Source organism: Paenibacillus sp. JJ-100 (assembly GCF_948329825.1).
Classification (GTDB): domain Bacteria; phylum Bacillota; class Bacilli; order Paenibacillales; family Paenibacillaceae; genus Paenibacillus.
The window spans coordinates 57,672-109,796 of sequence record NZ_CAOJCM010000009.1 but is presented as its reverse complement, the minus strand read 5'-3'; the positions used below and the strand labels follow the sequence as shown (position 1 = coordinate 109,796).

Below are 52,125 nucleotides of genomic sequence, written 5' to 3'. Positions count from 1 at the left end.
CCCCCCATCTCCACTCCCTTTCTCCCCTCTTTTTATTTTACTTTCTCAGACGTGTCACATTTCAGGTCTCTCCTTCGTCATACTATATGTTAGGAGGGGAATCACTTGGAAGAACCAATCCAACAGATTATCACGGATGTGTTGCAAGGCAATAAAGAGAAGTATGCCTTGATCGTCGTCCGTTGCGAAAAATTTATTTTCAACTACTGTTACCACATGCTAGGTGATTATGGCGAAGCAGAAGATTGCAGTCAGGAGGTGTTTCTGAAAGCATATCGCGGACTGCATACGTATCAACCTGACGCGCCTTTTGAAGCGTGGCTGTATCGTATCGCCTATAATCAATCCATTGATGTGATTCGCAAGCGTAGGGTCACGAAGCTGCTACCTTTTTTGTACAAAAATGAACGGGATAACAATCACGTGGATCAAGCGATTGACCACAAATATTACAACCCGGCCGTGTTACACGCTCTCGCTGCACTCTCCGCAGAAGAACGAAGCTTGTTGATTTTACGCTGTGTTGAGGACAAAAGTTACAACGATATCAGTCTCATTCTTAATCAGAATGCCGCCTATCTGCGCAAAAAGTTCCAACGAGCTGCCACTAAATTCAGAAAGAACTATGTTAGCCAAGAAGTAAAACCGAAAGAGTCAAAGCGATCCCAAACACGACCTGATACTACCTTTTCAAAAAGTTGAACCACTATTATACATACCACTACGCGCTTAGTGTTCGTGACGCTGTTACCCCCAAGAAGAACATTTTATTCTATTGGTGTCACAAATCAACTTCAAGTTCCGTTATACCCATACGTAGGGAGGAAGGAATCGCATTGTATCGTACGCTGAGTCAGGAGGGAAAAACCATTGGATGAACAGGAGACCAGGCAATCGCTAAAATCGAAATTTCAGAGAGTCGAACCCATAGACACGACCTTGCAACATCGGATTATGAGCCAGATTAATCTTGAAGAGAACCCCCATACGAAGGAGAGATGGTTTATGAAATACAAAGTTAGTCTACTACTCACATTAGGTTTATTGTTAACCGCATCAACTGGATTTGCTGCCGTGAAATATCAATCACTTACCAACGACAATGGAGATGTACTTTTTCAGGAGCGGCCCATGACTCATGTTACTAATTCAAATCGGACTGAAGATGACGATAAAAGAATTAGTCTCATGAATCACATCTGGGTGAATGAGATTAAGCCAGGAGAAGCGGCAATCATCTACATCGTGCCTAACAATCCGAATCAGGAGCTCTATCTCAAGGCTAATTCACATATTGTTAAAGACTTTTCCACCCTGCAAAAGATGGTTAAAATTCCTGGTAAAACTTTAGCTAAACAGATTCCCGGCAAAGGAAAAGAAAAATTTACGTTCCAAAAGGCAAGCGTGCACATGGAGCACGGAATGGATCTGTACAAACTCTCCGAGACGGAAAAAGCAGACATTGCTAACAAGCTCCTTCTGGAGGCTCAGGCTTCAGGTAAAGACTATGCCTTAATGCCGGTTCCTTTTACAGACGAGTTCTGGCTCACCACACTGACTTATACTAATGGCAAAAATAAAATATCTCTGGACATTCTGAATAGTCAAGACACGGGCACAGTCACTGCTTCATATGATGAAAACATAAAGGCCACCAGTCGGAAGATCAACATTAACGGGCAGGATGTCATCCAGCGGACTTTAGGTGGTGGGACATCTGAATTTATATGGGTCTATGAAGATCCAAAAACCAAATTTGCCTATCACTACGTTCTGAGAGCTGCTCAGGGTAACGTATCCAATGAAGAGTTAATGCGCATTGTTAAAACGATGATTCCTGCTGTGAAGAAGTAGTATTCCTGGATAAAAGGTATAAGCCAAAAAAGCTTATCTGTTTCGCCAAGACGAAGCTAGATAAGCTTTTATTGGTTGGTTTGGTGTTTAGGTTAGTTCCATTTTAAGAAGCGATATACATTCCTCTCGCAAGATGTGTGATCTGGTTTCAGCGTTTATATAGTCTCACTTACTCAATTTGGTTCCGCTCGTTCGAAATACGTATGAAACCGGTACAGACATATATCCCGTGTCCAGTTATGTAACACTGCTCGTTCCTCTGAATTCTACACTTCCACATTCAGTGAAAACACGCCATCTTCGAACCGTGTCATCCCCCGTCCTGAGCGCCATGAATGGAAAGTTCGATGAGCCGACAATAAGCATGCGTTCTCCTTGTTCATGATCGCTTAATCTAGATTTATATAAAATAGTTATTTAAAGAGATCAAATCTACTCTGGTGAATTATTCATCAATCTTGCAGATAACTCGTTTACAACTTCCACCGTTCGTTGAAGAATCTTTTCGATGTTGTTCCACACCAATGACTGATCATGTGAGCAATCTTCTATAGATGATAGATGTTGCATCGTGCCGATGAATAACGCCATATCCAATCCCGCTGTGGTGTCTGTATGGACCAGAGGCAGGATTTCATTCATGGTGAGTTCCTTGGGCGGGTGAACTGATTGATACTTATTGATATATAATGCCTTAATCATGGAGGTTAAAGCCCATTCACAGAGAATCAGACAAGCCATGAACTGATTATGATCACGCATGATCACAGCAAGTTTGATGTGATACTGAGCAAGCTGATGATATTCGAATACATCTTTGTTCCCATAAAATAATTTATCATTTACAAATTCATCATTCTGCCGATTCTTGAAGGAGTAAGCATGATTCAAGTTAATCAACTCCTCAATATATAGTTTAGAATCCATACTCCCCTCAACACTCTGTATGTTTTTTTAACTTTCGGGCAAGATATAAACAAAATATTACTACATAGTAGTTTTAATTACAAATTACTTATTATCTATTGGTTAATTTGCAATGAGTCTTTCTCTACACTTCTAATTAAGAGAGGTGTTCATATGTCAGAACTTTTAGAATTAGTAGGGGCAAGAATAAGAGACTTAAGAAAATCTAAAAATCTATCTCAAGAGGCCTTAGCTGAGAACGCGGGTTTTAATCCCAGTTACATTGGTTTCATTGAACGAGCAGAACGCAATATATCATTGAAAAATCTCGAAAAAATTGCTGCTGCTTTAGATGTTGGTGTATATGAATTGTTTACATACGTAAAGGAGCGCGAAGAGCTATCGGACGATGATATAAATATTACAAAGATCATTTCTCTTTTAAGAACCCATGAACCTAAACATATTCTAATGGCGCTTAATATCATTACTGAGATCTTCGAAACTTATGATAAAAACTAGAATAACGAGGAACATACCGTTCTAAACAACCGGGATGTCACCTCGTTTTTTCATTATTTATTCATCTCTTATTCACGTAATTACGTACTTTCTTTACTTTATTATGTAATTTAGCATTGAACATTTGTTCGTCTTACGATAAAATCAATATACATTCTACGATATTACGTACGTAAAATAGGGGGATGTTTATGAACTTTAATTATAGTTTTCCTGCAATTCGCGGAATTCAAGCAGGAAGAGAATTTTATACAGTAATGTGTCCACTAAAATTAATACCTAGAATATTCCTTTTTGACGAGGAAGAAATTCCTGCCGACCACCGTGCACAACGATTGATGAATAAATCAAGAATTCCCGATATCACGAATTATATTCTTGAGAATCCCAAGGATTATATTTTTTCTTCATTAACTGCATCGGTCAACGGTGAATTGATTTTTCATCCACAATCGGAAGAATTAAGGGACCTTGGTTATTTGAATATATCTTTAGATTCACAGTTTCTGATTAATGATGGCCAACACAGACGTGCAGCAATTGAAGAAGCCCTTAAAATTTCTCCTGAACTTGGTGACGAAACGATATCAGTAGTTTTCTTTCATGACCTTGGACTTTTGCGCTCTCAGCAAATGTTTTCGGATTTGAATCGTCATGCAGTGAACACCACATCTTCAATTGGAATTCTATATGATCATCGTGATCAATTATCTTTAATCACCAAAAGTTTAATAAATGAAATTCCTTTATTAGAACGATATACGGATCGTGAAAAAGTATCTCTGTCCAAAAACTCTCCTAAATTGTTTGCTTTGAATCATATCTTCAATACAATCTGTAGACTATTAGGCAAGCGCAAAGGTCAGATGATCTCAGAACCTGAGAAAAAATTTGTGTCTGAGTATTGGGCCCTTCTTTCTGTTTCTATAACGGAATGGCAAGATGTACTCAATAAGCGGACCTCGCCAAGAGATCTTCGAATTGGTTCCGTTGTAGCTCATGGTGTATTCCTCGAAGCAATTGGTATAGTAGGCCACTATCTTTATCGATATCATGCAGATGAATGGGAAATCTATGTAAAAAAACTGTCTGAGATTGACTGGAGTCGCGATAATAAAGAGGATTGGTTAGGTCGCGCTTATGGGCAAACGGGGCGCATTAACAAGACAAATGAAACCATTCAATTAACTGCTAATCTCATAAAATTTAAACTAGGGCTTCCCTTAACAGAAGTTGAGCAGAAGATTGAAAATAAAATAAAAGAAGGTACATCTACTGATGTTTAATATATTTGATACTGGAAACAAGTTCGCCGAAGCCAAAGAACTAGTCAAAGAAGTCTATTTAGCGGATGAAAGACCATGGGTCGTAGGTTTCAGTGGAGGAAAAGACTCTACGGCAGTTGTACAGTTAGTCTTTCAAGCGTTATCCGAGCTAGAGCCTTCTCTTTTGAAGAAAAAAGTATACGTCATTTCATCAGATACCCAAGTAGAAACTCCTTTAATTATAGATAAAATTACGCGAACTCTTGGGCGTATACAAGATCAAGCCCTCGTTATGGGTTTACCTATTGAAACACAAAAGGTTCGTCCAAAGGTTGAGCAAACGTTTTGGGCCTCCATCATTGGTAAAGGTTATCCTACTCCTCGCCAAAAATTCAGATGGTGTACGGATCGTCTGAAAATTGAGCCAGCAAACCGTTTCATTCTAGATAAAGTTGATCAGTTTGGCGAAGTTGTGATGTTATTAGGAGTTCGAGACTCCGAAAGCTCTACAAGAGCAGGGGTTATGCAATCCCATACCATAGAAGGTTCCAATTTAATGCGTCACTCTACACTTCGTAATGCGTTTGTCTTTGCTCCGATCCGCTCATTTTCTCTCGATGACGTTTGGGAATTTTTGTTGCAATATGAATCACCATGGGGCGACGATAATAATGAGTTGCTTCAACTTTATCAAGATTCAAGCAGTGAATGTCCACTCGTAGTAGACAAGGAAGTAAAAGAAAGTGCGGGATCTTGTGGGAATAGCCGTTTTGGTTGTTGGACATGTACGGTTGTTAGTGAAGATAAAGCGCTGAGCGGATTTATTAATAACGGTGTGGATTGGCTACGTCCATTATATGATTTCAGAAGTTTCCTTGTTCAAATTCGGGAAGATCGTACGAAAAGACAAAAACATCGTATGAATGGTGAAGTCTATTTGACAACTAATTTAGGCGGTATAGACCCTAATGATTTGAATCATCCGAGAATCTACAAATCTGAAATGAAGCAATATATTGAAGAAAATAAAATTGACTTGGCTTCTGTTGAGGAATTGGATATTTTGATCGTTGACGATGAGAATCCAGATGCTCCTCCTAAGCGTTTTGGCGTTGGTCCTTTCACAATAAAAGCTCGTGAAGAAATTCTAAGAAAACTGTTACAAACTCAAGAAGAAATTCGCCAAATACATGATCCTAATGTTGAACTGATCACATTTGAAGAACTTAAGGCAATTCGCAAATATTGGCATGACGACCTACAGTGGGAAGATCGACTGCCTCTTATCGTGGAAGAAGAAACAGGTGTAATTTATGATTGGCATCAAAATGATCGTCCTATTTTCAAAGAAGATCAGGTCACCGATCTAGAATCTCTTTGTCAAGAAGAAGGGGTTAACCTTAATCTTCTTAAAGAACTAATCTCTGTAGAGAAAGAATATTCAGGAGTCAAAGTAAGAAGAGGATTATTCCAGGCATTTGACAAAACACTTAGACAAGACTTCTTACATTTATAAAGGTGGATTAATAACCAATGCACATTCAAAAACTGACTCTCCGAAACATAGGTGCTTACCACGGGGACCTCAATAAATTTGATTTTCGCACCACAGCTAACCGTAATGTAATACTACTCGGTGGTAAAAATGGTGCGGGAAAAACAACAATACTAGAATCGTTACGCATCGTTTTATTTGGCTCCATGGCATATGGCTTTGCTACGGAAAACGAACCCTATTATCGTAAAATTAGAACGCTACTGAATCGCAAAGCAATTAATGAAAATGTAACTGACGGATTCCAAATTACTCTAGACTACAGTTCTACTGAAGATTTCGAATTACACGAATATTCATTAGTAAGAAGTTGGCGTATAAAGGGTGATCGTGTTCGCGAAAGCTTTTCAGTTAAACGTGACAATCAGTTCTTATCTACTCAACAAACTTCCGATTTTCAGAGTCGTTTACGTGAAGAAATGCCTCCAAAATTATTTGAACTATGTCTCTTTGATGGTGAGGATATCTCACGTATTGTATCTGAAGAAAAAATTCCTGAATATTTGAAAGAGTCAGGTAAAATTCTTTTTAATCTGGACCTATTCGTAAATTTGGAAAAAGATCTAAACACATATCGAATTCAATATGCTCAGCAAAATGCCAGTGCAGCGGAAGAAGTTGCTCTATATGAAAAACTTGAATTGGAAATTGATGAACTGAAAGTAAAAATTGACGAACATCAACAGCTTTCAGTTCTGCATGAAGAAGAAATTAACAATCTTAATGATGCTATAAAACAAGATAAGAAGGATTTCGAAATTCACGGTGGATTACTTCAAGAAAAAAGACAAGAAATTGTTTCAACAATAAATACGATTGAAAATAGACGCAAATCTAATTCAGAGCATGTAAGGAATTTCATTTTATCTCTTCTCCCTTTTTTCATATCAAGGAAACAACTCAGGCAAGTGGATCATCAGTTGAATGCCGAGAAACAATATGAGTCATACGATTATATCGCAAACTCGCTAGAAGAAAAAAAATTAGCTTCCCTCCTTACTAATGTACTTGGACCGAACAAAGAGATTAATGAACTTGAAGTGTCATCTATATTTAAAGGTGTATTAGATTTAATTAAACCCGATCAAATTGAACTAATTCATCGTGCATCGTTTGAACAGCGTAGCGAGATTCATAATTTAAATAAGCAAATCCAAGCACTTAACGTAACTGATTACGTTAACCGCTTTGATGAAAATGCTATATTGTTAAAGGAATCTCAAGAATTAAGGAATCAGTTAGAAATAAATGATCAGGCCAGCGAATTCAAAGAACTTCTGGAACACATCGAGCTAAAAACAAAACAAGTTGAACAAAACAACATGATAATGGAACAAATCAATTCTGAAATTGAAATCATGTCTGAAAGTTTGCAGGCTAAAACTCTTCTAAAAGAAAAAGTAGAAGAAAAGATCAGAGAATATCACAAATCTGAAAAATCATATGAAATGACTGAGAAATTACTTAAAGTCAGTCAACGTTTCAGAGAACGACAATGGCGTAAAAAGCTTGATGACGTTGCAAATGAAGCCGTACGTATGATCGACGTGCTCTTCCGTAAGAAAGATTTTCTCAAACGAATTCATATTGACCATACTACTTTCGAATTAAAGCTTTATAACCGAATAAATCAAGAAATCTCAAAAGAGCGCCTATCAGCTGGTGAGAAAGAAATGCTGATGTTAACGGTCATACTAGCTATGTTTAGAGTATCGGGATGGAAACTACCATTTGTGTTCGACACTCTCATGGGAAGACTAGACCAAGATCATAAAAAATCACTCATTCAACATTTTATTCCACGTTGTGGAGAACAAGTCCTTATGTTTACAACGGACTCTGAAATCACATCAGAACAGTTTCATGTAATAGAAGAAATTACGGCTCGCTGTTATACGTTAGAATACAATGCCCCTCTCGAGAGCGCAGTTATTGTAAAGAATCGCTACTTCGATATCGTTAGAGAGGCGGAACAGGAACAATGAACTTTACATTAAAAACATCTAAATATACAAAAGAGACTCTTACGCAACTTCATGCTTCAACCGGTATCACTCCCAACATTTTGATCCGGTATGCAGTTGCGCTATCTCTGAGAAATAATGATTCAAGTAATCCAATTGAACCTATTACAAAGGATTTTACAGACGGTCTTGTATTAAATCGGAGCACAGTTACAGGAGAATATGACTACGCCTTTCGTGCAATGGTTACCCAAGCCGCTGGTAAAGAATTAACAGATGAAGAATTCTTTCCTTCTTATTTTAACGCTCACCTGGAACGAGGCATACGCGCCTTGGCTTCAGAGTATAAAAGCGCGGGAAATTACGAAAAATTCATTCGTAATTTGTTAATCTAACGAAAGTAGTGATCCCTATGTTGTATCTGGATAATAGCGCCACAACAAAAATTCATCCTGAGGTTTTGGAAGCAATGCTTCCCTATCTTCAAGAGGAATACGGTAATCCATCCAGTAAGTTTTATTCTTTGGCAGAGAACGCTAAAAAAGCTGTAGCTACAGCCCGTGAACAAGTTGCTCAATTATTAGGATGCGATCCAGACGAGGTTGTATTTACAAGTGGAGCTACTGAAAGCAACAATATGATTATTAAAGGAGTAGCTGATTACTACGGTCATAAAGAAAACTCCTCCAAATATTTGCTAACTTCTGCTGCCGAACACCCGTCTGTTCTCGAAACAGTTCAGTTTTTGGGTGATCGTGGTTTCAACGTAAAGTTCCTTGATGTCGATTCTTTTGCAAGAGTAAATATTCAGGATGTCACCGAAACAGTTACTCAGATCCAGCCTCTTCTCACTTCGTTTATGTGGGGAAATAATGAGATTGGCTCACTGAATCCCATTGATGAACTTTCCGTATTTTACGCAAACAACGGGTTATTCTTCCATACTGACGCAACCCAGGTTATCGGAAAAGTACCTGTCGATTTGCGGAAACATAAAGGAATTCATTTCCTTTCCATGTCAGGACACAAAATGGGCGGCCCCAAAGGTATCGGAGCCGCCATTATACGCAAACAATCAAAAGAAATTTTCACTCGCCTAACGCCCCTCCTTCACGGAGGAGGACAGGAAAACAACTATCGAAGTGGAACTCTGGCTGTACACAATATTGTTGGATTGGGCAAAGCTGCTGAGCTAGCATCACAGAAGCTAGAGGAAAACGTTCAACGTCTAACTCAACTAGAGAATTATCTAGTCAATATACTTAAAAGTAATCTAGGAGACAAGATTACTTTTAATAGTGACGAACAAGATAAAATACCAGGATTAATTAGTCTTCAATTCATCGGTGTAAACAATGAATTGTTGCTGAAAAAATTATCCAGATTCATAGCGCTCTCTTCCGGTTCAGCTTGCAGTTCAAGTAAGCCAAGTCATGTGTTGAATGCCGCTGGTAAAACACTAGAAGAGGTAAGACAGACGATTAGAATCACGTTGAGTTCTAATGTAAGCGAGGCTGAATTAGATATATTTAGGGAAATAAATTAATATGATGTAAAAGCAAACAAAGTCAGGCATATGCCTGACTTTGTTTGCTTTATACTATAAATTTATTATCGCTTCTGAAACACTTCTTCCGTTGCTCATATTTTTCCTAGCAGTACCAAGCAAGATATTACTTTTCTCAGCAAGCATTTGCTTCAAATTCCAAGCACAGTTGAATAAGTACAAATACTTAACATGGCTATGAGCAAGCCTTAGGAACAGATTTTGATGTTTTACTCTAACTCCCAGAACGCCTTATCCCGAATCCAAATTGGCTGTCCTGATCCAGCCTTCACGATACTATAATGTTTCTGTAGGGTTTTAATTCTACTCATTATGTTATCTTCTTCTGACTTACTCTGCGTACTGAATACCATTCGAATTTCTTTAGCGGACATTTCAGATACGTTATGCACAATCCAAGTCAAAATGTAGTTCGCATAGTCATTATCCGAAGTTGAGAAATGGCTCAAGAACTGTGTAGATAAAATCGTTCCTACACCATACTCTCTTCCTTCTTTCAGGATCTTCTTAATTGAAGTGAAATCTTTGCTGAGGAAATTATCCGCTTCATCAACTAAAATCATACGTGTAATTTCACGATATGCTCCATCAATTGCACTGTGTCCAAACATTTGCATTTGATTGTAGAAAACATCAAGCGTAATGGACACCACAAGATTTTGAATACTCTCGCTATATCCAGACAAATTAATTACCGTAATCCCATCAATCATGTCGAACAACGAGATGGTTTTGGAAGAATCCGTTTCAAACACTTCGGTTTCATATAGCTCTTTCAGTGCCGCATACAAGGAATCAATTTTAGAGTTTTCTTTGCCAGCATAAAGTTCATATATATCACTCATCGTTGGGGCTGGTAAATTCCACGTCGTTGGGTCCCCTTTTATAATGCCTTTATTAGCGTAGGCCTCCATCATTAAATCCTTCAACGTAATTGCTTGAACTTGTCCAAGGTTGAAAGACCTTACAATTGTATCCGTTAGTGAATTGCTTGTATGAAGCGGCAATAATGGTTTAATGGGTTCTGCCATGTACAACGACAACGGATTAAACGGTAAATGGTATAGATTATATACTTTCGCATTTGTTTTTTCGGTGAAATCAGGCTTGATATAATCACCTTTATAGTCAAAAATTAAAATACCAATAGGAGTTTGATTCACGTTATCATGGCTATTACGACTTAACTGCGTAATCAATGATTTCGTGAATTGAGTCTTTCCTGTTCCCATCGTTCCAATAATTCCTGTATTGGTATGCATAATCTTATCCGTCGAAGTAGGGAACCATTTTACTTCTTCATTCGAAGTTGCATTATGTCCAAACAAAACTTCGAGTGGTTTCATCGGGCCCTGAAAATCTACAGAACTGTGATGAACTTGAGCACATCCCGATTCAACATGCTTATCATCAGCTATATTTGTGGTAGCTGCTACTTCATCCATTCCTACTTCATAACTCTCATTATGTTCAGCAACAAGCAATGTCGCACTTCCATGATTCTGCTCAATACGTTTAGAAGGATCATATAAATTACTTAGTAATTGCTCAGGTGACAAATCTCCTTGATTACTCTGTATATACTCCTTCATTTCTTCAACACTTTTGAGTATGAATTCATATCCACTCTGTTCAGGGTAATCAAAGATCATAACATTATCGTTCATTCTAATATCCGTAAACACGACATCTTTCTTAAATGAAATCACGGCACCTTGACCGATGTACTGATCCAACGTATCCACAATGGTATATTTATCATTAAGCAGACGCTCTCGAACATCATGGTCCGTTATTTGGCTCCACGCTTGTTCAGGCCATACCGAATAGAGCTTCATTTTCTCTGCACTTGCAATTGCCAATTGCATGAAGAAATTACGATAAAGTACCGCTTGAAAATTATTTTCGTCATCTATCAAGAATTCCATTAAGAGCTGTTTCGTTTCTTTTACTTGTTCTATAGCTTTATCTTGCACTTTGGCACCGTTATGACCTATTTTGACCTCAACTGGGTAAAAATGAATAAATAGCTCTTCATCATTCGGTTCAATTCCGATCATTAACAAGTCATCACTGTAAGAACCAAATTTACCTAGTTTTCTTGCGGAAAATAAACCTTCTGATTGTCTAAGGCCAGTTCCACCAGAAATTCTAAGAATCTCCTCCATAGAGATTGGTATCCATATAATTTCACTATGTGCATAAGCAGCAAGAGATAATTTTACGGCAGAAAGAATACTAATCTTCTCTTTTGGAAAATAGTTTTTCTGTGCCAACAGGCGAAGTAACCAATTACCGTTGATAGCATTAAAGAAATTTATAATTGGAGGGAGCACATGATCGTCAACATAAATTCTCTGATGGCCCAGAAATTCTTTAATTAAACGCTGATATTGTTGAGAACGTCTGGTTACAGTAATTGCATCAAAACCACTGGAAGATGTGTATTGATCACTGTAGTGAATAACAAGCAAATCTTTTTGAGCATCACTATTCTTGAAGAAACTTAGATCCACTTTAGGCTCAATAAAGGTAACCCAATGAGCAGAGTCGTACACCTGATCCAACTGTTGTTTGTGATCTGCTGAGATCGCTGTAACAATATTAATATCCTCTTGGTAATTATCCAGGGTTCGAGCTACTCTGAGTAAGGAATTCAATTTGGGTACCATTCTCAAGAGTGGTGCTTCTTGTTTTGGATAATATCTAGTTCCAAATCCAGTTTTATAATCCTCGTTGATGAAAACGGACGGAATACCTGACACTAGTCCAAATAAAGATACTCCCGTAATAATTTCAGATGCATTACTTGTAGCAATCTGCTCGATTTTATTCATCTGATAGAAGGTAATATGACTGTATTCATAACTAGTTGTCTCTACACTTTTAGAGTAGAATCTCACCTTTTCTCTGAATACATTTAACAATTCTTCTGGGTGGTATCCATCCAACTCCAGCTTCAGATTGAAATGTTTGGCAATTTCTTCAGCATCTGAATATTGTGACATCTCCTCGAATACATTATTGATCCCTTTTTCAGCATAAATATGAATTTCAATGGGTAGAAGATTAGCCTTTTCCATGTTATCTTTCAGTTGTCTTTTGTAGTATTCAAGAAGACCTTGAAGAATTTCCTGACAGTCTCCCATATTAATCGTATTAATTTTAAGCGGAGCTCGACGATCTAATTCAAAAAGATATCCAAAATGGCCAGTAAATTCTTCGATTTTTTCTTGCACCAATTTATTCACGAAAATCTTCGACGTTTCGAACCTAGGCAAACTTTGATCCATGTAAGAAGTCCACTCATACGAATCCATCATCTCAATCGCTTTATACAGTTTGGAATTAAAGTTCACATAAGGTAATAAATTAGTAGGTCTCATGGAATGCATCAGTTCATCACTTATCTGCTCATCCCCAACCAAATGATTTAACTGTAGTTGGTAAGCCAAATGGAGAGGATGCAACGGTGTGAACAACCATTCCGGGTTCACATGGTGTTTCTGAATCGTTCCTAGCAAAACAAGATCCCTTTGAGTCTGGTTAAGTGACTGACCATTTTGTAATTGCTCAAGCTCCTGAATATATGCTTCAATATAGTTAGTAGCTAACGCAGTATAATCCTCATCAAAATAAGCTAAACTAGGAAGCAAATTATTAGTTCTGAAATATCGAAGAAGATCAAAATACGCCTCTTTTAAAGGTTCAGAAACTGAAATAGTCTGTGGAACAATCTCGCCTAAGTTATCTTCATAAAAATGCAAGTGGTTGGTTTCTACAAGCTTACGCTCTCTTTCTAAATTACGTTTAAACTCCCCTTGAGCATAAGTTTCCCTTGTACCCTGAACAATTTTCATCTTGTCATTCTCAATTCGAAATGTGAAATGTTCCTGCTTTTCGCGTTTCAACTTCCATACACTGAAACCACCGATTGGAACAGGGCGCTCAATTAAATCTTGTACAGCAAATGGAATTGATGTATGAGGTAGTTGAATATTAAAATAAATCATTTCTTCATCGCTATTATTTTCATCATTTCTAGAAACAACTAGCTCTTGATGTTCATTGATGTCAAAGGTGTTTTGGGATTCTGTAAGGTTAACATTAATTATTTCTGCCGCACCTTTATTGAAGTACCAATATTCTTCATCTGAATTAATTAAAAGATAAGAACCTTTAGATTTAGACAAAGTGATTGCATAAGATGTTTGAATTGTTTGAAGAAGCTTAGGTTCTGTCTCAACAACCGTAATTCTAAACTCATATGCCGGAGATACCTCTGTCTTATATTTCACACCGAAAAATGTAGTCTGTCCGATTTCATGTTTTAAGTGAATACGAATCTTTTTACCTGCTTGCTCTACTTGTATAGAATGTTTAATTTTAGTTTCATTGATATACTGATTTTTGATAAAATCATTAAATGTAAACTCTAAAGTAATATCTTCTTTTTGGTCAGGATTGAATATGATAATGTTCCTTTTACGTTGTTTACTCTTGGTCTCACCATCAGCTCTCTCCCAGTACTCCAGCCCTTCCAAAGTCAATTTTTTACTAGCCTCTATATATTCCAAACCTTTTCCTTCTAATTTCTTCTGATTCGATCTTCGTACTGTACCAAAATCAACGTCCTGCCATGTTTCAGCCTCTGACAATACTTTGATTCCTTGATCATCAAAATGACGCTCCAGACTGATCTCAGCCGAACCATACTGATGAGCCATTTCAACATCACTATATAAAGAATGATTTTCTTTTAATCTCTCTTTGATTTCCTTAGGCGTTCTAGGAGTGTTGAAAAGTTCGGCATCATAAAAAAGCCCAAAATTTTTATATTCATTTACCTGTAGTTTCTCATTGTTTAGTACAGTAAGTATATTTTCATAATCAAATAAGGTTACCTTCTCGTGAAGCCCTTGCTGTGCTTTCATTGACTCTATCGAAAAATTAAGAATCTGCTTCTCTTCTGATGATAAGTTAGATTGTTCCATCATTTGGTGAAGATCTTTTTCAATAGAAGTGATATGAAAAGGCATACCTTCTTTTGCAAACGAGGTCATTCCTTGGACCAAACTATCTAAGTTCGAATTATGAATTAAAAGCATAGCCAGATCTTCGAATGGCTCTTCACGTATGCCCACTTTATTTCGTAATGTTGTCAGAAAATCGGGTGTAATTTCCTCCATATTTGACGCGATTAACACTTTAGTTTCACCGTAATCTAAAGTGTGAGATTGATAAAAGCCATCCTCAGTTAACATCGAGAACGGACTAACTCTATTTAAACTCTTTATTTCATTTACCAAATTCACAATTTGTTCTTCACGTTCAAACTGAATATGATATTTTTCTCCTGCCTGAATGTTGACTCCGCTCAAAAAACGATCTACGAGATGAGCAAGATAACTATAAAAATGCTTTGACATAAATAGCATCCCCACTATCACTTTTTTTCTCTAACAAATTCAATTTTTCAAAATACTCAATGATTGCAACCTGTGTATCTCGATCATAAATGATTCCTCTTGTTTCAAATTCCTCAAACAGTTTTTTCAACCTAATTTTAGGTTCATTTTTAATGATAACTTTTGTGAGGAACAACAAATAATCTGTATCTAGTATCAACATCTTTCCCGATCTCCCTCTAGATTTGAGGAATGTTTTCTGGCAAAAATGTATAAACCACATCTTATACTCGTTATATGGCTTTGATCTAAATGAGTTATTGAACTGATAGTCAATCATCTGAAATAATAAGGATAATTTATTTAATACAGGCAACTCATATTGCTCAGGATTTAGGTTCATTTGATTCCACTTCACATCGGATAACCCTTCTCGATATTGTTCAATTACCTTTTCTACAGCTTCCTCTATTCCATGGATTTCTTCATCAGTACCCGTGCGAAGAATTCCAGCAATCTCTTGATAAGAATACAACTGCCCTACTTCTTCTTTTGAGAGATTGAGCATTTTCAGAAAATTGACGTGAGTAAACATTCGATTAATTGATCTTTCAATGTTTTTCCAACCGTACTCATAACTTACCCTGGTTTTTGATAACCGTTCTTCTTCTTCAAAAGTAAAATAGATTGGCACTATACTCTTCTCAGTTGTAGCAAACATAATTTCGTTTCTACGAGACATTTGAGTTATATAGAAAAAGTAATAGTATGAAAGTAGTTTTTCAAATTGTTCAGTGAATAAGTCCTGTTTAGTAGAGAGCCACTCAAAATCAGCAGAAAACAATTCAGAAATTTCGGGTAATAGTACAGCATATTTTTTTGTTTGTCCTTCTGCATCTTGAAGTTCTGGTAAAGCACTAAATATTAACGAACTCATTAGATCATCTGTTTGAAGTTCCGTTTTGCTAATCTCCCATGCACTTTTCCCATTCCATAGAACTACGTACAGAAACTCAGCTAACTTTCTGTTCTCATTCTCTACTGTATTGATGTAATAGAGTGTTTGAGGATGAAATAAAAAGAGTTGATTGTTTTCATCAATAAACAGTGTTTTTATCATTTGCTTAAATTCATTTTTCTGACTCACATCTTTAAATTCAATTGACTTTAGAACAGCTTCTATTAGTTCTTCCGGGTTAGCCTCCGAGGACATTTTCTTTTGTCCCACAAGACGCAAAAATTCACCAACAACTTCTCTAAGGTTGAACTGCGTATCTTTAAATTTTGTATTATATGGTAAAATTTCGACGGACATTTTAGGATTATGCCTAATCGCAGCATCAAACTTAAACTTTTCCCTGATTCCTTCTAGATTCAACTTATACTCCATATCTTCACATCTCCGTATAAGAATATTGGTTAAATAAATCATCGTATGTCAATCTGTAACGTTTAGACTTACCAAACTTTTTGCTCTCGAAGATGAGCTCGTTTTTGTCGTTGCCTCTACTACTCAATTGATCAATAAATTCAACAAACTTGATGAATTGGAACTTGTCTTTTTTATTCGGTCGATATCCGTTCTTGATTCGAATTAGCAGTGAATATAGTGAAAAGTCTATATCAATTTCAACGGGTGCTCCTCCTTTGGGTCTGAAAGCAATCGTTAGCATCGGCAGAAACTTCAATAAGATTTCCTCTTGTTTTGGTTCAACACGCTCAAGTGCGGGTTCAATCTCTAATTTTTGTAACGCATAATAGTGAGTCTGCGGTTGTCCAATTTGAACATATATTAGTCCATCTTGACCCTCGCCATTCCATTTAAATATCGCATCACGAACGTCTTCTCTGTAAAGCTTGGATAGTTTGCTCCAAGATTTCCTATTCCAATGGAACAAATAATTCATGTATTGATCATAGACCTGATCCTCGAATGAATTGTGAGGTTCTTTAGGAATCAAGTAGTACAAATACACAAATAGCTTAACTAACTCATTTTTGAAAGCAATACTCTTTTTGTCCTCATCTTTCCATGGAGAATGCGGAACGAGAGACTTCGCAAAGTATGGTGCTCTATTCACATCAATATATTGACTGAACAAATATGCTCCGTCTTTTCTAGATTTAAAATCAATTAGATGCTGGTCAAGCAACTCTGTGCGATACTGCGTAGGATTAATATGATTTATCGCCTGATGTATAGTAGATGCATCCTCACGGTCAAATAGTTGAAAAGGTAATAGACATGAAGTATACGAATGAAAATCCTGATTTTTAATTAATTCTATTAACTTCTCGTGATCTATATTATCCATTGAGGAAGGGACAATAATATTGTAAATAAAGTCAAGTAGAGCCCGAGTCGAAATAATAAGCTTTTCTTTCACCATCGCTTGAATTAATAAATCAATTATTTTGTCTTGAATATCATCCTGTTGTAATAACTCATAATTCTGAATAATCGGATTCTTAAAAGCCACTTCAGGATATTCGTCTTTTTCTCTAAGATAGGCCCTATAGAATGGATTTTGTTCTGTACTTTGAGTAATCCTCTGCAAAATTCCTTTAATATAACTTGAGCGAGGTCCATTTTCAGTTAGCTCATACATATGATAATCACTAAAGTTAACATATTTGAAAATATGATCATCAATAGAAGCTTCTTCAGTTATAACAGATTCCATAATCTTCTTAGCTTGCACGAAATCTTTAAGTCTCGTAAACCTTTTTCCTTCCTCCGCATCAATAAAGTTATTCAAAGCGCCAAGATTAATTGCAAGTACAATATTTATATTCTGACTTTTCTCAATCTCGTCATCCGAAAAAGGTTTTAATACTTCCGCCAAAGTTTCAATTGACGTTTTTCGGGGAGAGAAGCTCTCTGTTGCATCATTATGTAAATAGAATCGCTCAGAATCAGCTAAAAAATCGTACTTGTTCTTCAAGTAAGATAGAATATGTGACTTTCCATCACCGACTCCTCCACATACCAAAATTAATTGTGCCTGAGTCGATTGATTAGCATCATTAATAAATTTTTCAAGTTCCTCTTCAACTGGTCTCTGAACGTGCATATATTTTTTAAACTCACTGAAGCCTTCAAGATTTTCTACAGCCTCTTTTGAGGATTGTTTACAACGTTTAAGAACATCAATGAAATGAGTATTTGTAGACATGACCGATCCTCCAAAACACTTATTATAATTCAACAAAAAAAGACACAGTTCTCCCATAGGAACCATGTCTATCATCATACGCTGATTAATGTGTAATAGACCATGCTTTGGTCCCGCATACATGAAGTTTAGAAAGTAAAATTAAAAGCCATTTGCGATTTTGCGAATTGTAAACATACAATAAGTAACTAGCCATAGGATAAACATACCACACTTATGGTTCTTAAGGTACAAAATTAAGATTTATAGGTATTCTTTCCAAATCAATTAATTACTATCGAATATTATTACAAAAAGTATTCCTCGCAGCAGATTTAACTCCTTCGCTATCACACGATACACTTTTTCGCCACTCTACCATCCTCGCAGGCATCTCTTCACCTAAGCATCCCTTTAAGCGCAAAAATCTCCTGCCTGGTGATGGTGTTGATAAGCTGTTCATATATACCTTGTTTCATGAATGTACTTCGCGAACGTTAAGATCGTTGTGGATATGTAGTAAAGATCTTCCTAGATATTTCTGGGTATTGGTAAATTAGGTCTCTACTCTATTATCGTCCAGCGCGTGAGAAATTTCATTCGTTTTTCGGTAAGAAAAACAAACATAAATATAGCACCCTCCTCGAGAATCCGAAAAGGGTGCCACTACACAATGGATAAGAAACACTATATAAAGAGTTGATCTAGAAGTAGGTCGCTATTTCCAGACATATATTGAAGTATAACAACGAATTCAAACCACAGTGATTAACATGGGATTCCTTGACTTAAATGTGTATCACAGCTTTACAGGGTCTGTAGGTAGCACAATGCTGTTGTATTTCGAGATGAAAAACGTGTGGAAAGAGCCATTACCGGTGAAACTAATCTGTACATCTGATGCTCCCTTCTTGGAAAAGACAAGTACATCATTTCGATATTTACTTTTCGCAACGTTGTACCCGCTCAGGTCCAGCTTCATAATAGTCTCGGCTTCTTGTTTTGCTATTTTCCCCAATTTATTGATATCGAGGCTGTTGATTTTCTTTTGCTCGGTTTCATAATCTTCTTTCTTGCCATTTGACAGAATGTTCTCATCCATGCTAACTCTTACCGGTACGAGTGAATTTTCTTCGATGTCAATCCGTACCTTTCCCTTGTTCGTCGTATATTCAAAACCATACACCGAGGACTCGCCCGGTCTCTTTACTACGACCTTTAAGTCCCGTCCGGTTTTGGTTAGCCCTTTCCCAATGCGTTTCAAGACTTGATCTGCTGCCTCGAGCGCATCAGGTGATATCTCCTTCTCCTTAGCATACCAACCCCCATACGACAGCTTTCCGTCCTCCAAAGCGATCATCCCCTTGGAATTTGAAGCCCTCACCTCAGTAGCAAAGTCTGTAAACATATTAACAGTGACATTTTGCAACGGTTCATCTTCATTCGGGAACAGCTCAGTCCATGCCTTGTCCAGCTTCTCCTTGAGCTTTGTCTCTTTCAGGTCATTGTAGCCGAAGGTTAGAGATAAATGAGCAATCTCACCCTTGGAGGATACTAAAATACTATCAGACTTATTGTTTTTGGTTTTGAACATCATAGTGCTTTGGTCTTTTCCAGCGAAAACAACCTCATAATCATTTCCGGTAATTTCCTTAATTTTGGCTTTAGCGATTTCTAGAGCCTCTTGCTGAGCATCGATAGCCTTAGTGGTACTGCTATCTTCCTTTGGAGCTGCATATAGCACACCCCCATTTGGGACTGCAGTCGCCCCGAACAGTAGCATCCCACCTAGAATGGGCAGAATTATTTTGGTTGTCATCTTTGTCATGTATTTCATCCTCTTTTCTTATCATGATTAAACTACTGAATTTTGAAGTAATAGAACAGCGTTTATGAAGTGAAGGATCGTTCACCGTAGGGAAGCCGTCGAAGGTAACAAACAAACTCACTGAAGCTAACACCGCAGCTGTAATACCTGTTTTTCTACCAAATCCTCGCCTAACCCTTACTTACTTCTTGCTTTCTCTTCAGTACCATTCCCAGAATAACTCGTTCCTCCAACTTGAATTACAAGGGTTTAGTTGATTTGGTATACACTGTATGGTGTGCACTTCAATATGTTTTTCCTCCGTTGTTAGCAGTCTTATCAGATGTTGGATTAGAAGAGTACTCTCATTCCATCGAGTATAGCTTTGAACATGCTTATAACGCTCCGAATACTTAAACCAGCGTTTATTTCCTCTAATCTGATTAAGGCAATAGTGGTATGACCAAGCCTAGAAGGAAACTGTAGGTTGATACTTCTTACATCGGTTTTTCAAAGTGCCTGATAATCTTATTAAAGCCTCTTTATCCCCTTCTTTCGTTCTCCTAACCAGCATCTCGATCTGTTCTAGTTCTGCTCTATATTTCGTGCTCAGCCTGCCCAGAATGGTCACTCCCTCATCTTCACATGGTATAACACCAACACACCTCTTCGTGTGACACGGTTTTTAATATCGTTTTTATTTTGGTTTTTATAAAATTTCCGGACTTATACTGAAGTCTAGGAACGAATTCAAACCATAGTGATTAACATAGGATCCTTGACTACTCATTAAATGTGTATCACAGCTTTACAGGGTCTGTAGGTAGCACAATGCTGTTGTATTTCGAGATGAAGAACGTGTGGAAAGAGCCATTGCCTGTGAAACTAATCTGTACCTCTGGCGCTCCCTTCTTGGTAAAGACAAGTACATCATTTCGATTTTTATCTTTTGCAACGTTGTACCCGCTTAGGTCCAGCTTCATCACGGTCTTGGCCTCTTGTTTTGCTGCTTTGCCCAATTTGTTGATATCGAGGCTTTTAATCTTCTTTTGCTCGGCTTCGTACTCTTGTTTCTTGCCGTTGGACAGAATGTTCTCATCCATACTAACTCTTACCGGTACGAGCGATTTCTCCTCAATGTCTATCCGCACCTTTCCCTTGTTTGTCTTATATTCAAAGCCATACACCGATGATTCTCCCGGTCTCTTTACTACAACCTTTAAGTCCCGTCCGGTTTTGGTAAGCCCTTTGCCAATGCGTTTCAAGACTTGATCCGCTGCCTCGAGCGCATCCGGTGATATCTCCTTCTCCTTCGCATACCAACCTCCATATATTAGCTTTCCGTCCTGCAAACCGATCATTCCCTTGGAATTCGAAGCCTTCACCTCAGTAGCCATGCCTGTAAACATATTAACAGTGACATTTTGCAGCGATTCATCTTCATTCGGGAACAGCTCGGTCCATGCCTTGTCCAGCTGCTCCTTGAGCTTTGTCTCTTTCAAGTCTTTGTAGCTGAAGGTTAGAGACAAATGAGCAATCTCACCCTTGGAAGATACTAAAATACTGTCAGATTTATTGTTTTTAGTTTTGAATTTCACAGTGCTTTTGTCGTTCCCAGCGGCAACAACTTCATAATCATTTCCGGTAATCTCCTTAATTTTGGCTTTAGCGATTTCCAGAGCCTTTTGCTGAGCATCAGTAACCTTAGTGGTGCTGCTATCTTTCTTTGGAGCTGCATATAGCACACCCCAATCCGGGACTACAGCCGCCCCGAACAGCAGCATCCCACCTAGAATGGGCAGAATTATTTTGGTTTTTGTCATCTTTGTCATGTACATCTTCCTCTTTTCTTATCATGATTAAACTACTGAATTTCGAAGTAATAGAATACCGCTTCTGAAGTGAAGGATGCATTCACCGTAGGGAAGCCGTCTTTGGTAAACTTCAGCATATTGAACGGAGAGTCCGGGCGAACCACCTCATAATCCGACAAGTCCAGATTCATCCACACTTTAGCTTGCTCCATTGCCTTTTTTTGCAACCGGCTAAGCTCCAGATCCTTCGTTTTCTCGACAAGTAAACGTCGGTCGTCCGTACTATTGATTTTATAAAACCGTTCCGATAGAGGCTCGGCAAACAAGCGAATAATACGATTCGTCCCCTCCTCCACATCCATCTCAATGGTTCCTTGCTTCGTTGTATACCAGAATGTGTACATAGGTTTATGTCCAGGCTGTAGAATTTTATGTTCAACGGATCGAATGCTATCTCCAAGATCGCCTACCCTGTCCATAGCCTGATCAGCAGCCGTTTTTACAGATTCGGGAACCTCATGTTCCTCAACACGCTGCTTAGCATGGGTCCACTGTCCATTGCTTATGTACAAGGCACCCGTCTCATCGCTCATTTGGACAATAATCTCACTTTCCGAAGGGTGGAAAAATTTAATGTGATCCACTTGATCACGATTGGTTTGAAAAGCTTCATTCCACATGTGTAATAACTGGTATTTGAATTCCTCATCTTGAATGTTCTCAAAGCTCGCTTGCGAGGAAATATCCTCACTATTCAGACCTAATTGCGTAACGAACATCCTCACATGCTCAGATAATGGAAGGTTTTGCATGACTTTAGCCATAGCGGGAGACAGGAACGTACCAAACAAAATCACTGAAGCTAACACCGCAGCTGTAATGCCTGTTTTTTTAACAAATCCTCGCCTAACTCGTAACTTACTTCTCTCTTTCTCTTCAATACGATGAATGATCTGTCCGCTGAAGCTATTCTCTGGCGTTTCCGTTCCCAGAATTTCTCGTTCCACCTGTTTAAATTCCAAGGGGTTAGTTGAATTTGGCAAACGATGCATGCTGTGTCCCTCCTTCATCCATATTCTCAACCTGTAGCTTCTTGCGAATGCGCTCGTATTTTTTGCGGACTGTAGCTGGCTTGAGGTTCATCATCTCGCTAATCTCATTAAAGTTATACAAATAAATAATTCGAAGAAGTACGATATGTTTCTCCTCCGCTGTTAGCAGTCTCATCTGATCTTGGAATAGGAGAGTACTCTCATTCTCTCGAGTATGGGTTTGAACATGTTTATAGCGCTCCAAAAACTTATACCAGCGTTTTTTGCCTCTAATCTGATTCAAGCAATAGTGGTATGCGATTTTATATACCCAAGCTGAGAAGGAAACTGTGGGTTGATACTTCTTGATTCGTTCATAGACCTTGATGAAAATTTCCTGAAGAGCATCTTCTGCTTCTTCTTTGCTTCTAAGCATATGATAGCAATAGATATACATCGGTTTTTCAAAGTGCCTGATGATCTCATCAAAAGCCTCTTTATCTCCTTCTTTCGTTCTCCTGACCAACATCTCGATCTGCTCTAGTTCTGTTCTATATTTCGTGCTCAGCCTGTCCAGAATGGTCACCCCCTCATCTTCACACGGTATAACACCAATTCAGCTCTTCGTGTGACACGGTTTTTAAAAATATCTTTTTAATGTATACCATCATAAAAATTACGGTAGATACAGATCACATTGTCAGATGTAATTGTATATTTTATGTATTTTCATATGCTAATCTACGTCTCTTACACTGGAGGAAAACATTTGCTCTAACTAGATGAGTCACCTGGAAGTATAACAAAAAGACAGGGCAATCATGGTGGTATCTGACCATAATTGACCTGTCCATTTAATATAACAAATCACGTAGAACTCCTTTTTACTGTACCAGCTTCAAGATCTACTGACAGTTCACCTGAGTTAACCATATCCAAGTGCCACCACCATTCCATAAGTGGTGCATTTCTTTTATCTCTTCCCGCGAAGACACTTAGCTTTTCAGAATCAATACTTAAGATAGATAATATTTTTTTATCAACTTGCTTTAAATTTTCAACTTGTTTAGGTGAAATAAGATGAAGATTCATATGGATATCGCTTCGTATCATAAATAAATTTTTAAGCAAGTCAGTATACTGTATTTCTTTTCCATCCCATCCTTCATCATCTTCATAACATTCAATAATCCAAGAAAACTCTTGAATTAAATCATTTATCATTTTCTCAAGTAATATATGATTTATCATTCTAAAATCATAAAATTTGCTACTATTTTCAAATCTCAGATTTTCAATTTGTTCGTTAATAAATATCCCGCTTTGACCGTGATATAGCAAAACATTTTTGTTCTTATTTAAATTTTGATAGAGAAATTTACAAAACGATGTAGCAAGAAAAATTGCATTCATATCTTTACTCGGTTGTATAAAGATAGCCGATTTCATTTTCCAATTCTTTATTTCCTCAGATGAAGATTGGATAATATCTGTTAAAATTTCTTTCGATTCCACATCATTTTCAATCAAACGATGTCTAACCCAAAAACAAGCATCTGACTTTTCAACAACCCATTCAGTTAGTTGTTTGTTTCCACCATAACTCTTTATAATAGAATCAAGTATTTCTCCATCAAATTCTTCCTCCATAAATAGAACCATATTTATAATAGACATTAGTATCCTCCTGCTAAAACTTTTATCAATTCTTCTGGAGTTGTAATAATCTTAACATCTAAAGTTAAGATATTTGAAGCTTTTACCGGATCAATCCCATTAGGAGCATACAGTACCACTTTTTTCTTTTCTGGATTTATAAATGGCTGCTTTGGATCTCCTTCGAAATATTTATCAAAATCAGAAATGCTTTTTGATTTTCCTCCAACGCTATTGTAACATTCAATAATATGATCTGGCGTTGCAAGATCTATTTCTCCTATACGTCCCCCCATCTCTTTTACATTAATTTCTTTCCCTGCATCCGATATTTTTATATTATTTTCTAATATTAATTTGGCCGTATTTGCTTCCAAAGCAAATCCTTCTTTACCTGGTTTCTTTCCTTCCTTCAGATTATTAATTATTTTTTTCAGTGTATTCTCATCTGCAAGCCCCAAATCAATGATATCACCAGCGTTTTTACCAAGAAAATTATATATTCTCTTTTGTTGGCCCTCAGTAAGTGCTATTTTTTCATTAAATACAAAATTTAAACTATCCTTACTCGTCCCCTCTTTTCCACTCCCCTTCTCCGGCTCTTTCTTACCATCCCCTGAACCATTTGATCCATTTGATCCACCCGACCCGCTATGATCCTTCGATTTCAGAGCTTTACCAAACAGAAAATATGACGCTGCCTTTCCTATAACTGCTCCTTTATAGTATCCTGAATCGTCCTCTTCCAGCTGCTTTTTCTGCTCATTAACAAACTCTTCGATGTCGGATCTTGCCGTTCCTGTCCCCCAAGCTGTATCCCAAGCAAATGCGAATCCGCGTCCTACGTCGACAATTTTACCAATCGTCAAATCATAGCCCACATCACCCAATGTACTGAGTGGATTGTTGAAAAAAGAGACTACCGTATCGCTTAAACCTATAACTGTGTCACCAATGGCCTTATCAATCAATCCCGTAAGAAAACTGGGCTCTACAGACGGAATTAGTCTAACTTCCCCCGTTGAACTGTCTACTGATGTGAATGCATTTGCGGTATCCGTTAACTTTCCTTGGAATATATCCAGCAAACCAAGAAAGCTTGGAAATATATACTCTTTAACCTCTCGAAAGTCCCGAAAAAAATTCTCACGAGTCATACCAGACCAATCGGATTGCAGGAAATGCATGGTCTTTTCCAATTCATAGAGTATTCTCCCAAGTTGATGTTTACTTTTTGATATAAGTTCTGCGTTTTTTAACATTTCATCTGGGTGTACCTGAATACGTGTCATATCATCTCACCGCTCATCTAATCATCATTTTCATCATCATTATAATATCTAAATTTTAACAAATTGAATCTGTAAAAAGAATTGAACAGAAGAAGCATTTTTCGCTTTACTGATTCGGTAATTTGGTAACTACTCCAGATAGCCAGACTTGCATATATGCGCATATCACATCCGTCTCTTAGATCCTTAATCATATCGTATCGTTAACCACAGTAAGAACTACGTCATTATCACGATCATGCTTGATATGATCATTTAAGCACTTCCGATTATTCTTTATTTTTAGTTAATCGCCACCGCCATCAGAAGCTCCGCTGTCTGAACTGCTGGAACTGTCGTGATCATGTGAAGGTGTTTGGCCGTTTGCATCTGTTCCGGAGGGCAATCTTCCAAACATATAATTATAGTGATCAAACGGGAACTCCGCCGCAGATCTTACGGACACATCGTGATCGATCCCCAGCACCAGCGCAGTCTTAATGATCTGTTCAAGATTCTCTACCGAATCACCTAGTCGTTCCACGGGAATACCTTTTTTGTACCTTTTGCGCCAGCGGCGAATGGATGCTTCCCAATCTCTGGCGGATGAAGCTACTTCCCTAGTAGGTAGAAGTAGACGAACTAACTTGCCATTCCGAATTACCAGAGATCGCCAGGCTTAAACCGATAATTAGGCTGTCTTTTTCCATAAGATCTTGTGTGGATTGTTCTGCAGCCGATAGGAAAACTGTTTTTTCAACGTTCACTTTTCTCTCATACCGTCCGTGGTGATATCGTCTTTAATTCCATATCACAAAATGTGCAATACATTTTATTTTCAAGTGTTTCGACCGCCGATCCACAATATCCGCATGTTTTCATCATAGATACTCCCTTCCAATCTCTTTTTTCCAACTGATCTTTACTATACTGATTAATTAATTCATCCAACACCATAGACTGCTTAATTACAGCTGGATGCAAGAATAGTCCGTATTTATTCAGTAGAGCATGCATCTGTTTTCGCGCATGTTCTATACGTCGCTCCAAAGTGTCCATAACATACATCTCCTTTGTAATATTCTAGGAGTATATGACAGATATAGACACTTCTTTATAATGGCATGAAAGTCTTTGCTTTCCTCTGGTTTAGATCTCTACGTCCAGCCGCAAGCATCCTCGATTACCTGCAGAAGGTACATCAGATCCACTGATTTAAAACATCCTTTAATCGAGACTTGGTCATAACCAAATCCAGGTTTCAACCAGAAACGAAAAAGGAAGCTCCCTCTAATAGAAGGAACTCCCTTTTAATCATAGCAAGATACTAACCTCCCCAACCGTGACTGAGTAAGGCTACAGTTTGTGGCGCAGCTGTAACAATAGCAACACTACAGAGAACCAAGAAGTATGACATCTTTTTTCGCATTAGATTGGTGCACCTCACTTGATAGTTTTTTGAATTCCTCTCGTGCTTCGAGATCAGCAAAATCCCTGTACTTCTCAAACAACGTCAAACAAGTGATGATATTGGTTTCACTATTCATTGTAAGCGATAACTTCAAAGATTGGAGAATAAGATGTATTGCAGTATTTGCATCCTTACTTGTGTTCAACCGATACACTGCAAGATCGCTGAGAAACTGGATATAACTCTCTTTTAAAATACGTACCTCGTAGTCAACTAATTCCGTTATATCTGATTGAAGTGGAATATATTCTTTAAAGCGTTCCAGGATACGATCAATATTCAGATCATATGTATTGGCCGCTTGGACCATTCGACTTACCGCAATAAATATTTCATTCTCATAGGACGCTATGTAATCCGCATACTCATTCAACACATCCACGTCACCGGACATTAAACGATAGAGATAGGTATTGGCTACCGCCCATTCAGAGAATTGAGTGATGATCTGAATGGCTTCTTCGTCTTTCTCCCGAATCCATGTGCCTCCACTAGAATACAAGGAGACAAATTGTAATGCTCTTTCGTAATCACGACATTCTTCACTGGCTTTAGCACGCCCCAAATATGCATAAAGAATGTAGTAATAAAGCGGTCGTTTTGTCCGTGTTTGTTCATCCGTTGGTCGCTCAGATCGGCTTTGTAACTCATATTGAATGGTTGCGAGCCGGTGCATTTCTTCAGCTAACGCATCCACTTTAGCCCACTCATGTACTGTACCGTATACGTGCATGAGTTGCTGTAGCGCCTCGATCTGAACCGCTTCATCCAGTCGATTCAAATATAGCTCAAATTGTGTGGCTGCCCGCAGATTCGATTGAAGATTTTCGCCTAAATCAATCAAAAATAAACGGTACTGACACATAGCCAACCGTTCAGAGTGCTGCATTTTCTCCGATTCACTCACACAGATGTATAAAATTCTAGCTGCTGCATACTTATTCTCTTCGTACAATTCTTCTGCAATCTCAAAGAGTACTGCAATGTACGAAAGATCATCTAACAGCCGATTAACCGTTTTTTGAATACAATCTAAACGATTCAATTCAGCACAGCGCATAATAAACGGCCGGATACGCCGAATAGAGACAATAGAAAAGCATTCTTCTAAGTAATCATCAAAAAAGTAGTCTTCAGGTAATCCCATCGCCGCCGTGATAGCGACCAACTGACTCATTGAAATAGGCTTATTCCCTTGTAATATCCGACTAAGTGTGCCTGAGTTAATTCCTGCGATATCCGCAAATTGCGAATGTAAGATATTATGTTGCTTCATATACTCTATTAGTGTAGATCGTATAGAGTTTCCAGAATCCAATACACACACCCCCAGGAAAAAACCACAAATTATCATTACACACCTATATATTACTAATATTATGCAAAAATCAACCATTGGTCAACTACTAAAGGAAGTAAATGGATAGAAGAGGTGAATTTTATTAAGTTTCGACTTTTCAATTGGGGAGAGGTCGCCGAGTTTGATTTGGAAATGTTCCTTGTTTTATAACAAAATAAACTTGGCGGTCCTCCGATTTTATCATTTTTATCCTCCATTCATTCTTACTTTTTCTACTACTTCTTCTTTTTTCTGAAGAAATCGAACTTGATCACGAAATCAAAAAGAGCCGTAATTACAACAACTCCAAGTGGAAACAATGAATATACCCATAGCGGATTATTTGGAGCTTCACCAGGGGGTGCATCAGTTAAAAAAACATAAAGAACAACACAATAGACTATGGCCACTACAATACCTGTTAAGTTTCTATTTTTCATAGCTTTCATCCACCTCTTGTTCACATATATTCGTTTGAAATCCATCTTGTTACGTACTGTAGAGATAAACAGCATAAGCAAACATATTTACCTATCGAAATCGCCTCATATGTAAAACGCGCCTGGTAGAGGCTGTGTTACGTTTTTTGAATGGTTTCCTAGTAATACGAAAGATTATCTATTTTTATGAAAAATGCTCTAACTCCGTAACCTTAATCCGAAACCTTGCGTTTAATTCAACAGCACTTCATGCTCCTCAATACCGTTAAAAAGAGGCGATCCCATGTATCTTAATGAAAAAACTAATCATGTAACAACAGAGCATTCCTCCCATAACAATTCACAGCTCAAGCCAGGAAGCAGAACAAAAGACGAATCCCTTCATCGCTTGACCAAAATCGTCGTATCTACTGGCATCGTATCAAGCCTGTTGATGGCTAACCTATTTTCGGTGACTACTACGTATGCAGCCTATGAGGGGGGAACTTCCACAAGGAACTTGGCAGATCGTGCGACCTTGGTATCTTCAGCAGCCACTATCTCCGATTCCACTACAGCTACCAATACGACTGAGAAACTCCACTACACAGAAGTAAAAGGCGGATACTATTATACGGTGGCGCTAAGAAATGACGGATCAGTGTGGGCCTGGGGGCGTAATCTGCTAGGAGAACTTGGGCTCAGCGATACGGTAAGATACCGCCATACCTTCAGCCCTGTGCGTATACCGCAGCTATCCAATATCACTGCTATCTCTACCGTAGGCGGAGGTTATAGTGTAGCGGTCCAAGCAGATGGCACAGCCTGGCAATGGGGAGCGGGCAGAACACCCAGCAAGATTCATGGGATCAACGATGCTGTTGATTTTACTGTGGGACCTTTTACAACCTTGGTCCGCTCTCGAAACGGAACGGTTCATTCCTGGAAGAATCCACCCCAGAAGCTCCCAGATCGTTCAAGTACAGAAGCTGAACCAAAGCCTGTTTTGCATCAGATCGCTGGCTTGAATGACGTTATTCAAACGGCTCTTGTTGTAGGGCTGGACGGGTATGCTTTGAAGAAAGACGGTACAGTATGGACGTGGAAGGAAGCAAGCGAAACTAACAGCAAACCTACTAATGCCAAGATGATTACAGGTCTGAACAACATTTCCTTCATTACGGATCACAGCGGAGATTTACTACTCCTTGATTCCAAAGGCAGGGTTTGGAAACGGAATGCACAAGGTAAACGAACTGCCTATCATCACGAACTCAAAGTAAAAAAATTAGATGCCAACTCCAATTATGTATTGTTGGTAACTACGTCAGGAGAAGTATACAGCTATGGGAGAACCGCAACGGGCAAACAAGGCAAAGTAACCTCATTATCCAATATCGCTGAGGTATCTGCGGGTCATTACCACAGTCTCGCACTTTCCGCTGATGGAATCGTCTGGGGATGGGGAGGAGACAAATATGAGGAAGCCGGTGCGCCTGCTACGTCTGCCGGGGGTATGGTTTATACACCAGTTCAGGCCAAACTCGGAACAGATATTTATGTAAAAGGTAAGCTACTCCAGTCAACCTATCCAGCGGTGGACACATCCGAAACGATCCAACTCCCTATCAAAGATGTAGCTCTAGCTCTTGGAGCACAATTTGAAGTGCATGTAGAGGAAGGACTAATAACTCACTACACGTTAAAATATAACGATCGGATCATTACCATCAAACCAAATGAATCCCAATACACGGTCATGAGCAAGAATACAGTTGATCCGCAGGAAGGACAGCTTGTACCGCTACCTGCACCAATTAGCAACTATTCCGGGGCTACTACAGTACCATATGAAATGCTGCAAGGGCTTGGATTACAAGTGACCTGGGAACGCAATACTGCCAGAGTGACGATTGATGAATGAAACGAAAAAACTCCTCAAATCAATGGCTGTGCAGAATCAACATCCGTGATTTGAGGAGGATTTATCTTTTACACGATGATATACATTTCTTACATGTTTATTTCTCGAACCGGAACCAGCCAAAATCAAACTGACTGCCTGGCAGGAAAATAAAGGTTACCTTCTGCTCTCCGCTCACCCGCTCCAGTTCAAATGAACGTTCCTCGTACCCTTTCGACTGGGTGAACTCTACTAATTGATTATGCTGGCCGTCTGCACCAGAGAAGCGGATATGAATCGTGTTTTTGTCAATGGGAGAAGCACCATAGATCACCAGCTTCGACGCACCTTCACTTGTAAAATCCATCTGCTCGAACTCCAGTGATACGTTATTGCCGATGCCCTCCACACGATCTTCCCTCACCGTGAACGAATCCCCATACAGATGATCGCAGGATGCTGCTGCATTTAGTTCAAAGGCCCGGCTCTGACATTCAAACGAAAATCCTTTAATATGAATCTTCTGTTTCAGAACAAAACAGATCGAGGTGATGCCCTTCAGACGTTTGGATAAACGATACGTCTCCTCCTGATATACATTCCATATCGATTCCTTGTCATATACGACATCCGCAATCATCGTACTGCCTTCCTCATCCGGCATACCTTCCCAGATTTGAATGAAATAATCTTCACTCGACAAAGCAAAGATGGGAATCGTGATCGTATCCGAACCGTACGGTCCGAAGTCGATGTTACGAAAACCTACATGAGTCTCGCCGTCCCGGCTTGTGGCTACCCCTCGTTCATTGCCGTTACCAACGTCACCTTTGGCGTAATCGTACAGCCCCCCTGTAATAAAGCCATACGGATCTTTGTAGGCTGTACCCAGTCCTTGGGCTCTGAATTCGAGCTGGGAGATCAGCTTCGTTTTGTCCGTACCATTACGACTGGTTGCGCGAAGGCGGAACGCCCCGTCACCCATGGCAGATACTTTTACCATATGCTGATGATCATTCATGCTTCGTGTACTTCCCCCGTCTACCGCTCCTTCACTTAATACGTCCACTTTGGCAATATTGGATACAATGCCTGCATCATTCACTGCGGACCATTCCAGATCCCGATAGGAGGTGTTCTCTGGATACAACTTAGCGGTGACAACCAGTTCGGGGTTGGACGGATCGAGCAGCTGCCCTGATTCACTAATGATCTCGATTTTTCGCAAAGGGATCTCGTTAGCACTGCCCGTTAACACCGGACGCTCTTCATTTTTCATAAAAACATGCTCTTGCACACGAACTCCTTCTACTTCTGCCTTCTCATTCGCAGCTACAGCTTCAATAGCAAGTGCTGCACCTTGCAGTCCTTCAGAAGAAACCTCAATCCGAACCTCTCCCGACACATTCGTTGATCCTATAATTGCCATTAGCTTACCGCTGAATAGCCTTCTGCTTACCCCTTTGTATGGGTCATAGTCCGTGCTGTCCCCGTTATCCAGACCGAGCAAACGTCCCGCACCGGACACCTTCACCTGCACGCGATTATTGGCATTGTGAACCGGATTCCCCGCTTCATCCTCTACCGTAATTTCTGCAAAAATGAGATCTGTCCCGTCAGCCCGCAACTGCTGCCGATCGGACTGTAACCGAAGCTTGCTCGCATCGCCAAATGAACGCTGTACATCCGTGGCAATTACATTACCGTGTTCATCATAAGCGATCGCTTTCAGCTCACCCGCTTCATACGGCACTTTCCACCAGCCAGACAGTTGTGTACCCTTAGCATGGTCGATATCATACGTTCCAATCGTCTTGCCATTAAGTTGCAACTCAATTCTGGGTGCATTGCTGCATACACGTACATCAATGATCTGACCTGGGCTGAAATCCCAGTAAGGAAACAGATGTACCATTGGTTTTTTCTTATAATCCGTCCATGCAGCCTGGTAGATATAATAGGAGTCTTTCGGAAACGTAGCCGTGTCTAACTGACCGAAATACGAATTTTTCGTATGATACGGTGTAGGTTCTCCGATATAATCGAATCCGGTCCAGAGGAATTGTCCCAAGGAATATGGATGATCCCGTTCAGCCAGAATGCAATATTCCGGCGATTTGGCCCCCCAACTCGTTGTGCTGTTCCCCAGCGCGGAGCACTGCTCATCATCGTCATCGAGAACGGGTTGTTCATACGGAAAGTGATAGATGCCCCGGCTCTGCACGACCGAAGAAGTCTCACTGCCATAGATGATCCAGTCGGGATGCTCCGCATGATGCTGGTCATAATATTTTTCCGCGTAATTATAGCCGGCCAGCTTCACGATATCTGCGCATTTCTGCGCATTTTCCCAAGGCATGTAGTTGGAGCCGATCGTCACGCGTGCATTTCCTTTTGGATCAAATTCCTGCACATACTCCATCAGCATCCGCGTTACTTCCTGCCCGCGTTCATCTGCATGGGTATCGTAGATCTCGTTCCCAATGCTCCACATCACCAGGCTGACGTGATTACGGTCACGTCTCACCCAGCTTCGTACATCCCTGTACGACCACTCGGGGAAAAACCTGGCATAGTCATACGGCGTCTTCGCCCGTTCCCACATATCAAAGGCTTCCGATACCACCAGCATTCCCATCTCATCGGCAAGCTCCATGAACTCTTTCGCTGGCATGTTATGTGCTGTCCGAATGGCGTTAACTCCCATCTCTTTCAGTAGAACAAATCTTCTTCTCAGTGCCGTCTCGTTAAAAGCAGCGCCTAACGCCCCGAGATCATGGTGCTCACAGACACCGTTCATTTTCATGTTGACCCCGTTCAGATAAAAGCCTTCGCTGGCATCCATTCGCACATGTTTGAATCCGATACGCTGTTGTACAGATTCGATGACCTCTTCAGCTTGATCCTCCGAGATCAGGCGGAGTTCGGTTACGAGATCATATAAATTCGGTGTATCCGGGCTCCACAGGTCGGGACTCTGTATTAGGAGCTGCTGACTGTTTATCAGAGCCTCTACATCATTACCTTTTTCTAAACCTGTGTCAGCATCGTTCTCTTCCATTCCCTCTTCAGTGATGTTCGCCAAAACCTCTGCCTGAGATGAAGCCACAACTTGACCCTGGTATAGAATCGTATGCACGAGTTCTGCACGCTGATCCTGCGCCAAGCGCAGCTCTGTATCCACTTCCACCTGCCATGCATCCGGATGCTGCTGAATAGCCACGTAGATTCCATCGGTAATGATGTGGTTGCGACATCTCGTTTTGAGCCACACATTACGATAGATTCCCGCCCCGGAATACCACCGACTGTTCGGACTTTGATGCACAACCTTAACCAGAATTTCGTTATCGCCTTCCACTAGAGCACTTTTAATCTCATGTTCAAACGCAGAATATCCATATTTCCATTCACCAACGAGCTGCCCATTCACATATACGGACGAATCCATATAGACCCCGTCAAAGCACAACAGCACCTGCTGCTCGTCCCTCACATATTGAAACGTCTTGCGGTACCACCCAATGCTGTCCTCATATAGATCAAGCGTATTGTAAATCAACCAATCATGGGGAAGTTCAACGGGTTCAAAGCTCAGATCTCCTGGCTCTGTAACACCTAGTCCGCTTTTGGCAAAGTGCCAGCCTTCATTAAATTGTCTTTTCTCATTCATGCCGTTTCTCACTCTCTTCTGGATGAAATAATTGAGCATATCAGTCCTTCGACCACCATTTATCGAAAACCTTTTCGATAACAAAGATTAAAATCATAGCATAACATCAATCATGCACTGATTATACCATTCAACTCCCCTTTGTAACGTATTTTACTCGAATTTATTACACAAAAAAAGTTAACGTTTTCATGAATACAGAACCAATATAAGGAAGCCAACAACAAAAAGGCAACCCAACACGGGTTACCTTCTCTTCAAGTACAGCTTTCAGGGTACAACTGCTCTATCTTTTGTAAAAAGGGTTCCACCCTTGGCCTTTGCCCGATGGCATCGCGCCAGGCACACCATCCGCCTCAAGCAGCGGACGGACAACTAACTTCACAGGCCACGCCTCGCTCTCGAAGATGACGCGCTCCAGCGTGGCCCGATCCGTCTCGGGAAGCTGCACCTGGTGCAGCGCTTCCCGCCAAGCCTGCTCCGTGATCTCCCAGAACTTCGTTTCCGGGATGTCGTACACTTCGCTCATCGCCTCCATGATCGCAGCCAGATTCACCTGCGTCCCTAGAGATTGCACATAGAAGATCAGCTTCTGAATAGTCTCATTATATAGACTGTTCGCATACCCCGGACGGATGTGATACCCCGGATCGGCAATTCCATGCTGATCCAGATACGGCTGATGCAGACGCACAGAGTCATGATCCCGGAACAATAGTCCCTTCACCTGATGATGCTCTAACACCAGACAGCAGTTCTGACCATGAATCTCCGGCACCACACCCACTTTGAACAGACGCATAACGATATCATAAAAAGTAGAAGCTATAGCCCCGTAAAAGTCCAACACTTCGACTGCACTTAGATCCCTGCCCACAATCTCGCTTAACAAATGATGCCCGTCCAAATTGACGCCGAGTGCGGCCATCGGAACAATGCGGTAGGCATCGTCCAGCAGTTCCGCGGGATAGACACGAATCTGCGCCGCCAGATGCCGCGGGTGATCATCGAACAGTCCCATAGACTCTGGCATGTATCCCCACCAGTTTTGTTCCTCACACATATACACTCGGTCTTTCAAAGTCTCGTCACAAGCCACAGCCTGCCTTAACATCTTCTCGCCCACCAGTCCATTCAGCAGCTTAACAACGGGAAGGTATCGCGCAGCACCGAGCGACAGTACACTAACCGGCAGCTTGAGCATGAGCGCAGACTCGGCGGTTTGAGCCATCGACCGCAGAGATGACGTGGCCCATACGTCCCCAATCTGAACATCCAGCACCACAATGCTGCCCTCCACGATCTCTTTCGTAAAACGCGGCAGAATGATGTGCTCCAGCTGCCACGGATGCACCGGCATGGGCAAATACTCGTCCATCGACAGGCCTCTGCGATCACATTCGGCCTGAATCTCTTCACGCTGAGCATCATACAGCATATCCAGAATAGACAGGCCATCTTCACATCCCTGCTGCACAGCATTTCGCTGGATTGCCACCCAGCGCAGCCGGATGGCTTGTCCGAATTCAGCTGCATATTCCTTGACGTCTTCCGCACTGAACCCAACCTTTGCTTTGGAGGTTGGATGGAACGGGCGATCCCGGAGTGCAGCAATGCGCTCACTTTTCACAAACCATTCATATGAGGACTTGGGATTGTAGGCAGACAGCGCCTGAATCTGCTCCCAGCCGAGTGTATAATGCTCTACAGCCAGCTCCAAACTTGCGAGAAAATCTGCCACACCAGGCTGTGCATAGGCTTCCGCAGATAATGCCTGCTGCAACACCGCACGAGCCACTTCCGCTGGAGTATCCAGCACCGTCCAGCTCCCATCCGAATGCTGTTGGTAGATCGGTGATCCTTGAACCCACTGAATGCCCTGCCTCACTCGGTTTTCGACCAGACACAATACACCCTCGGTGTGCACACCCAAACAGAAATCCAGCGCAGCCGTAGATTTATCCTCACTAACGTTATTCTCATTCTCATTGGAGCTATCCTCCGTAGAGTTACACTTGTTGGAGCGATCCTCATTAGATTTATCTACACTGGAGCTATACCGACTGAGTTTATCATCACTGGGCTTATCCTCTCTGGAACAATGCTCATTGTAGCTATGCGCCATATTGTTCTGCACATCAGCAACTTGATCATGTGTAAGATGGGACGTACCATGCTTCTCACGACTCTTTTCCCTATCTGCTTCATTTCCCTTGTAGTACTGCCTGAACTCTACAGGTGCAGCAGCCAAGTCAACAAACGCCTGACCTTGCAGTGGAAGCAACTGCTCTGCGAGCAGGCTATTCATCAGATCGGACATCACCTGTTGTTCAGCGATGTGCCGACTGGAACGTTGCATTAGCGTTGACATGCTCATCATCCTCCGTCAAATAGTGGAATGCCGGATGCGGGTGTCCTAGAAAATCATGATGCGAGATCGTCCAGGCGTACGCACCGGATTTTTCAAACACAATCAAATCGCCTACGCTTAGCTGCTCTATCTCTGCATCCGAATGCATGCGATCCTTCGGCGTACATAATTCACCCACGATATGGGCTCGCTCTCCTCGTAGCTCCGGTCTTATGAACTCATGCTTCCATCGATCCGTATTTACAATCTGAAAAGGATGATTATGTCCCCACGACGCAGGCAAGCGATGATGATGTGTACCTCCCCGTATAATGACAAACATCTGCCCATGCGAGCGTTTGATATCTATCACTTCGGCTGCATAATACCCGTGATCTGCGACTAGCAAACGACCGGATTCGAAAAACAACTCTCCACCACGCCCAGCAAAACGCTGCCCAGCTTCACTCTGCTGCAAAAGCGCAGTAAACAAAGACCAGTCGAATCCCGGACTGCCGTCATACGTCACCCCGAAGCCTCCGCCTGCATTGACCACCTTCACCTGCAAGTGATATTGCTGCTGCCAGTGCTCTACCTTCTGCAAATATAGCTCGATCATCTCCGCATGAAGCCTTGCATCCATGTTGTTGGACAGAGAATGAAAATGAAATCCGCACAACTGAACCTTACCCGCGCCTTCCACACGAATCAGTTCAATGGCATCTTCCACCTCCTCTTCATCGATACCAAACGGACTGGGGCCGCCACCCATCACAATCTTGGTCTGTGGCAAGGTGTTACTTCGCAGGTTGATGCGGAGAAGCACACGCACCTCAGACTTCTGTTCTTCTCCCGATCGCCCTCGCCCCTGCTCCTCTCGTTCGTTTACAATCGCAATAATCCGGCGCAGCTCCAGCAGACTCTCGGCATGGATATAACTCACGTTGTGCTTGATCGCCAGTCTCAGTTCACTTTCCTTCTTGCCCGGGCCGCCAAACAGGATCGGAACTTCACGGCTCACCGCTCGGACCTTTAGCAGCTCGCCAATCGATGCCACCTCAAACCCCTTCACCAATGGAAGCAGCGTTTCAATAATGTGTGGATCGGGATTGGCTTTGATGGCATAGAACAAGTGCGTATGCACTGGCATCGTGTGCAGCATGCCTCGCACCTGCTCCTGAATACCGCGCAGATCGTAGATGTACGCGCAGATCGGCTCATGTGATTCGTGCTGAATCGCATCTAATGCTTTTTGTACACGGGTTCTCATATCACTCCACCTGCATTTCCATAGTCATTCCTTTTTTGAGCGTAGGCCCTGAATGCCGTATTCCGGTCATCCCCAAGCACATAGATCCGCACACCGCGTTCACGCCATACGGCCATATCTTCGATTCCTCTTGTGACGGTCGCATAAGGTACCCCCGCTTGCTGCGCGTTCTCATGCAATACGTCCAGTGCCTCCCTCACATCCGGGTGATTCGTCTGCCAAGGTACACCAAGTGATTGGGACAGGTCTGCTGCACCTTCCAGCACAAAGCTCACCTGCGGATGAGATAGAATCTCCGGACTCTGCCGTACACCCTTCACACTTTCGATCATCGGCACAACCATGACCTGCGAGTTGGCTTCTGCAATGTAATCCGTTAGCGGGAATTTACCGAATACCCCCGGACGTCCGCTGTTCAAACTGCGCATCCCCAATGGATGATAATACGCATGATGTACAGCTTCCTTCACTTGGGCGAGTGTCTCCACATGGGGGATCACGATGCCCTGTGCACCGCAGTCCAGCACCTTCAGAATCTCTGTCCGCTCCACCTTTGCAATCCGTACAAGAGGTGTGAGTCCAGCCCCTTCGGCTGTCCGAATCAACTCTTCCACCGTTCCCATCGACGTTGACGTATGCTCCAGATCAATGATGACAAAATCATAATTCGCATGACCAATCATTTCGATAATGATCGGATGCGGGATGGATACAAAAAGGCCAAATACCTGCTGTTTGCGGGCAATCTTTTCCTTCAGCGTATTTATCCTCATCGGCCTGCTGCCTTCTCTTCAAGCATATCCTTCGCCAACCGGAGTGGATTGCTAGTTTTGCGGAAATACAACTCACCATCGCCATACAGACGGCGCTTTGTCATTTCTTCAATCAGAGCATCCTCTGTCAGAAGATCAAACATCTCAAACCGCTCGGCATACTCGGGATGTTGCCGCTGGTAATCCAGGATCACACGGGCGCACAGCTGCCAGAAGGTTTCTTCAGGCAGACCGTAGGTTTCCAGCATAAGTGCAATATCTGTCATGCAGATAAAAAAGAATGCATCATACGTATAGTCGCGCACCTCTGACACATCCTCAGCATAGATGAACGAATATCGGTTGAATTGGCGGTGAGTTTCCGGTTCAGGATGCAGCTTCGGTGCACGTTCCGGATGCAATAGCTGATCTGGAACATAACGAACGCCATCATGCAGATCCTTCAGGATGATCCGTTTGGGAAGATCGTTTTCCAGTACCAAAATGATATTCTGGGCGTGGCATTCAAACGCAATCCCGTGTGCATACAAAAGATGAATAACAGGCAATGTGAGTGTATGGACCAGCGCCTCTGCCCAAGGATGAACACCATGCCGCTCGATGGCCTCTTGTATAAAAGGAACCCCGTTCCGCTGCACCAGCATAAGTGTATTCAGCGGCCAAGCGGTTTCATCTGCTTGCAGATGAACGGATACATTTTCCCGCCAGATCGCACCTAAGGTGCCGTAAGCACGGCCGTATTGAGTGACAGGTAATTGTTCGTAACGAAACGAGAGACCCATGACTTCTTTTAAAATAGCAAACTGCTCCTGCTGCAACAGCTCATCCTCATGCACCAGTTGTTCCAGCCAGTCGCTGATTAGGGGGGCGTTTTGCGTCGTATGCTGGGCGAGAATGCGTGTGCTGGATGTGTTGGTGATGCTCAAAGCCAGCTTAATATAAGGTGCCACCGGATTTTCCCGATTGGAGAGGGAACGAATGGACTGCTGGGCCCGGTAGGCTGAGGCCGAAGCACCCAAATATATGATGTCTCCATCCATCAGCTGTTTGGCAAATATGGACTCCACTGCGTGCTCCCACTGCCACGGATGAAGCGGGATCAGCACATACGAATCCATATCTAAGGAAGCTGTTCTGGCTGAGATCACCTGACGGAACTGCTGCATATCCTCCTCGGTCAGATGCTGTTCCAACAGTGCTGACAGGTCATAACCATCCGATACAGCCGTTTGAGCCCGTTCTTTTCTCACCGCAACCCAGATCAGTGAAACGTCTGCATTGAACTCCGGACCATAGGCGAGATTGTCTTTCAGCGAGAACCCGAGTCTGGACTTATAGCTTGGATGATATAGATGACCGTCGGTCATGTGACTTTCCAGCGCATCGTAGTGCCGATCCTCTACCGGAATGCTAAGAGGCAGCATAGCCCGGCATTGACTGTCTTTTGCCATCGTTTCTTGCAGCTCCTGCACAAACGCCGTCAGTTTTGCCCCCTTCAAGCGGTTCAGCACCATCTCTTCCAAGAAAACATCCAGATCCGTACAGGCAATTCCTTCGCGCTTAATGGACCCCCTCTTCACCTTCACTCTGCCAAACGAAAACTTCTGCTCCGCTTCACACGTATACACTACAGATTCACCGGACACAGTCATACCGCTGGTAGACCACTCACTCCCGTTGACCTGACGATCCAGAATATCTTCGAACCACATCGCTTCCAGCGCCTGCCGTATGATCCGTTCCTGAACTTCCACGTATACGGGGACTGTATCGTCGTTCATCTTTTTATCGCCTGCCTCAGTTCTGATTCCCACGAATGCCACGTACTTCACTCCCTAAACGTTTCATGACGTTACCTACCGGCACATAAGCCGGGGTCTGACTAATGCCCGTGAGACAACTCACTAGATTTTGTTTCGCCAGAAAAGCGTCTGCGGTCAGCAAATGCTCTACATAAGCGTTACCTGTTCGTGCCAGTTCTTCTTCAAGCACCTCACGCACCTGCATCCAGTAATGTTCCTCCGGCACATTCATATCCCGGGCCAATACATGAATTAACGATCCCAGATGATTCACGATAAAATAGTACGAGGTCCGCGCCCACGCTTTCTCGCGCGGGTAAAACAACAACTCGGACGCTTCTAGTTTTGAAGCTTCCATCCATTCATGCCTTTGCCCCTGAGTGCGGCCTCGATGATGCTGCTCAGACACTTGCTCGTACGCCTGTACCACTTGATTCTCTCCTGCCTGTGAACTCCGAGCCATGCTCTGCTCCTTAAGCAAACCAAATCCACTGGCCAATTGCTCGTCCACACTGACCCCTTCCAGATCACGCACGATAAAAGCAACCGGCATGCCCTGCTCCAGCGTCACCAAGGTGTTCTGCAGATGGGCTTCAAAATGAATGCCCTTCTCTCCGGCCGCCCGCACAAGTGGTAGCAGCGAGCAGGCCAGATATTGTGACAGCCACTGCTGGGCCTTGTCACGAATAAAAACATCGCCATGATCTCGTTTACCACTCAGCATCTTCACCAGCCGGGATGGCTCCCCTGGCTGCGACGACTCCACCAGACTGGACAATACATATGTATTCGCAGGATCGAATTCGATCGGTCGAAAGGCGATCGTGAACAGGCTCGTTAGATCTTCATCCTCGAACTTACATGTCGCTACACCTATCTCATACGCGATATGAGTCTGTGACTCAACATCGAAACAACCCTGCTGCCACACATATCGGGAGGCATAAAGCGTTCGCCGCATCTGCTCTGCACTATTGGTGCGAATCATGTTCGTAATCTGCATATTCAGCGACAGCTTGATATTGCAGTCCCATTCTGGAACATACACCGTGCGCACAGAAGACGTGGGGTAGGCGAGTGGCCCCGCACTGCCGAGCAGCAATATCTTTTCTTCACGGATATACGACTGCACTTCATCTAAACGTGAGATGTGTGCATATTGCCATGGATGCATAGGCAACAGCCCATACATGCCTAGCTTTTTTTTGGACACAGGCCAGTCTTCATTTTCCAGCAGCTGAGGTAGATCGATTTTGTCTGAATGCTGCACCCACTCCTCGGCATACACATCCTTCCTTACGGCGATATAGCAGAGTTGGAACGAAGTTCGAAGTTCTGGACTATATTGCTGCACATCCTGGGCAGAGAATCCGCTGGAGCTTTTCGGAAAAGGGTGGAACGGATGCCCGTATAACAAGGACTGTTCGGATGTTATGTAGTCATGTATCCCGGAATCGGACGCATGCTCAAGATACAAGGTCAGGTTGGCAACACTGTTCTCGACCTTTTGAGCAAAGTCACGTACAAGTTCGGCTCCCCAACCTTGATCTCCGCCAATTTCAGATGATATCCATCGCACCAGATCCCGGTAATGGACAGTTTGTCCGTTACAATTCATGCTGAGATATTCATGCTCACCCATTGCTGAGTAATAGGACAACAGCCCCGTCACCCTTACATTGCTGGCTGGAAAGGCAATCGTATACGTCAGCGTATCCGGGTTAAGTTGCACATGATCTGTTTGTTCCGATCCAAGCTCACGGATATAACAGTTCAGCAACAGCTTGCAAGAATGCTCATCGGCCTGTTGCTCCGCCTTGGACCGGAGTTTGTTTTCCATTTTGAACAATGAAGCCAACCTTCTTTCGAATGATAAGTAAGACCAGAGGCAGCGTCAGTAGAATGGCACAGCCAAGACCTATGCAGATCTCCTGAAGAGCTCCCCATTTAGCCAAGTGAACTGCTCTGCCATTTTCAACAAGCCACTGCCAGCGAATATCGTAATACAGTGTCAAGCCCATGACTGCAAACGATGAAGCCAGTCGTTCAATCGTTGTAGACAGCACCGATCCTTCATGCATATCCTCATCAGGTAACGCCTGCAGTCCTATAGCCGAGATGCTCATACCGGACAACCCCACTCCAATTCCCCGGCACGCCATGAGAACCCCGATGATCCAGATGGACACACCCATAGGCAAAAATGCAAATGACAAAATGGATACCGATACCAGCAGCGTTCCCCAAGCAATAAACCGAAGTGACTGCCCCCGATCCAGCAGATTCCCTCCGATCCACATGAACAGGCTGGTGGAGATGGAGAGCGGAATGAACAGGGCACCCGAAAGCGCTGGAGACAACTGAAATACTTCCTGGAATAGCAGTGGCAGCGCAAAAATCACACCAAACATGACACAATCCTGAATCGTGGAGATCAGCACGGTAAGTGGAAAAACCCCTTTCCTCCGCAGCAACGAATAGCGAATGAGCGGCTCATCACGTTCGTTCTCCACCTGAATAAAACGAATCAGCAACACTACACCAAGGGCAATCAATGTCCAAGGTATCCATGGAGCTACTGCAGGACTGGCATACACCTGTACACCCAGACTGAGCGCACCCACTGCACCAACAATTCGGAGTACACTGGATGGATGCCACTTTTTCCTGCGAGCCGGGGTGTAGGTTTGAATCACTCGTCCACAGCCGATCAACGAAAAGACAGCTAAAGGTACATTCAGCCAGAACAGCATCTCCAGCCTTCCATACTCAATGATAAATCCACCAAGCGTCGGCCCCGCCGCTGGAGCAAGCATCAACAGCAAGCCCCACGCCCCTGTAATGCGTCCCCGGACCTCCGGGCCGTAGACATCGAACAGCAACACAAGGGATAAAGGAATCATCAGTCCAGCCGCTACACCATGCATGAACCTTACAAGCAGCAACGCTTCTATATAGGCATGGAACAATGCCCCTATTACCGAGAACACCCCATAAATGCAGATGCCCATCATGTATGTCCGCTTGCGCCCCAACCGGTCTACAATCAGGGAAGCCAGCGGCATCGTTAATGTCATGGCGAGCATATACAGGGCAATGATCCAACCGCCTGCCGTCGTAGAAATATCATAATATTCAATAAAATACGGAAGCAGTAGGTTAAACGCACTGTTCGTAAGCACTAGTGTAAAAGCTCCGAGCAAAATAGCGAATAAAACCGCATGTCGCCGAAGTAATGCCATACTCAGCATCCCGCTCCCATTAGCGCAACAGCTTCCGCTACCGATCGTTCAAAGATATCCAGTACCTCGCCTGCTTCCTCCTCTGTAATATTTAGTGGCGGCAGGAAACGCACAACCGCCGAATGACGTCCACCGAGTTCCACAATCAGTCCGTTACGGAAACATTGCTGCTGAATGACCGAAGCCAGTTCACCATGCTGGAGATAATGCCCCAGACGATCTTTGCTGCCTTGCGGGTTCACCACTTCAACACCGATCATCAGTCCACGGCCGCGGACGTCACCGATCTCGGCAAAACGGTCTTTCAACGCCAGTAACCTTGTCATGAATTGCTCACTGCGCAGTTGTACATTATGCATGACGTTATGCTCCTGGATATAACGGAGCGTCGCCAGACCCGCAGCCATGGCTAGCTGATTGCCACGAAATGTGCCTGTATGTGCTCCCGGCTTCCACTGATCCAGTTCCTCCTTATAGATCACAACAGACATGGGAAGACTGCCGCCTACGGCTTTGGAGCAGATGATGACATCAGGTACAATCCCAGCGTGTTCAAACGAAAACATACGTCCCGTTCGTCCAATGCCCGTCTGCACCTCATCTATAATGAGCGGAATATTCCGCTCTGCAGTGATCCTGCGTAGCGCTCTCAGCCACTCCAGATCCGCAGGAATGGCACCGCCCTCGCCTTGGACCGTTTCTACGATCACACCGCATGGCGCAGCTATCCCACTCTCACAGTCATCGAGCAAGTTCTCAATGTACTGTGCACTCAAGCGAGCAGTCATGCCTTCGCCAACACCAAATGGACAGCGGTATTCATACGGAAATGGCAGGAAGTGCACATCTGGCAGGAGGCTCTGCAAGCTTTCTTTTTTACTCAGATTACCGCTCATCGACATCGTCGCTTGGGTGGAACCGTGATATCCGCCTTGGAAAGCCAAAATGGATTTTCCACCTGTTGCGTGTTTCACAAGTTTGATCGCGGCTTCAACCGCATCCGCACCCGTTGGGCCGCAGAACTGAATTTTGGATTGATCCCGCATCTCTTCAGGCAACAGAGAGAACAGCTCCTGCATAAACGAAAGCTTCAGCGGAGTAGCCAGATCCAGTGTATGTAATGGAATCTGCTGATCGAGGACATCCCGGATGGCGCCAACGACCGTCTCATGGTTATGTCCAAGCGCTAGTGTCCCCGCACCTGCCAAGCAATCGTAATACTCACGGCCTTCCGTATCCGTAATCTTCATGCCTTGTGCCTTGCTGATCACGAGCGGAAAATGCCTGGAGTACGCTCGTGCATTCGACTCCTTCTCGTTCTGCAGCTTCAGGTATTCCGTCTGTACCTCTACTGACATCAATGTCAAACGCCCCTTATCTTCAATTCAGGCCAAAAAATGCCTGTACATTCGTTATAGACCGTTCTTCCACTCTCCACCAAAAAATCGCCTTATGACGCTAAAAACTTACCTTCAACCATCAACTCTGACACAGATACTCCAGATATTGACGGACAACATCCCTTCTGGTCCCGCCATGTGGATACACATGGTGAGTCAGATCTGGCAATGCGTTGACCTCCAGAATCCCTCCCTGTGCAGTAGTCATGGGGACTCGAATGTCCTTACAGCGGATATCTATACCTGCTACGTCAATCTGGAGTGACCGTGCAGCCTGGACCATCATGTGGGCATTGTCCGGATGAATGTCATCCGTGCAGTCTCTATAAAACTCACTGATTTTGCCCGCTGCCGAATTACGGAGGTCATATAGCTCAATCTCTTGTCCCGCAAGGGGTACGTCATTCAGAGCAACACCTTGCTTACGCAACGCATCCAGCAAACGTGTATGATCGGGATCAATCTCAGGAAAAGCTTCATACACACCGATCTCCGTGTCCTGTATTCGGCTGCGGTTCAGTATCTCAATCAATTCACGAACAGACGAACTACCATCACCTGTCACATACACAGGTCGATATTGGTTCACTGCCGCTACCTGATCGTTAATAATCAGCACCCTGTAGTCGGTTCCGGTGACATATTGTTGCAGCATAATACCACTGCCATGCTTGGCTGCGGCATCTATTGCCGTTTCCAGTTCAGCAACATTGCGTACATCCAGCGTAACCCCCTGACTACTGCTGGCATCCAGCGGTTTGACCACGATGGAGCTGTGCTCGTTCAGAAATTGTTCAGCTTCTTCTCCCATAGCCGTAATGACGATATGAGAAGGTACTGGCATCCCCTGCTCATGCAGGATCAGATTACATGCCTGTTTATTCTTAGCAAGCAATCCAGCAATCAGTGGAAGTCGATGCGTTCTCGTTTTGTTAATGATGATCTGCTTGTCCCGGGTGGATAACTTCAGAAAATCCTCGCAGCCGTCTACAAGCAGCTCGCAATCGATCCCCATCTCTCTTGCTTTGTTCAGAATCAGCCGATTCTGTAAATTCTCAAATCCCTCTGGAAATACGGAACGTTTAGAACGAAGTGTATGCATATCCGACCTTCCTATCGGTTAATTTTATTGATAATGATTATCAGTATCATGTAAAATCTATTTTATGGTACCCGTTGACACATTGTCAATATAAAACTTTTAAGGGAAAATTAGTTTTATTTTCTGAAGAAGACTTGCATTGAAACTGGGGATCGAAGAATAAAAGAATAAAAAAGGCATAACAAATCAGGCAAGCCATTGCGTTCACGAATCGCTGCTTGCCTATTTCGTTATCCTCATGACATGATGATGGATTGATATAACCATGGGGGAATCAAGGAATGGATAAACGTAAAGAAACATGGCCAATTGGACCTGAGTCACTGAGTCAATGACCATATCAGCATACCGTCTGGCCCAATGAACCCGTAAACCGTGCCCCGAGCCATTCAGTATGTATGGATATGTTTGGCGTACAGGAGTGTGAGACTCCTGATCATCAAGCCAGCTGAGTATAACGGTGCTGTACTCCATTCAGCTTCCTGCCTCTTCCATGCGGAATACAGGTGGGTGTGCCGAATAATGGATCTACAGCAATATCACACTCCATCTGAAAAACGTTGCGTACGAGGTCACGAGTGATAATATCCTCCGGTTTGCCTTCCGCATAGATCGACTTGTTGTGCACCGCTACAATATGATGGGCGTAACGACAAGCCAGATTCAGGTCGTGAAGCACCATCACGATGGTACGCCCTTCTCTTTCATTTAATTCAAACAACAGATCCAGAATATCGATCTGATGTGTCATATCGAGATACGTCGTAGGCTCGTCCAGTAACAATGTTTCTGTACCTTGAGCCAGCGTCATGGCGATCCATGCGCGTTGACGCTGACCACCAGACAGGGCATCGACAGGCCGATCCGCTAGTGCTGTCAGATGTGTGGACTCCAGCGCCAGCTCGACCATACGTTCATCCTCACGCGACCACTGTTTAAGCCACGTCTGGTGGGGATAACGACCTTGTCGTACCAGTTGATGTACAGTTAAACCTTCTGGCGCCGATGGGCCTTGAGGCAAAATAGACATGCGTCTTGAGATTTCTTTGGTAGGAAGCTTCGCAATCTCTTCACCATCCAGCAATACCGTGCCTGAGCTGGATTTCAACAACCTTGCCATGGTACGCAGCAATGTCGATTTGCCGCAGCCATTACTGCCGATCAGGACCGTTATCTCTCCCTTGGGGATGGTCAGGTTCAAGTTTTCTATAATCGGATCTGCTCCATACGCAATGGTAAGCTCCTTGGCTTGCAAAATACTCATGGCTTTCCCCCCTTAATAGTGGTTTCGATTCTTAAATAGTAAGTATAGGAAAAATGGTGCACCGATCCCTGCGGTAAATACACCAGCAGGAATATCCAGCGGCAGAAATGCAGTTCTGGCAATGAGATCCGCCGCACATACCAGCAGAGCACCCACGAATCCCGACACCAGCAGCAAGCTGCCGAACATGCGCCCGACCAGCTTTCTCGCAATATGTGGAGCAATCAGACCGACAAACCCGATGGTCCCAGCCACAGACACGGCAATGCCAGCGAGCAGGACACTGCACAACAACAGAGCTGATCGATGCCACTGCACTGTTACGCCAAGCCCTGTGGCAAGGTCATCTCCAAACTCCTGTGCATTCAGGCTCCGGGCAAACCATATCGCGAGAGGCACAATGATAACAACTACAGGCAATATCGTCCGGACATCTGTCCATGTGGCTCCATAGATGCTGCCTGTCAGCCAGATATAAGCCTGACTTGCTGTATAGAATGGGCTTAGGATTAACATAAAGGTCGTTCCAGCCCCCGTTATAGCCGATACGCCTATACCTATAAGAACGAGGCGGATCGGACTAACTCCTTTTTTCCAAGCAAGAATATAGATGATTAATGCTGTAATTAATGCACCGATGATCGCAAAGAGTGGCAACAGCTTCATGTTTACAGCCCCGCCCAATAGCGTTACACATCCTACTGCTGCGACCGCCGCACCACCAGTTATGCCGATGACGTCAGGCGAGGCAAGTGGATTACGGATAATGCCTTGTAGCAGCGCACCGGACATCCCTAGGGCCGCACCTACCAACAGAGACAGCAGCACACGCGGCAGCCGCAGTGTTAACACAACAAAATCATGCTCCCCTGCATTCAGTCCAAAGATTGTTTTCACAACGTCCAATGGAGATATAAAGTCACTGCCTAGACTTGTCCCGACCACTCCGGCTGCCAGAAACAAAAATATACATCCAGCAATGACCAACATGGACTTGCGCTCCACTTGCATGGAGACCGTGTCTTTCTTATTCCGATACGTCAGCATCTTCCTCATATCTTCGTCACCCCCTTGCGGGCGATATATACGAAGAAAGGACCTCCGATTAAGGCCGTCATCACGCCAAGCGGAACTTCCTGCGGTATAATCACAAGCCTTGCTACGACATCGGCTGACATCAACAGAATCGCTCCACCCAGGAAGCAATAAGGAATGAGCCAGCGATAATCATTGCCCACCAAAGTACGCATAATATGAGGTACAACAAGACCTACCAAACCGATCGAACCAGCTACGGCAACGGAACCACCCGCCAGTAACACGGTAACAACGCCCATCAACACTTTGACCAAGAGCACATTCTGTCCCATACCCTTAGCAATATCATCTCCTGTTAATAACAGGTTGATCGCTCGTCCCATGAATAGCGATATCAGTGCTGCCACCGCCATATAAGGTAACACCGGGTACAACATCTCTAGCGTTCGCCCACTGACCGAACCGGCAAGCCAGAACAATACATCTTGCAGTCCGGTGCCGTCGAGCACAAGAATCGCCTGAGTAAAGGAAGCAAACAAGGCTGAGATCGCAGTACCGGCAAGCACAATTTTAATCGGCGTCAGTCCATCACGGCCGAGAGAGCCAAGCATGTATACAATAGCTGCGGAGATCGCCGCGCCCGCAAATCCAAACCACATCATTGTGGTCAAGGAAGACACAGACAGCACCACAACAGCAATAACAATACAGAATATTGCACCTGAGTTGATTCCGAACACACTCGGTGATGCCAGTGGATTACGTGTCAGCGCTTGCATCAGCCCACCTGCGGCAGCAAGACTTGCACCTACAACAGCCGCAATTATCGTACGTGGCAATCGTTCTGTCAGAAGTACTACATGTTCTACCGACGTCCCATCATAGGACTGATACGCATCCCACAACATGTGAAACGTAATAGGTGTGCGTCCCAGAATCATGCTTGCGGTTGCCGCAAACAGCATTAGAAATAACAATCCGATCAACCCATATATTTTCGCACTCACCTTGGTAAAAAGGGGAAACATACTCTCACTCTTTCATCTATAAAGTGAAACAGGATCTGCCTGCTCCTACACTTCGCTCACGAAAGTTCTGGTGCATGGCAGATCCTGTTCCTATTATTTAGTCAGGTTGAACTGCTTATATAGATCATCCAGCATCATGTTGGCTGATATGTATCCGCCCGCCATGTTCCAGGCTACCTCATCAACCTGATACAACTGATTGTTTTTCACCGCATCGAGGTTTTTCCATAAAGGGCTGCTTGTCCAATCTTTATAATTTTTCTCAATCGCAGCCGCATCTGTACCTGAATTGAAGTTGAAGATCATGTCTGCATTCATATCCGGAATAGCCTCTTTGGATGTCAGTTCAATTCCCCATGTATCTGCATCATGTCCTGCGGGTCTTGTGAAACCAAGTTCCTTCAGAATTTTACCTGCATACCCCATGTAGAAAATACGAACCTGATCTGCTCTGAAGTTCGTAATCGTTGCTTCCATTGGCAGACGGTCTCCCATCTTCTCTTTGAAATCCGCTACACGTGCGTCCCAATCAGCGAGCAGTTTGCTCGATTCCTCTGTTTTATTCATCGCTTCTCCTGCAATCTGGAGCGTTTCTTTCCAGTCAAACAGCGTTTCGGTCACGACGGTTGGTGCAATCTGAGACAACTGGTCGTAGATCTCTTCGTGTCTGATTTTAGTTGCGATAATGAGATCAGGCTTCAACTTGTTGATCTCTTCCAAGTTCGGCTGAGTTTCTTGTCCCACTTGGGGTACACCGTCCAGATCTTTACGCAGATATTCGTATACAGGCTGTTGAACCCATGATTCAACGACACCCGCTGGTTTAACGTCAAGTGCCACGACAACATCATTCGCACCTTGGAACAACGTAACAATTCGTTGCGGCGTTCCCGTGACTTTCGTTTCGCCCATGGCATGTTTGATAACTCGGGTCTCATCTGCCGCTTGGTTCGCTGTATCTCCCTCAGCACTACCTTCTGTGCTGCTTCCGCTCGTTGCCGAGCTTGCTGCATTGTTGTTACCCGCACTTCCCCCTGAAGTACAACCCGCCAGCAGCGATATCATAAGAATTAACGCTGCATAAATATATAACTTTTTGCTGAATCGAAACATGAAACTTGTCTCCCCTTCTCATCTAATTGATATTGAATCTCATTATCAATTGTATTGTAATAGAGTTGGTTAATTTAGACAAGCATTTATTTGGGAGTTGTCTTGAAAACTTTTTTAACTCTTCTCCCTACATTCCATAATCATTTCGATCCTATGATTCACTTGTAATCCATCTTACAGATCTTCTGAGCATACTCAGCTTTTTTTGAAATTATATGTAATTGTTACTTTGACTTACTTAAATCAACTATTGCTAAATTATACCTGTATTTCGACTGCCTCCTATGTTAGATTATCCCTTATAATGAAAATCACATATATAGACAGGGGACAGGCTGACATGAAAAAAAATTGGATTCTATCCATCTTGATGAGTATCGTTTTGCTTGGCGGTACATTGATTCCAGCAGGGGCCTATGCTTCAGCAGCTGATGACACAACAACTTCAACATCCAGTGAAGAAAGCATAGTAGATTACGACTATGAAGAAGAACAACAGCTTACCGCGGAAGATCAAGAATTCCTGGATTATTTAGAGGCTTTGGAAGCCACGGCTAGTTATGAAAAGAAAGCGCTGAATGCTGTAGCCGGAGATACCTACATTACATCTTCAAACCGTAAATCTTTCTTTTTGAAACTGAACAATACGGTCATCCCGAACTACACCAAGTATGTTTCCATGTTGAAACAGATCAAACCTGAAAATGCGGAACTGAAAAAAATCCATAACAAATTGATTAAAGGCAGCTATGCACAGCTAGAAGCATATCAATTGTTTAAAAAGTCCGTGTCCAAAACGACAATCAATCGGACCGTCTTCAAGCAGGGCAATGACAAAATTGCTACAGGCCGCAAAAGTATTGAGCAGTACCATAAAGAAATCAAAGCATACGGAGAATCCTTGGGATTCGAGATGTAATCAACAAATTTGATAATTAAGGAAAAAAAAGTGTTTTCTTTTGCAAGAAATATTCGTATAATAGCCCTATAATCAAAAGGCTATGCTGCCGAAAGGTACAACCTCGTGAACTGGAGAGGTTGTACCTTTTTTGCGTTTTCTGGAGCAATTACTAGCCTTATCTCACATTCATTCATCAAGCCAAGGAGTGATTCCATGATTCTTGAAGCGATCTATCATCGCCCGAAACTGAACTGGTCCTATG

At 42.6% G+C, this 52,125-nt stretch carries 38 protein-coding genes (1 of these 38 cut by a window edge); 11 read left to right on the top strand and 27 right to left on the bottom strand.

Annotated features, from left to right (window positions below; all coding sequences use genetic code 11):
• The first annotated feature begins 105 nt into the window (after positions 1 to 105).
• Positions 106 to 702 carry an RNA polymerase sigma factor gene (locus PQG66_RS22935; protein ID WP_272040151.1) on the top strand — a complete coding sequence of 199 codons (597 nt, stop codon included), beginning with the start codon at positions 106 to 108 and terminating at the stop codon, positions 700 to 702.
• A 303-nt stretch (positions 703 to 1,005) separates the two neighbouring features.
• The gene (locus tag PQG66_RS22930; RefSeq protein ID WP_272040150.1) at positions 1,006 to 1,854 is read left to right on the top strand and encodes a DUF4367 domain-containing protein; all 849 of its coding nucleotides are present in this window, start codon (positions 1,006 to 1,008) and stop codon (positions 1,852 to 1,854) included.
• Positions 1,855 to 2,286: 432 nt separating this feature from the next.
• Here the strand turns inward: PQG66_RS22930 and PQG66_RS22925 are convergent, their stop codons facing one another.
• Entirely contained in the window at positions 2,287 to 2,781 is a 495-nt protein-coding gene (locus tag PQG66_RS22925; RefSeq protein ID WP_272040149.1) for a hypothetical protein, read from the bottom strand.
• A 153-nt stretch (positions 2,782 to 2,934) separates the two neighbouring features.
• Between PQG66_RS22925 and PQG66_RS22920 the strand changes: the two genes are divergently transcribed.
• The 6 genes from PQG66_RS22920 to PQG66_RS22895 all read left to right on the top strand — a co-directional run bounded on the left by PQG66_RS22920 (position 2,935) and on the right by PQG66_RS22895 (position 9,612).
• Positions 2,935 to 3,282, top strand: a complete 348-nt coding sequence (locus PQG66_RS22920) for a helix-turn-helix domain-containing protein (RefSeq protein ID WP_272040148.1) — start codon at positions 2,935 to 2,937, stop codon at positions 3,280 to 3,282.
• Positions 3,283 to 3,473: 191 nt separating this feature from the next.
• Entirely contained in the window at positions 3,474 to 4,568 is a 1,095-nt protein-coding gene (dndB, locus tag PQG66_RS22915) for a DNA sulfur modification protein DndB (protein ID WP_334220801.1), read from the top strand.
• A complete protein-coding gene (gene dndC / locus PQG66_RS22910) occupies positions 4,561 to 6,063 on the top strand; it encodes a DNA phosphorothioation system sulfurtransferase DndC (protein WP_272040146.1) in 1,503 nt (500 codons plus the stop codon). The genes dndB and dndC overlap by 8 nt, the downstream gene beginning before the upstream one ends.
• Before the next feature lie 17 nt (positions 6,064 to 6,080).
• Entirely contained in the window at positions 6,081 to 8,087 is a 2,007-nt protein-coding gene (dndD, locus tag PQG66_RS22905; protein WP_272040145.1) for a DNA sulfur modification protein DndD, read from the top strand.
• Positions 8,084 to 8,461, top strand: a complete 378-nt coding sequence (locus tag PQG66_RS22900; RefSeq protein WP_272040144.1) for a DndE family protein — start codon at positions 8,084 to 8,086, stop codon at positions 8,459 to 8,461. The genes dndD and PQG66_RS22900 overlap by 4 nt, the downstream gene beginning before the upstream one ends.
• Before the next feature lie 17 nt (positions 8,462 to 8,478).
• Positions 8,479 to 9,612 carry a cysteine desulfurase family protein gene (locus tag PQG66_RS22895; protein WP_272040143.1) on the top strand — a complete coding sequence of 378 codons (1,134 nt, stop codon included), beginning with the start codon at positions 8,479 to 8,481 and terminating at the stop codon, positions 9,610 to 9,612.
• Between the two features lie 230 nt (positions 9,613 to 9,842).
• On the opposite strand, the gene dptH is transcribed toward PQG66_RS22895, so the two are convergent.
• The 13 genes from dptH to PQG66_RS22830 all read right to left on the bottom strand — a co-directional run bounded on the left by dptH (position 9,843) and on the right by PQG66_RS22830 (position 29,025).
• Positions 9,843 to 15,062 carry a DNA phosphorothioation-dependent restriction protein DptH gene (gene dptH, locus PQG66_RS22890; protein WP_272040142.1) on the bottom strand — a complete coding sequence of 1,740 codons (5,220 nt, stop codon included), beginning with the start codon at positions 15,060 to 15,062 and terminating at the stop codon, positions 9,843 to 9,845.
• The gene (dptG, locus tag PQG66_RS22885; protein ID WP_272040141.1) at positions 15,043 to 16,431 is read right to left on the bottom strand and encodes a DNA phosphorothioation-dependent restriction protein DptG; all 1,389 of its coding nucleotides are present in this window, start codon (positions 16,429 to 16,431) and stop codon (positions 15,043 to 15,045) included. The genes dptH and dptG overlap by 20 nt, the downstream gene beginning before the upstream one ends.
• Positions 16,432 to 16,435: 4 nt before the next feature.
• On the bottom strand, positions 16,436 to 18,217 hold the full coding sequence (dptF, locus tag PQG66_RS22880) for a DNA phosphorothioation-dependent restriction protein DptF (RefSeq protein ID WP_272040140.1): 1,782 nt from the start codon (positions 18,215 to 18,217) through the stop codon (positions 16,436 to 16,438).
• Positions 18,218 to 18,995: 778 nt separating this feature from the next.
• Positions 18,996 to 20,024, bottom strand: a complete 1,029-nt coding sequence (locus PQG66_RS22875; RefSeq protein WP_272040139.1) for a hypothetical protein — start codon at positions 20,022 to 20,024, stop codon at positions 18,996 to 18,998.
• Positions 20,025 to 20,803: 779 nt separating this feature from the next.
• On the bottom strand, positions 20,804 to 21,835 hold the full coding sequence (locus PQG66_RS22870) for a hypothetical protein (protein ID WP_272040138.1): 1,032 nt from the start codon (positions 21,833 to 21,835) through the stop codon (positions 20,804 to 20,806).
• A gap of 32 nt (positions 21,836 to 21,867) precedes the next feature.
• On the bottom strand, positions 21,868 to 22,869 hold the full coding sequence (locus PQG66_RS22865) for a hypothetical protein (RefSeq protein WP_272040137.1): 1,002 nt from the start codon (positions 22,867 to 22,869) through the stop codon (positions 21,868 to 21,870).
• Entirely contained in the window at positions 22,844 to 23,434 is a 591-nt protein-coding gene (locus tag PQG66_RS22860) for an RNA polymerase sigma factor (protein ID WP_272040136.1), read from the bottom strand. The genes PQG66_RS22865 and PQG66_RS22860 overlap by 26 nt, the downstream gene beginning before the upstream one ends.
• Positions 23,435 to 23,715: 281 nt before the next feature.
• Entirely contained in the window at positions 23,716 to 24,525 is an 810-nt protein-coding gene (locus PQG66_RS22855; protein WP_272040135.1) for a hypothetical protein, read from the bottom strand.
• Positions 24,525 to 25,796, bottom strand: coding sequence for a WXG100 family type VII secretion target (locus PQG66_RS22850; protein ID WP_272040134.1), 1,272 nt, complete (start codon positions 25,794 to 25,796; stop codon positions 24,525 to 24,527). The genes PQG66_RS22855 and PQG66_RS22850 overlap by 1 nt, the downstream gene beginning before the upstream one ends.
• Before the next feature lie 286 nt (positions 25,797 to 26,082).
• On the bottom strand, positions 26,083 to 26,319 hold the full coding sequence (locus tag PQG66_RS22845) for a hypothetical protein (RefSeq protein ID WP_272040133.1): 237 nt from the start codon (positions 26,317 to 26,319) through the stop codon (positions 26,083 to 26,085).
• 230 nt (positions 26,320 to 26,549) lie between these two features.
• Entirely contained in the window at positions 26,550 to 26,834 is a 285-nt protein-coding gene (locus PQG66_RS22840; RefSeq protein WP_272040132.1) for an aspartyl-phosphate phosphatase Spo0E family protein, read from the bottom strand.
• A gap of 332 nt (positions 26,835 to 27,166) precedes the next feature.
• Positions 27,167 to 28,522: a helix-turn-helix domain-containing protein gene (locus tag PQG66_RS22835; RefSeq protein ID WP_272040131.1), complete on the bottom strand. Its 1,356-nt coding sequence runs from the start codon at positions 28,520 to 28,522 to the stop codon at positions 27,167 to 27,169.
• Between the two features lie 299 nt (positions 28,523 to 28,821).
• Entirely contained in the window at positions 28,822 to 29,025 is a 204-nt protein-coding gene (locus PQG66_RS22830; protein ID WP_272040130.1) for a hypothetical protein, read from the bottom strand.
• A gap of 283 nt (positions 29,026 to 29,308) precedes the next feature.
• Between PQG66_RS22830 and PQG66_RS22825 the strand changes: the two genes are divergently transcribed.
• A complete protein-coding gene (locus PQG66_RS22825; RefSeq protein WP_272040129.1) occupies positions 29,309 to 30,928 on the top strand; it encodes a stalk domain-containing protein in 1,620 nt (539 codons plus the stop codon).
• Positions 30,929 to 31,025: 97 nt separating this feature from the next.
• Here the strand turns inward: PQG66_RS22825 and PQG66_RS22820 are convergent, their stop codons facing one another.
• From PQG66_RS22820 to PQG66_RS22760, 13 genes are all read right to left on the bottom strand, one after another.
• Complete coding sequence (locus PQG66_RS22820) at positions 31,026 to 34,580, bottom strand: glycoside hydrolase family 2 TIM barrel-domain containing protein (protein WP_272040128.1); 3,555 nt, start codon at positions 34,578 to 34,580, stop codon at positions 31,026 to 31,028.
• A 286-nt stretch (positions 34,581 to 34,866) separates the two neighbouring features.
• Positions 34,867 to 36,951 (bottom strand): IucA/IucC family protein, encoded by a 2,085-nt coding sequence (locus PQG66_RS22815; protein WP_272040127.1) that lies wholly within the window; start codon positions 36,949 to 36,951, stop codon positions 34,867 to 34,869.
• Positions 36,911 to 38,200 (bottom strand): type III PLP-dependent enzyme, encoded by a 1,290-nt coding sequence (locus PQG66_RS22810; protein WP_272040126.1) that lies wholly within the window; start codon positions 38,198 to 38,200, stop codon positions 36,911 to 36,913. Before PQG66_RS22810 ends, PQG66_RS22815 begins: the two co-directional genes overlap by 41 nt.
• Positions 38,197 to 38,973, bottom strand: coding sequence for an HpcH/HpaI aldolase family protein (locus tag PQG66_RS22805; protein WP_272040125.1), 777 nt, complete (start codon positions 38,971 to 38,973; stop codon positions 38,197 to 38,199). Before PQG66_RS22805 ends, PQG66_RS22810 begins: the two co-directional genes overlap by 4 nt.
• Complete coding sequence (locus tag PQG66_RS22800; RefSeq protein ID WP_272040124.1) at positions 38,970 to 40,796, bottom strand: IucA/IucC family protein; 1,827 nt, start codon at positions 40,794 to 40,796, stop codon at positions 38,970 to 38,972. The genes PQG66_RS22805 and PQG66_RS22800 overlap by 4 nt, the downstream gene beginning before the upstream one ends.
• Positions 40,771 to 42,615, bottom strand: a complete 1,845-nt coding sequence (locus PQG66_RS22795; RefSeq protein WP_272040123.1) for an IucA/IucC family protein — start codon at positions 42,613 to 42,615, stop codon at positions 40,771 to 40,773. Before PQG66_RS22795 ends, PQG66_RS22800 begins: the two co-directional genes overlap by 26 nt.
• Positions 42,572 to 44,017 (bottom strand): MFS transporter, encoded by a 1,446-nt coding sequence (locus PQG66_RS22790; RefSeq protein WP_272040122.1) that lies wholly within the window; start codon positions 44,015 to 44,017, stop codon positions 42,572 to 42,574. Before PQG66_RS22790 ends, PQG66_RS22795 begins: the two co-directional genes overlap by 44 nt.
• Positions 44,018 to 44,019: 2 nt before the next feature.
• Positions 44,020 to 45,375, bottom strand: coding sequence for a diaminobutyrate--2-oxoglutarate transaminase (locus tag PQG66_RS22785; protein WP_272040121.1), 1,356 nt, complete (start codon positions 45,373 to 45,375; stop codon positions 44,020 to 44,022).
• A gap of 121 nt (positions 45,376 to 45,496) precedes the next feature.
• Entirely contained in the window at positions 45,497 to 46,519 is a 1,023-nt protein-coding gene (locus tag PQG66_RS22780) for an ATP-grasp domain-containing protein (RefSeq protein ID WP_272040120.1), read from the bottom strand.
• A 439-nt stretch (positions 46,520 to 46,958) separates the two neighbouring features.
• On the bottom strand, positions 46,959 to 47,783 hold the full coding sequence (locus PQG66_RS22775; RefSeq protein ID WP_272040119.1) for an ABC transporter ATP-binding protein: 825 nt from the start codon (positions 47,781 to 47,783) through the stop codon (positions 46,959 to 46,961).
• Between the two features lie 12 nt (positions 47,784 to 47,795).
• Complete coding sequence (locus PQG66_RS22770; protein WP_272040118.1) at positions 47,796 to 48,839, bottom strand: FecCD family ABC transporter permease; 1,044 nt, start codon at positions 48,837 to 48,839, stop codon at positions 47,796 to 47,798.
• Positions 48,836 to 49,849, bottom strand: coding sequence for a FecCD family ABC transporter permease (locus tag PQG66_RS22765; protein ID WP_272040117.1), 1,014 nt, complete (start codon positions 49,847 to 49,849; stop codon positions 48,836 to 48,838). Before PQG66_RS22765 ends, PQG66_RS22770 begins: the two co-directional genes overlap by 4 nt.
• A gap of 93 nt (positions 49,850 to 49,942) precedes the next feature.
• Entirely contained in the window at positions 49,943 to 50,962 is a 1,020-nt protein-coding gene (locus PQG66_RS22760) for an ABC transporter substrate-binding protein (protein WP_272040116.1), read from the bottom strand.
• Between the two features lie 340 nt (positions 50,963 to 51,302).
• On the opposite strand from PQG66_RS22760, the gene PQG66_RS22755 reads away from it, so the two are divergent.
• Positions 51,303 to 51,881, top strand: coding sequence for a hypothetical protein (locus PQG66_RS22755; RefSeq protein WP_272040115.1), 579 nt, complete (start codon positions 51,303 to 51,305; stop codon positions 51,879 to 51,881).
• A 195-nt stretch (positions 51,882 to 52,076) separates the two neighbouring features.
• A protein-coding gene (locus tag PQG66_RS22750; RefSeq protein ID WP_272040114.1) for an alpha-glycosidase crosses the window boundary here: on the top strand, positions 52,077 to 52,125 show its start. It continues 1,724 nt past the right edge of the window; the window shows 49 of its 1,773 coding nt (coding positions 1–49); its start codon is at positions 52,077 to 52,079; the stop codon falls past the right edge of the window.

Bases quoted from the DNA above. Each gene is read 5' to 3' on its own strand.
- PQG66_RS22820 (WP_272040128.1), bottom strand. From the start codon at position 34,580: ATGAATGAGAAAAGACAATTTAATGAAGGCTGGCACTTTGCCAAAAGC.
- PQG66_RS22770 (WP_272040118.1), bottom strand. From the start codon at position 48,839: ATGAGGAAGATGCTGACGTATCGGAATAAGAAAGACACGGTCTCCATG.
- dndD (WP_272040145.1), top strand. From the start codon at position 6,081: ATGCACATTCAAAAACTGACTCTCCGAAACATAGGTGCTTACCACGGG.
- PQG66_RS22795 (WP_272040123.1), bottom strand. From the start codon at position 42,615: ATGGAAAACAAACTCCGGTCCAAGGCGGAGCAACAGGCCGATGAGCAT.
- PQG66_RS22815 (WP_272040127.1), bottom strand. From the start codon at position 36,951: ATGTCAACGCTAATGCAACGTTCCAGTCGGCACATCGCTGAACAACAG.
- dptH (WP_272040142.1), bottom strand. From the start codon at position 15,062: ATGTCAAAGCATTTTTATAGTTATCTTGCTCATCTCGTAGATCGTTTT.
- PQG66_RS22810 (WP_272040126.1), bottom strand. From the start codon at position 38,200: ATGAGAACCCGTGTACAAAAAGCATTAGATGCGATTCAGCACGAATCA.
- PQG66_RS22835 (WP_272040131.1), bottom strand. From the start codon at position 28,522: ATGAAGCAACATAATATCTTACATTCGCAATTTGCGGATATCGCAGGA.
- PQG66_RS22785 (WP_272040121.1), bottom strand. From the start codon at position 45,375: ATGTCAGTAGAGGTACAGACGGAATACCTGAAGCTGCAGAACGAGAAG.
- PQG66_RS22755 (WP_272040115.1), top strand. From the start codon at position 51,303: ATGAAAAAAAATTGGATTCTATCCATCTTGATGAGTATCGTTTTGCTT.
- dndC (WP_272040146.1), top strand. From the start codon at position 4,561: ATGTTTAATATATTTGATACTGGAAACAAGTTCGCCGAAGCCAAAGAA.
- PQG66_RS22850 (WP_272040134.1), bottom strand. From the start codon at position 25,796: ATGACACGTATTCAGGTACACCCAGATGAAATGTTAAAAAACGCAGAA.
- PQG66_RS22775 (WP_272040119.1), bottom strand. From the start codon at position 47,783: ATGAGTATTTTGCAAGCCAAGGAGCTTACCATTGCGTATGGAGCAGAT.
- PQG66_RS22930 (WP_272040150.1), top strand. From the start codon at position 1,006: ATGAAATACAAAGTTAGTCTACTACTCACATTAGGTTTATTGTTAACC.
- PQG66_RS22830 (WP_272040130.1), bottom strand. From the start codon at position 29,025: ATGAAAAATAGAAACTTAACAGGTATTGTAGTGGCCATAGTCTATTGT.
- PQG66_RS22790 (WP_272040122.1), bottom strand. From the start codon at position 44,017: ATGGCATTACTTCGGCGACATGCGGTTTTATTCGCTATTTTGCTCGGA.
- PQG66_RS22895 (WP_272040143.1), top strand. From the start codon at position 8,479: ATGTTGTATCTGGATAATAGCGCCACAACAAAAATTCATCCTGAGGTT.
- dndB (WP_334220801.1), top strand. From the start codon at position 3,474: ATGAACTTTAATTATAGTTTTCCTGCAATTCGCGGAATTCAAGCAGGA.
- PQG66_RS22855 (WP_272040135.1), bottom strand. From the start codon at position 24,525: ATGTCTATTATAAATATGGTTCTATTTATGGAGGAAGAATTTGATGGA.
- PQG66_RS22870 (WP_272040138.1), bottom strand. From the start codon at position 21,835: ATGACAAAGATGACAAAAACCAAAATAATTCTGCCCATTCTAGGTGGG.
- PQG66_RS22920 (WP_272040148.1), top strand. From the start codon at position 2,935: ATGTCAGAACTTTTAGAATTAGTAGGGGCAAGAATAAGAGACTTAAGA.
- dptF (WP_272040140.1), bottom strand. From the start codon at position 18,217: ATGTCTACAAATACTCATTTCATTGATGTTCTTAAACGTTGTAAACAA.
- dptG (WP_272040141.1), bottom strand. From the start codon at position 16,431: ATGGAGTATAAGTTGAATCTAGAAGGAATCAGGGAAAAGTTTAAGTTT.
- PQG66_RS22925 (WP_272040149.1), bottom strand. From the start codon at position 2,781: ATGGATTCTAAACTATATATTGAGGAGTTGATTAACTTGAATCATGCT.
- PQG66_RS22765 (WP_272040117.1), bottom strand. From the start codon at position 49,849: ATGTTTCCCCTTTTTACCAAGGTGAGTGCGAAAATATATGGGTTGATC.
- PQG66_RS22805 (WP_272040125.1), bottom strand. From the start codon at position 38,973: ATGAGGATAAATACGCTGAAGGAAAAGATTGCCCGCAAACAGCAGGTA.
- PQG66_RS22760 (WP_272040116.1), bottom strand. From the start codon at position 50,962: ATGTTTCGATTCAGCAAAAAGTTATATATTTATGCAGCGTTAATTCTT.
- PQG66_RS22780 (WP_272040120.1), bottom strand. From the start codon at position 46,519: ATGCATACACTTCGTTCTAAACGTTCCGTATTTCCAGAGGGATTTGAG.
- PQG66_RS22865 (WP_272040137.1), bottom strand. From the start codon at position 22,869: ATGCATCGTTTGCCAAATTCAACTAACCCCTTGGAATTTAAACAGGTG.
- PQG66_RS22825 (WP_272040129.1), top strand. From the start codon at position 29,309: ATGTATCTTAATGAAAAAACTAATCATGTAACAACAGAGCATTCCTCC.
- PQG66_RS22900 (WP_272040144.1), top strand. From the start codon at position 8,084: ATGAACTTTACATTAAAAACATCTAAATATACAAAAGAGACTCTTACG.
- PQG66_RS22875 (WP_272040139.1), bottom strand. From the start codon at position 20,024: ATGACAAAGATGACAACCAAAATAATTCTGCCCATTCTAGGTGGGATG.
- PQG66_RS22840 (WP_272040132.1), bottom strand. From the start codon at position 26,834: ATGGACACTTTGGAGCGACGTATAGAACATGCGCGAAAACAGATGCAT.